Source organism: Paenibacillus massiliensis subsp. panacisoli DSM 21345 (assembly GCF_000426545.1).
GTDB classification, from domain to species: domain Bacteria; phylum Bacillota; class Bacilli; order Paenibacillales; family Paenibacillaceae; genus Paenibacillus; species Paenibacillus panacisoli.
The window spans coordinates 57,672-115,342 of the sequence record NZ_AUFO01000010.1 but is presented as its reverse complement, the minus strand read 5'-3'; the positions used below and the strand labels follow the sequence as shown (position 1 = coordinate 115,342).

Sequence of the window (57,671 nt, the reverse complement as noted above, 5' to 3'; positions counted from 1 at the left end):
TTGTCCACCTCTTTCGGACTTGCTCTGTCGATGACAGTATATGCGGGAAGAGGAGGCTTTAACCCTGATTAAGGGAGCTCGCATCTAAATTAAGCTTTAATAGAAATTGTAGCTCCCGTTCTTGCGTGCATTCTTCTCTGCGAAATGGATAATAACAACCGTTAGAATAATCATAACGATAACTGTGAAGAACAAATAAATAATGCTCGGAATAGAGGATAACAAGTCTCCTTCCATTAAAAGCTTGCGCATAATATGTAGCGAGTGAGTTAACGGCAATAAAACGGATAACACTTTTATTCCCCATGGAAATACGGAAACAGGCACCCGAACTCCAGCGAGCAGATGCATCGGTTCATTAAAAAGGGAGAAGACTATTGTAGCGTCACGTGAGAATAAGAATATCGCATTCATTAATCCTCCCCATGCAGTTGCAGCAACTAGTACTACTAAAACACAAATGGGTAGATAAACTAAATTAAAAATGGGAAATCCTCTGACAAAGCAGATCATTAATACAGAAAACAAAAAAAACATCCATATATTCTGAATTAATGCTCCTAGTACGCGACCATAGATTAACGCTAGCTTGTTCACTGGGCTCAAAAATATAATTTCCAATGTCCCATCCTGACGTTCTAAACTCATCTGCCATGCACTGCTAACCAAGGTCCAAAAGCACTCGTAGCCAAGATAACCGATGATTAAAAAAAGTATAACGGATTGAGGAGAGGACAATAACGGCCATATGCTCTCATGAAGTGAAAAAGGCTTATAAGCATAGTAACCATTAAAAAATGAAATTACAGGCCAAATCAATAGCGAAAAATATGTGTAGCGTGACTGAAAACTGTTTTGGTGCTGTTTAATAATCTCAGCTCGAATGATCCCTATTAACTGCTTCAATTTTTCTCCTCCGACACCAGTTTAATAAGAGCATCCTCAAGGCGCGGCTCGGATATTGTGAGCCTCAGGATTGGCAAATCGTAGCTGGAGAATATTTTAACTATATCCATAGAAATGTTCTCTTTCGCTTCGATTTGGATATCTACACCTGAATCCTCACATTTAAATTCGATTTTCGCATCAGTTTGCGCAGCAATCCCTTTTAATAAAAGGTGCACATCTTCTGGCAGACTGGAGACTGCGAAATGAATTTTCAAATCTGTTTGCAAACTACTCGCAATATCTCGAGGCGAGCCCTGCACTCTGACCTTACCATGATCCAGCACATACACATAATCGCATAATTCCTCTACTTCATTAATATAATGGGAAGTTAATAGTAGCCCTTTCTGATCATTCCTCGCTAGTTCTTTAATGTAAGATCTCATTTCCTTAGCAACAGCTACATCGAGCCCCAAAGTCGGTTCATCCAGGAATAAATAGCTGGGATTATTAATTAACCCTCTAGCAATTTGTAATCGCTGCTTCATCCCTTTTGAATAGCGTTCAACCGGAATATCTACTACTTCATTTAATCCTACTAATTCCATATATTTTTCGATATAACACTCAATTTCCTTCTTGGACAGATAGTACATAGCCCCGAAATACTCCAAATTTTCTCTAGCGGTTAATCTCCAGTACAGGTTCCTCTCTCCACCTGAGATCACATTGATGATTTTTTTGATTTCATTCGGATACTTTATCCCATCAATATCATTAATAGAGAAGCTCCCTTGTGAAGGCTGAATAAGGCCCGCAAGCATTTTAATTGTTGTCGTTTTACCAGCCCCATTGATGCCTAACAACCCAATAATCTGTCCAGGCTTAATACATAAATCCACGCCGTTAACAGCCTTAAATTCTCTGGTCTTTTTAGGAGCGAACAAATTTCTCTTTTCAACCGTAACAAACCTTTTATGCAAATTACGAGCGATTAGCATAACTTTGCTCCTTCAGGGGTTTTATGTTCATTATGTGAAAGGTTCTTTATGTATAATTATGTTCAAGCACATAAATTTCTGCTTTACGGATGAAAATGAAACCTAATACGCAGTAAAGGACGCTTAACAGTAACAATTCAACAATGAAACCTGAGTATGCGCCGATCGACTCGCCGGAGAATGTTAAATCTCTTAAAAGCCTAAGTGAGGTAGTCAAAGGAAATAAATGTGATACATACTGAATCCATTGGGGCAAGAACTCTATCGGAAAAGACATTCCGCTAATAAAGCTCATAATAATGAATAATGTATTTTGAGTAATGTAGGTATCGCGAAGGTATAGCATCAGTGCCGCAAGAAAGACGGCTAAAGAAAAGAAACTAAGTACTGCAAGTAAAAAGGCTAAACAGAAATCAATTAACTTAAATGTGCTGAAACTCGCCCCAAATAACCAACCAATAAACAAAATACATACAAATTCTAAGAAGGACCTAAAAAATTGTTCAGTGAAAACACCTATCAAATATCCCTTTCGAGATGCAGGAGATAGAAATAACATTTCCAATGTGCCTTCTCGTAATTCCGTCATCAATGATCTGCCTACATTCATAAGTGTTGCCACGGCGATTGTATATCCACCAATACCAATTACCATGTATGTCAAATAGTCCGCTGTGCCTGTATATACAGCAAACTCGCTACTAATTTTCCCACCAAATAAATATATGTAGATCAAGTATGAAAATAATACGGTATAAAAGCCTATCAGTGTGCGCTCTAACATAAATGTCCAGGGATATGCACGACGCACCGTACGATGATTCTTTTTACAAGTTGCCATTATGATGTTGATCATACGTAAAGCTCCTCCTCGCTTTCCAATGAATCCAGAGCCTGTAAAACTGATTAACTGCAAGGGGAGCATTAAACATAAAGTGTATCAGTATAGCTACAATAACTGACCCAGAATACAAATATAAAGCGCAACTTAATACACTTAACAAGAATTGCATCATATAGTCTGTCCAATGAAACAATTTTTCTGCATGTTGATGTAGAACATGCTCTGATACGAATAAAATACTAGAGAAAAAAATAGCCTGAATGGGCCCTTCCTTAAGAAGGATAGTTGTAAATATAAACCCTCTGTAAAACAATTCCTGAAGAATCGCCGAACCAACAAGGCTATAACTTTGTAATAGAGCTTCTGATAATGTAATGGGTGCAAAAAACAAAATATATTGCTTGTTAAATATAGTCATTAAATCCTTAAGCTTAAACAGTACAAATCCAAGTCCAAGCACGATAGCTATAAGAACAGAAGCATATAAATTTCCACTACTATCAATACTCCTGTCATTTCCAAACATAAAAAAGAAAAGGATATACGGTAGAAAATAAAGTGTCCTTCTTACCCAATCGGCCCCAAAAAACAAATCATCCCTAATACAATAGGCCATTCGATTTATCAAGATGACGATCTGCATTCCAATAAATACAAGCATCAGATCTGTAGAAAAATTAGAAATAACTAGACATATTAGAATCAACTCTATTGTGATCAGGCAAGCCCACTGATAATTCTTCACATCACACCTCAACCAGGTTTTTCTGAATAAGCTCATTAATGAAGGCCTCTATATCCTGCCTGATATCACTTGGAACCACATCATATACTCTGGAGACTTTATCAATAATGTCACTTATTGATTTTTCACCATTTATTGATTCCCAGACCAATTCACCAACCTCATCGAGCTCAAAAACCTCCCTATTGATTGCTATATATTTCACATTATTGATAACCCTGCATTGTACAAATATACTTTGACGTGGCACACTACTCATAATTTTGTCCATACTCTCACTCTCCATTTCATTTTGAAGGGCTAGAACGCTTGACTGCTAATTTCGTTCTAGCCCTATAAAGCTACTTTTGACCTAGACGTTTACCATTCCAGATACTTTAACTGGCTTTAATTTGGGCGGTTTGTACATTCGAATTCACCTCCTTTCCCTACTCAATTGATTAGATTTGTTTTTGTCTCAATAAATCCTGAGTTTTGAGATTATACTTCTGACAAAACTGCATTGCTTCACGTATATATTCTTGTACTGTGTCGTTGTGAAAAGGATGGGTTTGCAGCTTGAGATACAACTTCATTAACCCCTTGTCAGATGAACCTTCTTCATATTTCTTTAGCTTTCTGTAAATCCATTTATTGTTAGGATTAGTTTCTCCATACATCCCAAGGTAACCATTCATCACAATATTAATTAATCCCCTAACCATAAAAAAAGCTGATCCAAAATCCCCAGAAATACAAGCTCCCTGAATATCTTCAACTGCACCGCTATAAATTTCGGATTGAACTACTGCTCTATAGAAATTCAGGTTTTCAAATTGAATATTTTTGTGAATTTTGTCAAACAACACCTCATTATGGATAGGTCGTGCCCATTTTAACCGATGCAGTAGGTCATACTCCTCTGACTTTAATCTATCAATATAGTGTGAAGTCTTAAAATCCAAGTTATTTAATTTAGAGATCAACAGGTTAAAGTCGTCCCAGTTCCAATATTCAAAATCATATCTTACTCCATCTTCAGTAACATTTTTGGTAAGACAATGCTCTGACGGAAATATCGATTCACCATTATGATTGGTAAGATTCATGACCTTGTTGTCTGTGTTATCGCAGATAATATAAACATCAATATCGGAGGTAGCATTACCAAATCCCTCTAAAATGGAGCCGGCTAAAAAAACCAGCGAGGAATTTATATTGATTTCAGTAATGTATGACATGATTTTTTGGGAACGTTCCATAACAAATTGCAAATTGTTCATCTTTTGATCCCTGCTTTACACACAAAGCTATTCACGTGGTCCTTAATGACTTGCTGGTTATAATCAAAAGTGTCTAAGCTGTTCATATGAATAAAATTCTTCTTACTTCCCAACACATTATATTTCTCACAAGCTTTGTTCATTATAAATTTAGTTTCGTTCACCCCTTCAATCCCCCTTTGTTGAATTCGTTTCAGTGCTTCATCAACAGGTAAATGGAACAAAAATACCATATCAGGGACAAGACATTGCTCTAGAATATGGTTCAATTCTTTATTTTCAATACCATACGCATATGCATATGCCCAATGAGAGTAAGTCCAACGATCCAGCAAAACAGTATAGTCTTCATCAAGCCATCTTTGTATTTGATTACTAGCCTTACATACTTCATATGCATAAAGCAGGGACTTGCTTTTTAAAGAGAACATATCTTTTTCTTTTTTTTCGTATTCTTTGGCAATATGGTCCACTTCCTCGAAGATCACTTTATGGCTAATAGCTTTCACACCTTGAGTATGGAGCCAATCTAATATTGCTTTCATATGTGTACTTTTTCCAGATCCATCTATACCACAAAAAGCAATAAACATTGTGATCTCTCCTCACTTTTAAAGCCTACTATTCACCTCAGCGACTTTAGCTTTCAATTTTTCCACTTCGCACATAACTGTTTCAAACAGAATCTTTACTTTGGGATCAATGTCAGTATCCTCTTCAAATATTCCAATTAGCTTTTCAACGGTCTTAAGCCAGAGCTCCGCCTCACTCCTGTATAAGTAGGACAGATGTGCCTTATTATCGACCACATTATTACCCATCTCATTACTCGTGTATGCCCTGTTGCTCTTCTCCTTGAACATAACTCCCAAAATCAAGGAATTAACCTCCAAATATATCAGTTTAAACTGTATAAGAATGTTGTAGAACTCAGTGACTTTCTTATCCCGAAAATAAATTTGACCACAATCCATCTCATCTAAAATTTCAATAAGTCCGTCTTCAATTAGCTGCTCCCGAATTGGAGTCCCCGTATATGGACGCAATTCATTAAAAAAATGATCAGAATAGAACAATTCCTTAGTTTTTAGCCAATAAAAGTTGTTTTTTAATTCATCCCATGTCATATAAGGTTCAAAGAAGATGAAACCTACAGCCAACTCAAGCCCAAGTTTACGTATGAGTTGAATGGCCTGTTCATTTTCTTTTAAGGTCGTTCCCGTCTTATATCTTGAGAAAGTAAATTCATTCGCAAACTCTAGCCCCAGAAAAACTTGTGTCAATCCAACCTCCTTTAGTCGAATAAGTAAATCTTCTTCAACGTCAGAGGCCTTTAAACTAATCAGAAAGTCAATTTTCAGATTTCTTTTTTTGACTTGTTCTGTAAAATCCTCTATCCACTGCCGCGACTTTTTAGACCTGTCCATAAAAATATCATCAGAGAAGCTGAATTTCACAATTCCTTGTGAATGATATAAACATTCAATTTCCTGTACTACATTAAGCGGACTCCTCATTCTTCTTATCTTATGTTTATAAAAATGCTCTACTGTACAAAAACTGCATTGGTAGGCGCAGCCTCTACTAGCGATAACACTCACCCGATTTCCTGATGTAGCAATATCATTCAGGTTCACTCTTTTAGGGAACGGCAATTCGTCCAATTCTGCTTCAGACAACGTGACTGGATTCACAATAATAGAATTATTTTCATCACGATATGTTAGTGCACTAACGTCGTTATATGAAATCTCTTTCCTTATTGCTTTATATAATTGAATGCAAGCACCTTCACCCTCACCTTTTATAACAGAGTTGATACTCGTATATCTTTCTAAGATATCCACTGCGGCAAAACTGGGAAAATGTCCGCCTAAAGTAATATGAGTATCAATCTTATGTTGTCTAAATCGCTCAATAATAGTGATTGTGCTTTTGAACAACAACTGGCCTACAACAGAAAATCCAATCAATTGATAGTCTTGTTCGTGTATTCTTCGGATCATGTCATCGAAATGAATCCATTGACTTTTCATGTCTATTATGTCGCAAGCAATACCATTTCGTTCTAAAGAAGAGGCAATGTAGCCCACTCCTAGATAACCCTGATTTAATATTTGCCCTCTAACATTCTCTAACTCCTCGTAATTGTCTATGGGTACAGAAGGTACAATTAGTAATACATCCCCCATAATTTCACCGTATCTCCTGATTAGCTGCAGAAAGAAGGCAGTTATCATAGTCATAGGCGTATCCTTGTTGAGAGGCATTTTGTCTCAAAACACAGGTATTCAAACAATATTTATTAAGCTCACACGAACCACATGAAGTAGAAATTTGCTTAACCCTTCGATAATTCGTTAAATAGCTGGTGTTCTGCCAAGCATATTTAAATGAGGTCTCACCCATATTCTCACCAACGGGAGCGCAGGCACATGCTGCTAATCCTCCACTCTCTGTAACATAAGCCATGTATAATCCACCTTCACATATTTGCGGAGCTTTACCTTCCATCAGGAAGGATTGAGGAGCGGAAATAAACATTTCATTTTTATAGAGATGCTTAAGCCTTAGTATTTGGGCGATTATATCTTTAAGCTCAACCGCATTCAATTTGATTTTGTCCCAGTTCTGTTTACCACAACCAATTGGCATTACAGGGTAAAAATAGAGACTTGTAATTTGATTTGCTGAACAAAAATTAATAATGTCTTGTACCTTATCTATATTTTCGGAGTTCAAGACAGCACAAACGCCTAGTCTAATTCCAAAATTTTTAACATTCATAATTCTCTCTATATTTCGTTCGATAAAATGGTTCCTTACCCTGTCCTCAGAATAGCTATAAATTCGATTGTAAGAAATTTGGATTTCGTCAACTCCTGCTGAGCTCAAATCCTCTGCATATTTAGACACTCCGTAACCACTGGTTAAAACCACTTTCCTCTTAATCCCTAATTCTGACGCATAACGAACCAATTCAAGAGTCTCCTGAATGCATTGATCCATTAGTGGTTCTCCGCCCGTTAAAGTTAATGTATCCGCTCCAAGATCAAATGCTTCTTTAATAATAATCTTTTTATTAGTTATCGATAACGGTGTAAGAGATTGATGATGCTTTTTACTGCAATACGTACATTTAAAAGGACATTGATTGGTAACTGACATTTCAAGTTTCCCTAAAGAGATAATCTTACCTAAGTTAGCAGGATCAGAGAGCAGCTTTGCAACCCTGATGGCATTAAATGAAAAATGAGGATGATAAATAACTTCCTCTAAAGGTCTCTTGCGTATCAACTTTACTTGCATCAGATAATCAACAAAATCAGAAATTTCACATATTTGAATGGATACTCCAGTGTTATTAAATATCGATTCTTGAATTGACTTATATTCCATTTCTCCATCACAAAATAAATAAATTAAAACCTGATCCTCGGTGAAGTACTCTTCTTTTCCATATTCCGTAATTAATTGATATCGCCCTGCACTAATAGAAAATAGAGCCTGCTTTGGTTCAGTAAAACAAAACACCCACCTCGATAAAGACATCATACCAACCTCCTATACCTGTAAATCAGGCTGATGCTTAAAAGTTGTTGGATATCTATCTTTCAAGTGATTTACTTTGTTTAGCACATTTTCACGAAACCATTTGCGTCCAGACCAAATGTTAGTGCAGCCATCAATTGTCGTCTTAGCCCAATCATGTAGTGTGAAATTTTCATTAAGATTTGAGTTTTGAACAAGATCTTCATAAAGACTTGTCCCATAGAACGGAGTATAAATACGGTGAAATTGGCGGTTTGTCTTTAGATTGGCGAGTTGCTCACACAACTCAAATGTCTCGTTACTATCTTCAATGGTTTCAAAGGGAAAGTCATGTACAATTGAGACATGAGACATGATACCTGCTTGATCCAGAAGCTCGCATGCTAGCAGCGCATCGTTTTTACTAAAATTCTTATATAAGGCCTTCAGCACTCTGTTGGAGCCGGTCTCAATTCCTGTATACAACTTCTCAAGTCCTGCTTCTCGAAGTAGACGTAAATCAATAAGTTTGGCAATTTTCAATACATCGCCTATTCGCATATCACACATCATCTTGATGCGAATATTGTTATCCAACATCATCTGAGCAAGTTTGGCAACGCGTCTAGGATTCGTTGAAAAACATGGATCTACGATTTGAATTCTGTCAGGCTTGTATTTATTATCGAAATACACTAAATCATTAAAGACTCGTTCAGCACTAAATCCCTGCCAGCACTGGTGAGTATGTGTCTTTTCTGAGCAAAATGCACATACACTGGGGCACCCATAGCTGCTGACATAATAAAAGCGCCGCTGTGTCTGACTTCTAACATTAGTGTAATAATATTGCTCCACATCAATTAAGTCATAATTCATCCTGGGCAGAGAGTCCATATCGGTAATCATCTGAAATGGGTTGCTTTTAATCTGACCTTCGATTGTGTAAGTTAGATTTGGTATCTGAGTAATATCGAGCTCATGATTACTGACGAGATATTGTGATAACATAACGCTTGCCACTTCTCCAGGACCCCGTATAACATAATCAGCAAGACCTTCATCAAACAGCTTATTGAAAAAAGCGCTAGCAAAATAGCCTCCCCATACGATAGGAGTATAAGATGCTAGTTCCCGTGTAATCTTCGCAGCTTCAATGGCTTCAAATATCGAAGGACCTGTCATGCAAGATATACCTACATACAATGCATCTCTTATATTATCTTTCAGCTTCCTTCTCCAATCATCTTCAGTCTGGATATCTATTAAAACTACCTCATAACCCTCTTGATGTAGACTTGATCCAATGGACATGACAGGTAATGGCATTTGTTTAAATCCTTCCTCACCAACCGAAGAAAACAATACTATTTTTTCATTCACGTATCGGACACCTCCTGAGCAAGATAGTTATCGCCTACTATCGGGGGGTACTGTTCTACTAACTAATTAATTCAAGCCGTATTCTTTCAATTATCTTTTCCGTGTGTGGAAATCTTCCAATCCCCGTTGTGCCATTTGCCATCGAACCACTTTCAGGCTCCAGGAGCAGATACCCCCGCTTTTGAAGTCTGTGAATGTTCTCTTGTACGATTTCGGTGTCATACATAGAGGAATTCATTGAAGGAATGATCAATATCTTATTGTGAAACGCTAAAATTGACGTGCTGAGCAGATCATCTGCGATGCCATTAGCTGCCTTGCTAATTATATTGGCAGTTGCTGGCGCAATAATCAGAAGATCACTTCGTGCTGCAAGGTCCAAATGCTGAAAGCTACTCTCCTGCTTAGCTTCAAACATGTCTATTGAGACTGGATTTCGTGAGATGCTCTGGAAAGTTAAAGGTGTAACAAACCTGGTAGCATTAGCAGTCATTATCACATGGACATCTGCCCCACAATATTTCAATCTACTAACCAGTTCTACAGTCTTATATACAGCAATTCCTCCACACACCCCACATAAAATAACCTTTCCCTTAAGCATATCATTCACCTTATTTCCATAAACAATAGATAATCGGAATTTATGTAAATATAATACTCATAGTATAAGCTTGATGATCGCCTCTAACCACCGTGAATAATGGGGAAAATTGTCTTTTGAAGTCGAATAGTTCGACATTTTTGTGAACAGAATCACAAACTTGTGTAAAAGACCGCTCTCGACGAAAAATCGAGAGCGGTCACATACAGACATCATATTTAATTTGCAGTCACGAATAACAATTTAGCATCCGTTTAAGACGATGCATGTGCTTCCGGAAATTGCTGCGCGATCTCTTCGCCAAAGAACAGATCGTCCAGCGAGCTGAGCGTTCCATCCTCTTCCACCTGATACACAGACATCTTCTCACCGTTGACCGTCAGCTCGATGTAGCACCCCCAGCAGTAAAACTGATGAGATCCGATTTTGCCGATATCCCTCGAATTACAATTTGGACATCTCATGTATACTCACCCTATCCATTAACAGAATGTGTCGCTCTTAATCCAGGCGCTCTTCACTGAGGGGAGGGACCATAACGGCATGCTTACCGATGGACATCTCTTCAGTGACAGGCAACCATTTTCTTCCTTCAATTACGTCAGTTACAAAGCCGTCGCTGATTTCCAGCCTTCTTATTGTATTGCCCATTTTCTGGTCAAAATAAACATCTGTAATTTGGCCCAGCAAGGAGCCTTGCTCTGTCAGCACCGACAGGGATCTCAGCTTGCTGCTGCCATTCAGGAATGTATGCTGTATATGGTCGGCTTCCAGCTTGCGGATGGCCTGTTGATTACGGATCATTACGGCATCCTCACCGCAGGCAACAATGTCGTCCCAATGAACGACCTTTAGATGTGTGGTGAATAGGCCCTTGTCTTCAAGCTCGATCCCCTCGATCTTCCAGTCTGCTGTCAGCAGGAAGTCGTGGATCGTACCTATGCGACTGCCGCTCTCTAGATCGAATACGGCTAGTCCAATCATTTCTTGAAGCTTCATAATATACAGGCCCTCCTCATCCCTAATGCCTATTACGCAGCCGAGCCAGAATGGTTGCAATTTTTTCGGCTGTGTACTCGATTTCCTCCATAGTATTACCCAACCCAAAGCTAAAACGAATCGCTGATTTCAATACTTCTTCAGGAAGCTGCATTGCCTCCAGCACATGGGATACCTCAAGTGATCCTGAGGTACAAGCCGACCCACTTGCTGCGGCAATCCCCTCCATGTCCAGATTCATTAGTAGTGTCTCCGTGCTATACCCCGGGAAACTGATATTTACGATATGAGGCAAGTAATATTCCTGATTACCATTCACAACGAAAGCTCCCTGGCCCAAACGTTCCTCCAATTGATTCAAGAACGTCTGCCGCAAACACAGATCATGCTCCCTACGTGGAGTGAGGCCCTCGGATGCCAGTCGGGCTGCAGCTGCAAAGCCTGCGATCCCTGCCATATTCTCGGTACCCGCCCGTCTCTTCTTCTCCTGCAGCCCCCCATAGGACCGCGGTTGAAGTGAGACACCACGCCGGATGTACAGAGCTCCCATTCCCTGCGGGCCATTGATCTTGTGTGCAGATACACTGAGTAGGTCAACAGGCAGCTCGTGACAACGAATCTGTACTGCTCCGAAGGCTTGTACAGCATCTACGTGCAGTAGAATCCCTCTGGAGCGGGCCAGCTCTCCTGCCTCCACAATCGGCTGAAGTGTTCCTGTCTCGTTGTTCCCATACATCATGGTAATCAAGGAGGTATCTGGGCGAATTGCTGCTTCTAGATCTGAGATCCGTATACGTCCCGTGTGATCCACAGGCAGATAAGTCACCTCGTAGCCCTTCCGCTCCAACTCCTCGCAGCTATGTAGCACAGCGTGATGCTCGATGGATGTTGTAATGATATGGCCAGACTTTTGATTCTGGGCCTCAGCAGCCCCAAATATAGCCAGGTTATCACTCTCAGTGCCTCCGCCAGTAAATACCAATTCCTCTGGCATGCACCCCAAAGAAGCCGCAACGACATCCCGTGCATCACCTACTGTACGCTTGGCTGACCGCCCAAAAGCATGAATGCTGGAGGGATTGCCAAATTGGCCGGTCATGATTTCCATCATGGTCTGCGCTACCTCTGGATGCATCGGGGTCGATGCGGCATGGTCCAAATAAATACGCTTCATTATATATGCCACCCCGTTATAAATTCAGTTATTTGAAGGAAGCTGCAATGATATGCATGCACTCCGACTGGAATTGTAATCCATTCTGTGCCTTCACTATATAAGCAACTATGAAAAAAAGCAAGAAAATATCCTGTAATAATTACAATAACCGGACAGGAATCCATAATAAATTCTGCCGGCTATAAAGTTGCTATCACAGCCCTGTTAGATCATCTAATCTGATGAGATTGAAATCCTTGCTCGATATGGTACTTGACGCTGAAGGAGAGACCAGCAGCAATTGGAATAATACATACTTGCCGCTCCTGCTCCCACTCAAGCCCGCGCAGCTTCAGCTGAGAGGCAAATTGAGCAGCTGTATAAGGCTCTTCTTCGAGATATTCATCAAGCCAATGCTCATTCCAGATGTCCAGTAGCTCAACAGCTAATGATTGACGCGCTTGCTCATCCAACGTGTTCAGATTGTCCAGCAGCTGCTCCACACCTGGAAGCATAGACTCCGCTTCCTCCCTATCTTCTGCATGGAGCAAGATATGTATACGATCGCTATCAACCTCAAACTGGACCTCAAACTGATCTTTAAGCTGAGCTACAAGCAGAAAAAAGCTGATCCACTTTGATCAGCTTTTTTCAGAACTCTACTTTGGAGTTAGAGCATGAATAATAGGACAATATAGTAACAGCAACACAGTCATTCGAACATCTGGCACAATTACTTCTTCGCCATATATTTGCGAATATCGAAAGCAACCGCGGCTACAATAATGAGTCCTTTGATAATCAACTGCCAGTATGGACTGACGCCGATAAAGGTTAAGCCGTAGTTAATGACGCCAAAGATCAGCACCCCGGCCATTACACCAGGTACAGTACCGATACCACCCGCAGTCGATACGCCGCCCACCACACAGGCCGCGATCGCATCAAGCTCATACATGTTACCATAATTGTTGGTAGCCCCTCCTGTACGAGCAGCCTCCAGCACTCCTCCTAGTCCATACAATGCACCAGCAATGGCATAGAGAGCGATCAGATTACGGGCAACGTGAATACCTGACACGTGGGCAGCCTGAATGTTGCCGCCGATGGCATACATATTCTTGCCAAGTCTTGTCTTGTTAAAAATCACCCAACAGATCACGGCTACAGCAATCGCAATGAGCACAATGTATGGAATGGAGTAGCCCCCACCCAGATCAATATAGCCTGAGCCTATCGTTGTAAAGTCAGGTCTTAACCCACCAATCGGCTGGGACTGGTTGGGCTCCATGTCAAAATAGATGGAATTCAGACCATATACGGCTACCATAGTTCCCAGTGTGGCTATGAAAGGTGGGACATTCAATTTTGCAACAATGATTCCGTTGACCAGCCCTACGAGCAGTCCGGCGATAATCCCGATCACAATCGGTAACCCTACCCATAGCTGGGGCAGATCAGGGAAGAAACGATTGGCATAGGTATCTATCTGGAGCATAGAGGCCGAGATGACTGCCGTCAGCCCTACGACCCGCCCAGCCGACAGGTCTACCCCACCCGTGACCAGAATAAAAGCGGCACCAAGTGCAATAATGGCTCTAGTAGAAGACTGCTGTAGAATATCTCGCAATGTAGAAAAGGCCAAAAAATTGGGGTCTGCAATGGCGATCCCGATTACCAACAGGATCAACACCATAAAGATGGCGCGCTGCATCATATATTGCCGCACCTGTGTCATCACACGTGTATTCATTTCTATTCCTCCCGCTAAGCTTAAGCCATGCGCTGCTGCGCCGCCAGCCGCATGATATGCTGCTCCGTAGCCTCGGCACCTTCCACAATTCCTGTGAGCCTGCCCTCACTCATAACCATGATGCGATCCGACATCCCCAGCAGCTCAGGCATTTCGGAGCTGATCATGATGATGCTTTTGCCCTGACGGGCCAGCTCTGTAATGATGGTATAAATCTCGAACTTCGCCCCGACATCAATGCCACGAGTGGGTTCATCCAGCAGCAATATATCTGGATCGGTAAGCAGCCAACGGGCTAGCAGTACCTTTTGCTGATTGCCTCCAGACAGGTTGCGAATCAATGTGTTCACCGAAGGTGTCTTCGTCCGAAGCTTCTGTGTCTGCTCGGCTGCCTCTTCTCGTCCCCTTCTTTCATTCAGTAGGCCCAGCCGATTCCGATAGCGTCCAAGATTCGCAATGATCGTATTCTCATAGACAGACAGCACTGGAAAAATCCCTGTTACCCGACGTTCCTCCGTCAGAAGCGCCATATTATGCCGCTTGGCGGCAGCAGGTGAGGTGATCCTCGCTACACGGCCATTGATGTGGATCTTGCCAGCAGCCAGCGCCCGCAATCCGAACAAGGCTTCGATCAGTTCTGTTCGCTGTGCGCCTACCAACCCTCCGACGCCTAGAATCTCTCCCTTACGGAGCTCAAAGGACACATCCCGAAAAGAGTTCGGCTGCATAGCTGTCAGCCCTTCCGCTTTCATTATGACTTCACCAGGCACATGCGTCTTTTCTGGAAAACGCTCATTCAGATCACGGCCCACCATACGTGTAATGATCAGGTCCGTAGTTAGCTCGGCTGCCGCCCAGGTTCCGACCAGTGCGCCATCGCGCATGATCGTCACCTCATCGGAGATCGTCAGTATCTCCTCCATTTTGTGGGAGATGTAGATAATGGATACCCCGCGACTGCGGAGCTCCCTAATAATACTGAACAGCTGCTCCACCTCTTTGCCGGTTAATGAAGAGGTCGGTTCATCCATGACGATGACCTTGGAGCGGAAGGATACGGCCTTCGCGATCTCAATCGACTGGATTTTGGACACGGAGAGCGTTCTTGTAAGCGCCTTGGGGTCGATGTCCAAGCCCAAATCTGCGAACAGCCCCTTTGTGTCCTCGGCCATCTGCTTCTCATCCACCAGCTTGAACGGACCTATACCCATCATAGGAAAGCGCCCGAGCCATATATTCTCCATCACTGGACGATGGGGGACGGGATGCAGCTCCTGATGAATCATGGATATGCCCTGCGCCAGCGCTGTACTAGAATTCGGGATATCGACTACTTGCCCATTCAGCTTGATCTCACCTTCATCCGGTCGATAGATACCAAATAGGCACTTCATCAACGTGGACTTCCCCGCGCCGTTCTCACCCATAAGAGCATGTACGGTACCTGGTCGGACCTTCAGCGTAACCTGACTCAGTGCCTGCACCCCGGGAAAAGCCTTGGAGATGCCGTTCATCTCCAGCAAATATGGTGATTCCATATGATGTATCTCCCCTTCTGCTTCCCTTGCGGAGAAGGGTGCCGCGACTTCACGGCTCCCCCTCTCTTCGCGGTTATTGGGCGTCTGCGATATTGTCCTTGGTTATTTTCTTATAGGCGATCCATACATACTTTCCATCCGTAATATCGAAGCCGGTGTTGTCCTTCGTAGGCGTCTCGCCCTTAGCCAGAGCCTCAGCAATAGCTACCGTAGCTGCCCCTTGATTCTTGGCATCGTTAAGCACCGTACCGAGCATCGTGCCATCCTGCAAAGCCTGAATAGCTGGTGCAGTGGCATCCACACCTACAACAGGAATGCTCTTGTCACCCTGGAAATATCCAGCTGCCTTCAGCGCCTCAATAGCCCCCAGAGCCATGTCGTCATTGTTCGCAAGTACGGCTTCAATCTTGTCACCGTGTGAGGCCAGGAATGCCTGCATTTTCTCCTGTCCTTTGACGCGGTCCCACATCGCTGTATCTACAGCCAATGCTTCGACTTCAATCCCTGCATCCTCGATCGCCTGCACGGAATATTTGGTGCGCAGCTCCGCATCCTGATGACCTGGCTCGCCCTTCAGCATGACATATTGAAGCTTGCCGTCTCCGTTCTTGTCAGCCTCAGGATGTGCCTTCCAGTAGTCGACGATCAGTTGGCCTGAGATGGTACCGGATTCCTCCGCCTTTGCCCCAACATAATAGACCTTATCCCATTTGTTCATATCCTCAGCTACCGGCTCCCGGTTCAGGAACACGACAGGCACGTTAGCTGCCTTGGCCTTGTCAATAATAACCCCGGCTGCTGTGCGATCCACAGGATTCACGGCCATGGCATTGTACTTTTTAGAAATAAACAGATCGACCTTCTCGTTCTGGGTCGGCTGAGCATTTTGGCTATCGACAATATCCAGCTCAGCCTTGCCATCAGCAGCAGCCTTCATGGCATTTCGAACTCCAGTCATGAACGTATCATCGAATTTATAGATGGCTACCCCGACTTTGGGCAGTTCTGTGCCCGAGGATGTGCTTGGGGCTGCTGTATCTGTAGCTCCGTTGTTCCCGGTTGGCGTACTGCCAGCACCTCCGCCGCAAGCTGCTGTAACCAGCATCAATCCTGTCATAGCAAGCATGGTCCATGTTTTCTTCATGTATAATGACCTCCCCTGATTCATTCGGCAATGCCGATGTCTTTATTATGAAAGGGTTTACAATATTTTCGAATACAATATCTTCATCTGTTATATGAAAATCTTCATTTATTGGTGGGTCTGTCATTGCACAAAAGGAAATAACAGCTTCTGGTTATCCATCCAGAACATATTCTCCGTGCTGACCACTCTCGTCTCCAACGTAATCTGTGGCTGTACCTGCTCACCATTCAGATACGCTATCGCTTGTTGAGCACCAAGATAGCCGGCACTGAAGCCATTGTGAACAATCAGACGGCGGATAATCCCCTCCTGTAGCTGCTCCAATTGCTCGTGTTCACTCCCGAACCCTACGATCGGAATATCGTTACCAGAGCTACCATACTCGGCTACACTCCGTGCAGCAATAATACTCACCGACGCATCCAAAGCGATGACTCCAATATGCCCAGATGGCTGTGCTTGTGAGTTGCCACTCGTCTGTTGATCCAGCTTGGCGTATTGAACTTGAAGCCATTGCTCCATATGCAGCTGGCACGCCCCCTCATCCTGACAAGCCGGGAGAGTCTCAACTTGCAGCTGTGGATACTGCTGCTGGAGAATCTCACGTACTCCTCGCTCACGCTCAGCGAGAGCATAGCTGTCCATACTCAAGCCCGGATAAGTGCTTTGTCCTGCATTTTGTCCTGCATTTTGTCCTGCATTTTGTCCTGCATCATGATCTGTATTCCGGCCTGTATTCTGATTCGTTTGTTGAGTCATTTGCTTAGGATTGGTTCGATCTGCGACCCGAGCCGCATCCTGAGTGGTGCCAAGTAACAGCACCCTCCCCCTACCCTCTAGCAGCTCACCCATGGCTTGCCCAGCCTGTCGACCAGCTGCGTGATGATCCATGGAAATACTGCTGGTAACTCCTTGCACGTGTTGAGCATCCAATGATATAACCGGAATCGTCTTGCCCTTCTGTCCTGTAAGGGCAGCTACCTCGCGAATGGCTTGCTCCAATCCACGATCGCTTTCCGGATTCAAAATGATTGCCGTTGCACCCAACTCCAGAGCATGGGCCACTGCTGCAGCTTGAGCCGATTGTTCATCAACTTTGGCTTGTGGGTGGGCGGCATCGAATGCAATGTGGGGCTTCGTATAGAGTGCTGTCGTGGCACTATCAGAATTAGCAGTTTCCTTCGTATTGCTGGCCTCTGCCATAACATCATGTTCTTGTGAAGAGTCCCTTGCGGCCGTGGTCATTTCCACTGTAATCAGCTCTGCCCCCAGTTCCCTGACAGCAGATTCGGCTCCGAACTGTACCGCATCAGATACACTTTTACTCCCGGCGGGGGTAATGAGTGCAATACGATAGACAGGTGGCTCAGCATCGCTGGATGAATAGCTACAGCTAGTCAGCAGCAGACCCAACATGATGAATAATGGTACCCGTACCCAATTGAACCTGAGCCCACTATCTACATTCCCTCCTGCTGTACAATCGATTTCGCGACGGATGATCCCTTTCATTGAGAATGCTCCTTTCCTACGTCGTGGACAGGTCTGATGGGGAGTCGGATGGTCACGACTGTCCCTTCCTCCAATTCGCTGTCAAATGTCAAGCCGTATCCTTCGCCATACACCAGACGAATCCGATCATGAACATTCCGAACCGCTACACCTGAACCGGCTCCGCTTTTAACCACAGGCTTACCTGTGAATAACCGCTTCATCTGCTCCTCAGACATGCCCATGCCATTATCGCTAACCTCGATATATAGCAACTGCTCATTGGTGTACGTCCGTATTTGAATGAAGCCCTCGTCGCCCAATCCCTCAATACCGTGCACAATCGCGTTCTCCACCAATGGTTGTAGAATCAGCTTCAGTGTAGTGCAGCCCAATGTCTGCTCCTCGGCATCTATGTGGAATTGGAACTTCTGCTTAAAACGCATCTGCTGGATCGTCAAATAATGATAGACATGCTCCAGCTCCTCGCGAATGGTAATGATCGTGCGTCCTTGGCTTAAGCTTAGGCGGAAGAGCTTGGAGAGCGAGGTGATCATCGTGATTACTTCCTCGTTACGACTCATGCCAACCATCCGTACGACCGAATTCAGCGTATTGTACAAAAAATGGGGGTTAATCTGTGCCTGTAATGCTGCCAGCTCCAATTGGCGCTTCTGCTCCTGCTCCCGAATAATCTCATCCATGAGCGTCCGAATCTGACTGACCATAAGATTGAAACGTCTGGACAGCTGCTGCACCTCCAGCGGTCCCGTCATCGGCAGCTCTACATTGAAGTCTCCCTGCTCTACGGTCTTCATCCGGCGTTCCATTCGACGGATCGGCCTCGTTAACGTCGTGGATAGCAATATCGAAATGATAATGACCAGCACCAGAACCACGACCAACATGCGCAACAAATAAGCTGTTACCTCGTGACGGGTCGTCATGATCTCCTCCTTGTAGGCGACCCCAACAATTTTCCAGCCGATATTGGCGACGGATTTGACAGCATTCAAGCGCTGCTGCCCTTCCGCTGTATCCTCATAAGTGCCCGTAGCAACCAGCGCTTGCTCGATATTTTCCCGCTTCAGCCCCATGTACATGAGCTGCTGCTGCGGATGATAGACGATATTGCCTGCACTCTCATCAATAATGTACACGTAGCCACGCTGACCTAGGCTTACACGACGACTGAGCTCGTCGATCTGCTTGAAGTTGATATCTACCAGTAAAATCACCTGCTCATCCTGACCATTTCGCCGGACGGTTATGCCTTTGCTCATCGAGACTACCCACGGATATGAGCCTGCATACATATTCTGAATATGCGGCAGCGAGAAGCTCAGGTGATCAGGTACACGCAGCGCGGACTGGAACCAGCCCTGTTGGGTAATATGCGCACTGTTTCTCAATTCGGCAGCTGGTCGATTTTTGAGCAATTTCCCCTCCTGATCCAGCAGGGTGATTGATACAATATCCTCACGACTACTTAAGAGGGTATCCAGTTGCTTATCTACCTGTTGCCCCTGCCAGTCACCGTCCGCCAGCATATGCTCCTCAATCGCACGATACACATGGGACATGCCCCGGACGTAGTCCTCCAGATTGTAGCTGACCTGATCTACTATCTGCCGGGTTGCAAGCTCTGCGCTGCGCTCGGCAGCCCGCATGAACTGGTTATACAGCAGCATCGACGTTACAGTTAGCACGATGACCATGAATGCGGAGAATGATCTCGTAATAATCGTTCCGATGCTTTTCGCACCTATGAATTGTACCGGTTCAGATAATCGGCGGTTAATAGACCGCAGTAGCAATGCCCCTCTGTCCCCTAACCAGCGCTTCATGTATGACGCTCCTCGCCTTCCGCCCGTTCTGCCTGCTTGCGGTATTCCTTGGGGGAGACGCCCACTTGCTTTTTGAAGCAAAAGCTAAAATAATTCGGCTCCGCAAAGCCCACCTCCGCTGCAATCTCGAAGGACTTCAGCTCCGTCGAGCGGAGCAGGCGCTTCGCCTCCTCCATCCGTAGCTGCATCAAATATTGCAGGAAGGTCAGCTGAACCTCTTTCTTGAAAATGCTGCAAAAGTACCCCTGACTGATATGAAGATGGCTGCATACCTTTTGAATGGACAATTCCGGGTCTCTGTAATACGCCTTGGTGTACTGCAATGCCTGGTCGATCATATCCCGGTAAGCATGCTGGCGACCGGAGGCAATCCGTCTCTGCACCAGCTGACAGATATCGCGCAGTCTGCGCTTGGCCTCCTCCAATCCAGCCAGCTTGAGCAGCTCTGCGTAGACCTGGAAGCCTGCCCCGAACAATTCCTCCAGTTCCTCACCCGAGGACAGGGTGGCTTTCCATACCGTCGTAACAACTTCAATGAGATAAAGCTGTATATCATGGCTACCATGCTGACGGGTTACCTCGGCAAAGATCGTATCCAGTGCCTCTTCCAGCTCGTCTTCGGTGCCTGCCTTCAGACAGCGTGTCAGCATTTGCTGCTTCAATTCATCGAACCGCAGCTGCCCGCCTGCTCGTCGCTCGACCTCATCAATGTAGATCAGTCGATCGGTACCAGGTACTAGACGATAATCCAGAGCCAGCATCGCATCAGTATAAGAATGCGTCAGCAGTCCCAGCGAATCGACGAGCGAGCCTGCACCAATCGTCACTGCCAGCCGTAAATAATGATTCATGCTGCGCAGCACACGATCAAGTGCCTCCTGACGCTCCAGCACACGCTCATTAAGGCCGTCCCGATCAATGAACAACAATACGATCATATCCTGATGCCAGAATACATAGCCTGCACCGAATTCATTCCACACCTCACTCGCAATATTCAGGGCAGCGAATTGCTTAAGCTCTGCATCCTGCCATAGCACGGTAGCTGTATCGTCGGCTTCCTCTCCCGTTTGTCCCGACCTCCTGTCCGTCTCGTTCTTATGTAGCGTCAATACAGAAATGCTGTATCTGAAGCCTGTGAGGTCAAGGTCCAGTTGCCTTGCTTTATCGTGTACGTAGTCCTCTGATCGCTGTCTATATAACAAAGAGGCCAGAAAATTTGATTGTAGCAGTGGAAGACTGTTGTGATAGTACTCTCTCAGCTTCCGTAAATTCTCCCTTTCCGCTACATCCGCAGCCATCTGTGAACATAGACGAGTCAATAGTTCCGTCAGATGTCCTGCCGAGAAAGGCTTCAGCAGATATTCGTCTACGCTAAGGGATACTGCTTGTCGGGCATAATCAAATTCATCGTATCCTGTCAATATGACCAGTTTGATGAGTGGATTGCGCCTACGCAGCTCGTGGGCCAGCTCCAGACCGTTCATGAAGGGCATGCTGATATCTGTAATTACAATATCGGGTTCCACTCGCTCTGCTAGCTCCAAGGCTTCCCTTCCATTCTCGGCAAGTCCCACAATTCGAAGGCCCAACGCCTCCCAATCAATCTCCAGCACAAGTCCTTCTCTTACATCCTCTTCGTCATCCACCAGCAATACCCGATACATGGGGATTATGCCTCCCTTACCTCTAAAATGAATGAGCAGCGCCTGCTCCAAAATCATATGTGTCAAGTGCCCGGACATTACTATACAATAGATTCGGATTATTGTAACCGCTTACTTATTTTCTTGTATAAAAGAATATGAATACAGACTTAACAACAAAAAGACTCCTACAGAGGAGTCTTCAGGCGGGATCATCTGGAAGGAGTCTTTGGAGGAGTCTTAGTTAGGAGCGCATCTATCATCATTTCATTCACTTCATGATTTTGTCAATCTTCCCGAACAGCAGCTTGATCCATTGGGTCGGACCAGGCAGGTTCGGCTGGTATAAGAGAACAATGGCAAGGATCGCCGTTCCAAGCGTAACACTGATCATAATCACACGCACTCTTCTGGTTGAACAGCCATGCCATTCACCAAAGAGGATCACAGCTGCGAGAAACAAGATGCCAAGCACGGATACCAGCCTCATGTACTCCCTCCTACTATGCAGTCGATCTAATGTACGAATCTGCTATTTAGCTACTTCCTGCTTTGATCAGCCCTCCCCTGAGGCTCTGTGGACTTGCCTGTACGAGTGATCAGCGCCTTGCTACGAATATCCACCTTCAATTCATGGAAGACAGTCGGCCATTGGGTCTGCTGCTCTCGCCACTGTCTGGGGTACCGCTGACGGAATGCTGTGGCAAATCTGAACAGGTCTGTCTTAAGCTCCTTCTGCGACAGCGCAACAGCCCTCTCCGCCAGAGACTTCAGTCTGTTCTGCCAAGCCTCCTGCACCTCCACCATAACGGCCGGGTTAGAAAGCTCCGCGTCTGTCGTGTTCAGAACCACCTCGCCCCGAGCTTCAATATCAATGCCAACACTCCATTCTCCATGAATGATTCGAGGTCGGATTTTTGCCTTGGCATCGATCAGTCGAATGGACATAGAGCCCTTATACGAATGAATTTCCACAGGCATGATGATATTGTTCAGCTCATTTACAAGCAGCAGTACACCAATACTTAGAGGTTCTGTAACCGTTCGGACATATTTATCCTTTTTATACAGGCTTAGTCCCCGGACAAAAGGCGTCGTCACCAATTTCTCCTGTCCCGGATTCGCTGGAGTAACTAGCAGCCGTGTTAAGATGGCGGACTGACTGGGACCTTCAATCGACTGAGCCAGCTCCAATAAGGTGACGCGCGCACCAAGGCCCAAATTCGCCATTTCCCGCAAGGATTCAGCGGAGCTTCTTTCGAGAGGATCAAGTAGCGCAAGCATTCCCTTGGCCTCTTTTTCACTAGAGAAAACGTAGGCATGCTCCCGGATCTGGGGATAGCGGAGGAAAAAATCAATATACTCCCGTAGGCCCTGCTTACCTGCTTGCTCACTGATGACAATCACTTCACAATGCCCCCAGAACATATCACGTGAGACCTTGCGCTGCAGACGATTGAGGGCCTCGGCTACAGTAGCCCCTTCAGCGGTGCGAGTCATCGTCACTCCGCTTGGACTCCCTCCTGTGCCCCCAACCCCGCCTGCCTTGCGAGGGATGAATATCTGTGCTGTCAGCTCCACCTTCTCTTGCGCATAATCAATACCGGTTGCCAGTACAATTGCCAGGTCATTCACCTCATGCCTGTCCCAGCAACCTGTTAGAAGCAAGCAACCCACGAGTAGCAGCAAGCATCGCTGCCAGTACTGATAGGGATTATGTTGTCTCATGTTGTTCGAGCCCCTTTTTTACGGCTACGGCCCCATATCTGCTTCAAGAGAGCTATCCCATAGATTCCGGCGGGAAGCACCAACAGACACACCAACGTGTACACATTAGCGGAGGTGCCTACGAGGTTGCCTGCCCCCGACTGACCAGATACGACCCAATAGGAGAAGACCAAGCACAGAAATGCGAGTGGAAATACCATGGGCCTGTAGTCCTTCATACCGAACCATTCAGCCGTCGCTGTGGCAAAAATATAGAGGAACACGGAAATTTTGACGAATATCCCAAAAATCCAGATTGCAATGATGATAGACTCGATATGCTGCAGGAAATCAGCAATTGTAATGTAGCGTGCAGCAATCATGACAGGGAAAGAGAAGCTATCTGTCATATCGCCCATCAAGAACAAGCAGAAGAGATTCGTGATCACCATCGCCGCCGTTGTCACGCATAAAGAGCCGATCATGGCTCTGGACATGTGTTTCTTATCATTTACGTAAGGAATAAGGAAGGCCAGAACAATATATTCGCTGAACGCCGGGGCTACTGCTCCTTTGAGGGTAGGTATTACTCCATATTCCATGAAGGGAAGCAGTTGTACAGGCTCCAACTCACCAATCAGCAGTACGAAGATCAATCCCAGCAGAACAACGAGCAAGGTCACAAACACTTGAGAGGTACGGCCCACCACCTCAATGCCTAACCTGACATTCAAAGCACACACCAGCGTCATGGTGCCCATGATCACGAATAGAGGCGTGTTGGGAAGCGCATTGCTTGCAATGAATTCACCATACACCCGAATGACCAGACCATTGAGATGTGGCAAAAAAATAAGAAAAGCCAAGCCGACGAATTTACCAGGCAACCAGCCCACAATCTTCAAGCTGGACTGCATAATCGTCTGGTTCGGATAGAGATGATTCAGTCCAATCGATATGCCAACGGTCGCCAGTCCAACAATGGAGCCCCACAGGGGAGGAAGCCACATATCGTGACCTGCATAGTGCATCGTAATGGCAGGCACAGACAGAATCGCTGTCGCTAGGACCGCTGGAAAGATCATGAAGGCTAGTTCTGTAGCCGATATTTTCCCTTTGTCCGTCAACATACAGGCAAGCTCCTCATTAACTGAATTTCGAGCGTTCTAGCGTGACTTGCTCCAGGACAGAGACCTCCACCATACATCCTTCATCTTTGAGCTAGAGGTCGGAGTGATTGGGAACAGATAGGGTGTTCCAAAGGAACGTAGACTGCTGAGATGGATCACGATTAAAATAATGCCTAGCATGACGCCAATAAGACCCAGCGTACCCGCCAGTAGCATGATCGGGAAACGAAGCAGACGTGTAGCAATACTGGCTGTATAACGTGGAATCATAAAGGAAGCGATCCCTGTAATGGCAACGATAATGATCATCGGAGCTGATACGATCCCGGCAGATGTGGCCGCTTGACCGATGATCAGCGCCCCCACGATACTGACCGCTGAGCCGATCTGCTTGGGCAGGCGAACACCTGCCTCGCGCAGGGCTTCGAAGGAAATCTCCATAATAAGTGCCTCAATGAGTGCTGGAAAAGGAATCTCCTCCCTTGCCCGAGCGATGCTGAGTAGAAGCACTGTGGGAACCATCTCCTGGTGAAAGGTCGTAATAGCCACGTAAGCGGAAGGAAGCAGCAGTGATAATACATAAAAAATATACCTGAGCCAGCGGATAAAAATACTAATATACAGGTTCTGATAATAATCCTCCGGAGACTGCAGCATCGAGGACAGTGTGACAGGAGCAATGAGCGTGAAGGGGGTTCCGTCCACCAGAATAGCAAAGCGGCCCTCCAGCAGATTCGAAGCCACGACATCAGGCCGTTCGGTAGCAATCATCTGCGGAAAGGGCGAATAGCGCTGATCAATAATTCCGTCTTCGATGTACTGACTCTCCAGTACATCCTTCACGCTTAATTTGCGTAGACGAGCCTCTACCTCCTTTACCAAAGCATCCTCGATGAGTCCTTCTACATAGGCCAGCGTAACTTTGGTTCGCGTATATGTTCCCATCGTAGACGTCTGGAGCTTCAGCGCAGGAGTCTTGACTCGCAGGCGCAGTAGATTCAGATTCGTACTGAGCGATTCTGTGAACCCGTCACGCGCTCCGCGAACAGTGGATTCTGCAGCCGGCTCTTCTGGTGCTCTACTCTGGTTGTTTACCAGAGGATACAAGATGCCTGCAGGCTGCCCTTCCAGCAATAGTAGTGCCTGTCCCTCCAAAATGGCCTGTACAGCCTGTTCGATTACATCAACGCGTTGAACGGAGGAGACTGGCAGCTGTTCCTTGGAAAAGTCCACACCGATAGAATAAGAGGTGCTCGCGTCCCCTAACCCACCTTTCTGCAATGGAGCAAGCACCTGCCGCTCAAGCCTCTCCACATCGCATAGTCCCGAGCAATATACGATGAGCGCTGACGTATAACGTGCTGTGTGAAATGCGTGGAACACAACATCCGAGCACCCGAAAAAAACAGAGCGTAACACCTGCTCGTCAGCCATCAGATGGCCTGTTAACGATTGCTGATTTCGCTTTTCCGTGGATTTGCTCGTGGATCTGCTCATCGTACAATTCCTCCCTCCAATTGGGCATTCTTCCATTGATAACAGATAGCCTATACAGTCACAGGAAAATTATTCACAAGGCAAATAGCCGATTCCCTTCTGTTGCCCAGGCGCCATCAGAAAAACCGACACTAAAACCTCATTAATAGACTCTTCTTCATAAGTGGCAACCTTTAAACTAAGACAATTTTCATTTTTATATTACAAACCCCTTATATTAATTTTTATTTTTTTGATTTTTTAATTTCTTATTTCTCTCTTTATTCTGTGACAATTGAAATTATTCTCAATTTTTGGATTAGAATGCCAATCATCCTTCATTATATAGGTCATTTGTCGTGTAAACTAAATGACTTCGTGTCATACCAAGGAAAGTGGTGCTCAGTCGATCGAGTTACATAAAAAAAGCCCGCAGACTACTCCTATCGGAGTCAGCCTACAGGCTTAACGAAGTCAAAATTTGTTGATTTAATACAATTTATTTAACAGTAATATAGTAGGCAATCTTATCCCCTCCAGGAAGATCAGCCATTACTGTAACTACACCAGGCTTAAGTCCAATCACTAGCCCCTGACTATTTAAGTAGATTTGATCATAGGGTGGAGCACTAGCGATCCAAAAACCAGAGCCTGATAGATTTCTGGATTCACCTACACTAAGAGTAAGATAGCTGTGATAAGTAGAACTTGGAGTAATTACACGCGAGTCCACTGATGAAGTAATTTGAGGACCTGCACTTGCAGCTGCAGCAGTATCGGCAAATGGGGTTGATCCCAAAGAGAAGCATGCAGCCGCAGACAAAAGTCCAACCAATATTTTTTTCTTCAACTTCTATCACCCTTTCATATTTGGAATACTTTTCTATTATATACCTTATAATTACTAAATTAAATAATATATTCATTTTTTATTTATTTTTATGTATTTTTGGTGAACTTTGTATTAAATTAAACGTGGTTTTTAGTGATTCTTCTTTTGATTTATTTATACATAGCAATAAAAAAGCAGGGATAAGCCCTTGAAATAAAGGATTTATCCCTGCTTCTATTTTACGAAAAACTAAATATAGAACATGTAATTATCAGCCTTCTCCTGCTCCTGGAAGGATATCAGATCCTTCAGCGTCGTGGAGTCCAGTACTTCTGCAATGCTATCGCGGATACGCAGCCACAGATCGCGTTTTGCGGGATCATCCTCTTCCGTGAAGTCCACAGGAGAGATCGGTCCCTCCAGTACGCGGATGATATCTCCTGCCGTAATATCGCCAGGGTCTCCAGACAAAATGTAGCCACCATAAGCGCCACGAATACTCTTAACCAGCCCTGCATTACGCAATGGAGCGATCAGTTGCTCCAGATAGTGCTCGGACAGCTGGTTTTTCTCAGCTATACTTTTCAATGATGTAGGACCTTCGCCGAATTTGACGGCAAGCTCCATCATAATGGTTAGACCATACCTACCTTTAGTTGATATCTTCAAGGTGCCACCTCATTTGTCAATGTATTCTTATAGAGATGCATGGTATATAGGACACAACAGGTCCTGATTGCCATGATCCGAACATAACACTCCATCCATCGTAACATATTTGATGCTAATATGGTAACCATTCTTCACAACTACGCTACTCCTCAATCATGAGTTGTCGCAATTTTGTCTCTGTCGTAGTCTCGGCAGCCGGTGTATAAATACTGCAACGCAGATCATCCGGTCCATACACCTTCAACGACGTAAGCTCATACACCATTTTCCCAGCCTTGGCGTGGCGAAATTCCAGATGCACCTCCGGGGCATAGCTTACCTGACTCTGCTCCCACATACGATTGAATTCCGGATGGGTCTGTCTCATCTCCTCCAGGAACTGATCATACCACGCATCCTCCACGTATTGACCATAGTAGGTCCGGAACATTGCCAGAAAGCCACTGGAGAATTGCTCCCAGTTCACTGCCAAGCGGCGAAACTCCCGGCGTGTGAAAAGCAGACGGATCATGTTGCGTTCCTCAACAGGAATGCGGTTGAAGTCCAAGAACACATATTCGGCGGCCCGGTTCCAGCCTACAATGTTACATTTGCGATCCGAGACAATTACCGGGCAATATTGGAGTTCAGTAATGATTTTCTGCAAGGATGGGCTGAGCTGAGCCATTTCCTGCGCGGCAGAATAGCCCTCCCCACCTCCTTCAAATGCTAACGAATATAAGTATCTGCGTTCATCCCCATTAAGCTGCAGTGCGTTAGCCACACATTCCAGCACGGAGTGAGAGACCTGAATGTCCCGTCCCTGCTCCAACCAGGTATACCAGGTGGTGCTAACCCCTGCCAACTGAGCTACCTCCTCCCGCCGCAATCCTGGGGTTCGTCTACGTATACCCGAAGGAAATCCGGCCGATTCTGGAGAAATGCTGGCTCTTTTTCCCTTTAGAAATATTGATAGTGCTTGTAGTCTTACCTGAGAATTCATGCTCTGCACTCCTTGATGTGTTCATAATAGCAGTATTTATACTAGGATAATCACTCTCTGGTAATAGGATATCTTAACTGTCATTATAGTCCTTAAGCTCACTGTTTAAAAGATCGAAGGAGGCATTTAGATATGGAAAGAGTCGTAATTACAGGGATGGGTGTAATTTCCCCTCTCGGAAATGATATAGAGACCTTTTGGTCGCATTTAACTCAAGGACAGTCGGGAATCCGGCATATTGATACTTTCGACACCGCTAGGCATAAGGTCCAGTTTGCGGGACTTGTTCCGAATTTTGATCCAGAGACCCTGCTGGGAGCCAAGGAGGCTCGTCGTATGGATCGTTTCTGCCATTTTGCATTGGCTGCCGCAGACCAGGCCATACAACAGGCCGAACTTGATCTGGACAAGCTGGATCGGGAGCGGATGGGCGTGTATGTTGGCTCCGGTATTGGGGGAATCCAGACCTTGATGGGGCAGAGCGAGAAGCTGGCCTCCCGTGGACCGGAACGGGTAAGCCCGATGCTCGTCCCCATGATGATCCCCAATATGGCAGCAGCTCTGATCAGCATGAAATATGGCGCACTCGGTCCGACGCTTGCCCCTGTTACAGCTTGCTCCATCGGGAATACGGCGATTGGTGAGGCATTCTTCAGCATTCAGGCTGGTCGTTCCGACCTCATAATAGCTGGTGGCTCTGAAGCGGCTATTACCGAAATTTCATTGTCCAGCTTCGCGAATGCCACGGCTTTGTCTACTCGTAACCATGCTCCTGAGCAGGCAAGCCGGCCTTTTGATAATGAACGTGATGGATTCGTCATGGCTGAGGGTGCAGGAATTGTCATCATGGAGTCCCTGACGCATGCGTTAGCCCGTGGGGCGCGGATTCTGGGTGAAATTATCGGATACGGAGCGAGCTCAGATGCCTATCACATGGTAGCTACCCCGGAGGATGGTCATGGCGCGGCCCGTGCCATGCAGCTGGCACTCAACGTGGCAGGACTATCCCCTAACGAGATCGATGTCATCAGCGCACATGCAACCAGTACAGTCATTGGGGATCGCTCCGAGACAGCGGCCATTAAGCATGTATTCGGAGATCACGCTTACCACGTGCCTGTGACAGCCAACAAATCCATGACAGGGCACATGCTGGGTGCTTCGGGTGGCGTGGAAGCCATTGCCCTACTCAAGTCGCTGCAAGAGGGAATCATTCCGCCGACCATCAATTTACATTCGCCTGACCCCGGCTGTGATCTGGACTACGTTCCCCATAAAGCAAGACAGGCTAAGCTTCGGATCGGTATGTCCAATTCCTTCGGCTTCGGCGGACATAACGCTGTCATTGTGATCCAGAGATATGAGGAAGATGAGATCCTATAAATCCAGAAATTCAGAAATTCAGAAATTCAGTAAATCCAGAAAACCAGATGAACCCAAAAGAATTTCTTGAATCTCTTTCATCTCACTATTCACATCCTGTTCACGTCGCTGTTCAACTCACTGTCCATGAAATTTATTCCAATTAATACCAGTCACGCGTAGAGCATTAGACTCTGGTGACATTGGAGAGCTGCAAGAATTACTAGAACTACGAGGATGTTGGGGATGCCGGGACATTTGGAGACGCTAGAGACGCCACTGATAACCAAGACAAATTAGACACTTCTGTACACTGAACATAATGAGTAACAATTACGATAGCTGCTTGCCCTAGGCCACACCTCGGGCAACAATAAAAGGCAAGCGCATCATGCGCTTGCCTTCCTCTATCGTTTTCACTTTCAAACTATTCTTCATAATATTTACTTACCGTGTTCTTATTGAATTATTACCTTATTCTTTCCGCTTATCCTGCCTTTCAGATCCAAATCCCCCGTTCTACTGAACAAGTGGCATCTGTAAGCATCGGCATGGCAGTAGGATTAATCTTCTACCGGGAACCAGCCTGGCGTATGGATAATAGCATTCCACAACCCATCAGGAACAACCAGACGCTCTTGGCTTGATTTCGTAATAACCGTCTCAATATCCTCTTCGCGCCCGCTTTCGATTTTCTCGACCCAATCCGGCTCGATAATCAGCTCACGTCCGATCGCCAGCAATGGAACACCTGTGTTGAGCGCTACTGCTGCATCATCCGCTGTATAGATGGAGCCCACACCAATAACCGGAAGCTTGCCATCCACACGGTCCAGGATGTACTCGATGCGAGCACGTGTGTCTGCCTCACCACGTCGTGGCTTCGACCAGAATTCGTTCAGCGATACATGCAGGTAATCCAGATTCTTGTCCTTGAGCGCATCAATCAGTGCATATGTCTCGGTCATAGTTATTCCTGGAGTTTCGGGCTCCTCCGGGGAGAAGCGATATCCGATGGTAAATGGCTGCTTCGCATACTTCGCAACAACTTTCTGTACCTCATCAATAACCGCGAGCGGGAAGCTCAGGCGCTTCTCAAGACTTCCTCCCCAACGATCCTCACGACGATTGGAGTGCGGTGAGAAGAACTGCTGCAGTAAATATCCATTCGCACCATGAATCTCGACACCATCAAATCCAGCTTCAATGGCACGACGAGTCGTCTCACCAAAATCATGAATAATGCTTAGAATCTCCTCATCTGTCAGCTCTCTTGGCACAGCGGAGTCAGGACGTTCGCTTGCCACGGCGCTTGGAGCAACAATTTCTCCAGTAGGACTTAGCTGCTCTGGTGTCTGTCTACCTGCATGGAATATTTGCAGAATACCATGCGAGCCTTGCTTCTTGATAGTCTCAGCCAGTCGTGTCAGGCCAGGAACGAAGCTGTCATCATAGGCAGCGAACTGACCAGGGAAGCCAATTCCGTTCGGTGTGACATAAGTGGTTGCTGTAATAGCCATCCCCACACCGCCTGTCCGACGCTCATAGTATGCAAGCTCTGCATCAGATACAGTTCCATCGGGATTGGCCGACATCGTCGTCATCGGAGCGAGCACAAGGCGGTTGTTCAGTTTAGAACCATTAGGGAGTGAGACAGATTCGAAGAATGAAGCGTATTTTGAATTCATAGATATTCCTCCTGGATCAATGATTGATAAATTTTATTATTATATTTTGGACAATATAATTTTAGGCGTTATAATGAGTATATATCTAAATTCCAAATCGTGCAAATCGACTGTTCATGGTCACTCAAGGAGCCCGCTGATACCAGCCAGCAGGCAAAAAGAGCGTTACGCAAAGCATCGTAATATGATGCTCTGTATGTTACAATATATCCTGCAACTGCAGGACAGCGTGTCTTAAGGCTGTCTCAGACTCCCTTTTTTCTACTGAAAATGCGGTGAGTTGCTTGCATCAAGTTATATTAAATATAGAAAGTCTGGGTGATAACGATGGCAAAAGCCAATCAGGATACCCGTGTCGTCGTCGGCATGTCTGGAGGCGTTGACTCTTCGGTCACCGCGCTACTGCTGAAGCAGCAGGGATATGACGTAATCGGCATCTTCATGAAGAACTGGGATGACACGGATGAATTCGGTCACTGCACGGCCGAAGAGGACGCGGAGGATGTGCGCCGAGTCTGCGAGCAGATTGATATCCCTTACTATACGGTCAATTTCGAGAAGGAGTACTACGATAAAGTATTCTCTTATTTTCTCGATGAATACAAGGCAGGCCGCACGCCGAACCCGGATGTCATGTGCAACCGTGAGATCAAGTTCGGAGAGTTTCTCAACAAGGCACTGGATCTTGGCGCAGATTATGTAGCTACAGGTCATTACGCACGTGTTATTGAAGAGAACGGCACCTATACGCTGATGCGCGGGGTGGACAATAACAAGGATCAGACCTACTTCCTCAATGCACTGAGTCAGCAGCAGCTGTCGAAGGCCATGTTCCCCATCGGGCACCTGCCTAAGCCGGAGGTTCGCAGAATCGCAGAGGAAGCAGGACTGTATACAGCCCAGAAGAAAGACAGCACAGGTGTCTGCTTCATTGGAGAACGTGATTTCAAACAATTCCTGAGCCATTATCTACCGGCACAAAGCGGAGATATGGTGGATATTGCTACAGGCGAGGTTAAAGGCCGTCATGATGGCTTAATGTACTATACGCTCGGGCAACGGCAGGGGCTTGGCATTGGCGGATCTGGCAACGGCGAACCGTGGTTCGTGGCTGACAAGGATCTGACGAAGAACATTCTCTATGTTGTGCAAGGTGACAAGCACCCGAGTCTCTACTCTACAGGACTGACTGCTACTGGCGTGAACTGGATTGCTGGTGAAGCCGCTATTCCAGAACAGCCGCTCCGCTGTACCGCCAAATTCAGATATCGTCAGCCGGATCAAGGTGTAACCCTGACCTGGCGTGAGGATGGCACAGTGCATGTCGCGTTTGATGTACAGCAAAAAGCCATTACACCTGGACAAGCCGTCGTGTTCTATGATGGCGAAGTATGTCTTGGCGGCGGCACGATCGATAAGGTCGAGAAGCTGCAAGAGCAGACTGTCTAACAACTACAAGCTCCTGCACAGCTTGGGATTATTTCTCCACAAGATAGTCTGTAGCCAATACTGTGCAGAAATACCGCAGCAACCACTTGCAAAGCAAAAAGTAGACCTATCCCTTCACAGGGATGGTCTTTTTTTGCTTCCTGCTCTTCCCTCACTTTATTATCCAAGCTCCTATTTTCGTGCAATCAGACAGGTTGGCGAGAAATCTCAATATTTCTACGAGAATTCCTCCCTTGAATTAACACTGCTTAATATTTCGATGATATTCAGCAAATAATTCAAATTTATAGTAGTCGTATAGACGTCTAGACAAATGAGGGGAAGGAGAACCGATTGAAAAGATTAAGCGTAATCCTAAAATATGGAATTTTCACAATTCTACTTCTATGGACGCTGTTTCCAATCTATTGGATGCTCGTCATTGCTACTCAACAATCTTCAGATTTATTCACAGAGGTATCTCTATTTCCGAGATCAGTAACCTTAGAACACATTTTTAGCATTTTTAAGGAAGACCACTATATACAACCATTGCTTAATAGCTTTGTGATCACTGTTAGCTCTTTGCTAATTGTGCTCGCTTTTGGATTGTCCTGTGCGTATGTGCTTGGACGGCGAACCTTCAGAAGCAGTTATAAAATTTTCAAAAGTTCCCTCATGGTATGGATCTTACTGGTTCGAGTCCTACCACCGATTACTTTTGCACTTCCTTTATACATCATGATGAACGATGCAGGATTACTGAATACGAAAATTCCGATTATTATCGCACATGTGCTGGTGAACTTGCCACTCGTCATTTGGTTTATGATGGCATTCTTCTACGGTGTGCCGGGAGAAATTGAGGAAAGTGCGCGGATTGATGGTGCATCTGAATTTGAGATTTTTTACAAAGTAATGCTACCACTTGTGCTACCAGGCATTGCTGCCGTGACGATTTTGTCCTTCATGGCTTCCTGGAATGAATACCTATACAGCGTCATCTTCATCCAGAGCCCTGACAGCTTCACGATTCCGCTCAAGCTCGCCACGCTGAACAGTGAACAGGAACTAACAGAGTGGGGTAAGGTTGCGGGTGGCGGCCTAGTATCTGTGCTGCCTGTCCTGCTGACTGCGATCTTCTTACAAAAACATTTAATTAGCGGCTTAACTGCTGGTGCAGTTAAAGAATAGGAGATGAGATAAAAATGAGAAAAAAGATGTCGTATATGCTGAGTACGTTGTTAACAACGGCGGTGATATTCACTGGATGTCAATCTCAAGAGCCGGCTATGGGGCAAAGTCCGAGCCAGGGAGCAGAAAAACTAGTCGTCGCTGCCAGAGGTGGCTCCCATGTCGATGCGATGAATGCAGTAAAAGAATCATTCGAAGCCACGCACAATGTAAAGGTTGATATTATCGGACTGGAATCGGCAGATTTGAAGCAGAAAATATCACTCGATGCCAAAAATAGCAATGGCGCATATGACCTGATTATGGCTGACGACCCATGGATGCCTCAATTCAGTGAAGCAGGTATCTTCGCCAAGCTGTCTGACCTCGGAATCCAGGAAGATGCTGACTTTGAGGAGTCCTCTCTTGCGCTCGGCAAGTCTCCCTATGCTACTGGTGATCTGTATGCTTTACCTTTCTCGGGTAACGTACAGCTATTCTTCTACAACCAAGAGCTGCTCACTAGCCATAATTACGATGTTCCGACGAACTGGGCGGATGTGCTTGAGATGGCCAAAGCCATCCATGCTAAGGATGGGACTGCAGGCTACGTGATCCGTGGTCAGCAAGGAAATCCGATTGTGTCTGATTTCTTGCCTCTGTTCTGGGCGTATGGCGGCCAGATCTTCGATGATAACTGGAAGGCACAAATCGACTCCGAGGCTGGTAGACAAGCATTAGAAACGTACATTGGGCTGCTTGCTGTTGGTGAGAACTTTGAAAATACTGACATCGTTGGCTCCGTCTCGGAAGGTCGTGCTGCAATGGCTCTAGGCTGGCCATCATGGTTCATCAAAGGCGAGACAGCAAGTGCAAACTATGCTGCGATCCCGGCCAAAGCATCATCTGACGCTCAATCCGTATCTACAGGTATGATTGGTAACTGGATGATGGGTGTAACTGCCAACTCACATAACCCGGAGCTTGCTGCTGAATTCTTGACCTTTATCACGAGTAGCGACACGCAAAAACAAATGGTTGAGCATGGTGGCGTACCTACTCGGAAGAGTGTCTATCAGGATGCCGAGCTTGTCGCAAAGTATAAGCACTTCCCTGTCATGCTAGAGGCGTTGCAAAACTCCGTAGCCAGACCAAGAACAGCAAAATGGTCGCAAGTCGAAGAGGCACTCGGCGCTGAATTGTCCGCAGCTATTGCCGGCACAAAAACAGTGGATAAAGCACTGGCGGATGCCAACAAGGCGATGAATGACATCATGCAATAAGAGGTTCATTCAAAATTAAAGGAGTGGAATGAACTTGGCTAGTAAACGAGGCTTTCAATGGGCGATGCTGGCACCCGTAACATTGTTATTGCTTGGCGTGACCGTGTTTCCGTTTATCTTTACCGTTACCAACAGCTTCACCGATTATTATTACCTGGCAACCGATGACAAGCAGTTCATTGGATTCAGTAATTATATCAAGATCCTTCAGGATGAGCAGTTCCTCCAAGCCGTCTGGAATACAATTAAATTCATGATCCTGGCCGTTTCTATTGAAACGGCTCTGGGCCTTGGAATCGCTGTGCTTATTGAGAGCCTGAGACGCGGACAAAAGGTGCTGCGGATTACAATGCTAATCCCATCTTTGCTACCACCGGTTACAGTGGCATTAATCTGGCAAATGATGCTCAGCAATCATAACGGTATTGTTAACCATCTGCTCCACTGGTTCGGTGGCGGGCCGTTTAACTTCCTGATGGACATTAACATTGCCTTCAATGCCATTTTATTCATTGATATTTGGCAATGGACACCGTTTGCCTTCCTATTGTTATATGCAGGTCTACAGTCGGTTCCACGTTCACAATTTGAGGCTGCAAAAGTAGACGGTGCAGGCAAGCTGCGTATGTTCATTCATATTACACTACCGAATATTATGCCGACCTTGTTCATGGTCATACTGCTACGGACGATAGATACGTTCCGGCTATTTGATAAAGTCAATATCTTAACCGGTGGCGGGCCAGCAAATTCTACGACAACAATTACACAGTACATTTACAAGCAAGGCGTGTACAATCTGCAGATTGGCTACGGAGCAGCAGCATCGGTAATCATGGTCATGCTGGTCCTAGTGTTCTCCGTGTTCTACATCAAGCGTTCGATGGGAGGAACTTCATAAAGTAGGCCTGGCGGTGTACTCCCCATTCTGCATCATGTGCCTGTTGGAGAGGTCATCCTCCATATACAACTGCCGTAATACGTTCAGAAGAGCGGATTAAACGATCCTTCCGCTCCAATTCTAAGTGAAAACTACAGGAGATGAGGTTGAATAATTGGGAGGCTATCAACATATCAAGCATGAATTGGAAACGATGATTGAAAGCAAGATATGGAATGTGGGACAAAAACTGCCTTCCGAATATGAACTGGCCAAGCATTTCGGTGTCAGCAGAGAGACGCTTCGCGCAGCAATCAAGCTATTGGAGCAAGATGGCAAGCTGCTCGTAAGGCATGGGGTGGGCACCTTTGTAATTAAACCGCTGCCAAGCATCCCCAGTCGTCTGGAGTTTCTTCAGAGCATTGGAACGATGATCAAGCTGGAGGGCTTAACTGAAACGGATCGTAAGGAAATGATCGGAGAAGTGGAATGCACCAAGGAATGGGCTGATACGCTGAACATCGAAGAGGGTTCCCGAGTTGTGAAGGTGGAGAGAATTCGATATGCAGACGGGGAAGCCGTCACCTATTCGGTTAACATCATGCCTAAGGTTCTGGTAGGAGATGCTTTTGAACGAATAGACTTCTCAGGTTCCTTATTTAACTTTTTGGAGGAAAAGTGCAAAATTTATATTGCGAGAGCTGACACAGAGCTAGTGGTTCCTTCCAAAAAGGACAAACATGCGATGCGATTGAAGAATCATCAGGAAGACACTCCGGTTCTTCTAATGAAACAATTGCATTATGATCAGCAGAATCGGGAAGTGCTATATTCCTTTGATTATTTAAGAAGTGACGTCTTCCAGTTCTGGGTTCGCAGGGAACGTAAGTAAATAGGAATGTCTGTACCCGGGTATCAATATCCTGGGCAATATGTTCAATCGAATACATGCTTAACACCCTTATCCTGCATATGAATGGGATAAGGGTGTTAGTTCTGGTATTATTTATTGAACCTTAACAAGCTGAGAATGCTGATTCGTACCTTCATTCAAATGCGGCGGAAGGTGTACAATGTGTATTAATGATCATGATAGAAGCAAAAAAACGCCTAATATGAAGCGTCCTATGCCCTCCGCTACGTTTCTTGGCGGCTCAACTCAGGAACCACATGAATAACATGCCCAAGCCAGCAGCAGCTACAGCCAGTACTGTCGAACCTAATACATACAGGACTGCTCGTCCGTACTGTCCTTTCTCTAACAGCTGTACAGTCTCGTAGCCGAACGTTGAGAATGTCGTATATGCTCCGCAAAAGCCAATGCCGAGCAGCCCCCACAGCGCTGACGACAACGCAGCAGTCTCATGCAGCATGAAAAGCATTCCCAGCAGGGCAGAGCCACTGATATTAATGAGGAAGGTTCCCCAGGGAAAGGCCGTTCCCCAGTGGCTTCCCGCCCACAATCCAAGACGGTAACGGCAGATTGCCCCTGCAACGCCTCCCAGACCGATCCACAGCAGCATTATACGCCCTCTCCTTTCCTGGAGGAACCATCCCGCATCATCAGCCGTTCATTCATGTACATACCCAGACGAATACCAGCCCAGGCCAGCACTATCCCTCCGACCAGACTGGTTAGCATATATACTAGTGGCTCTATAATTTGTCCAAGCATGAAGAGATGAAGGATATCCACCGCGAAGGTAGAAAAGGTCGTAAAGGCTCCGGTGAACCCAGTTCCAATCATCAATCTTACTCGGGGAGTGATTCTGGAGGAACGCAGAGCTACCGTGAAGAACCAGCCGAGGAACAGGCAGCCCACAAGATTAATCGTCAGTACCGCTGCCGGGAACCCGTTCTCTGGCTGTGGAATAGCCAACTGTAGTCCATAACGCGCCCAGGCTCCTAACCAGCCACCAATCCCCAGATACACTATATCCTTCATTCGTTCGACACTCCTCTAGGATTGGTCCTGGCCGCGGCGCCATTGCTGATTTTGCTTAATCTTGTTCTCATTCCCCTGCTCTGTAGCGGCGTAGAAGCTCCTACCAGCAAGCGAGTCGGGCAGATATTGCTGCTTCACATAATGATTTGGATAATTATGCGGGTATTGATACCCCTGATGCCCCAGCTTCTCAGCACCTTTATAGTGCGTATCACGTAGGTGAAGCGGTACCTCGGCTGATCTGACCTCGTCCATGGCACTCATGGCATTGGAAATAGCCGTATAGACGGCATTCGACTTTGGACTTTCGACGGCGAACAGGATGGCTTGTGCAATGTTCAGCTTGGCCTCCGGCCACCCGTTGTTTCGATAGGCATCCAGTGCACTGACCGCCTGTACCATCGCCTGCGGGTTCGCGAGCCCGATATCCTCACTGCTGGCCGCAATCAAACGCCGTATGAACGTCATTGGGTCCATGCCCAGCTTTTCGACGGCGTACAAGAACCAGAATAGAGCTGCGTCACTGGAGCCGCGAATACTTTTGTGAAAAGCAGACAGTACATCGTACTGCGTCGACTCATCTGCCCTCACAATCGGGCGACGAATGGATTCCTCCGCCACTGCAAGTGTAATATGAACCGTACCATCCTGCTCTGGTGGAGTGGTCATCGCTGCCAGCTCTAGCGCATTCAGTGCTCGCCTGATATCCCCATTCGCCATGGTAGCAATGTGCACAAGGGCCTCCTCGTCCGTGCTAAGCTGCATGAAGCCCAGCCCCTTGTCCTGATCCAGCAAGGCTCGTCTCATCGCCAGCAAGGAATGCTCCTTGTTCAGCGACTCCAGCTGGAACAGTGTAGAACGGCTCATCAAGGCCCCGTTTACATAATGAAACGGGTTCTCGGTAGTTGCGCCTATGAAGGTGATCGTTCCTTTCTCCACAGCTGGTAGCAGTGCATCCTGACGGGAGCTGTTGAAGCGATGAACCTCGTCCAGGAACAGGATTGTCTTGGTTCCGTACAACGCTTTGTTGCTGTGCGCCTGCTCAATGACCTCACGTACATCCTTCACAGAGGCATCGACAGCATTGAGCCGCACGAATTGTCCTTGTGTATGCCGCGATATGATGTGAGCCAGCGTTGTCTTCCCGCAGCCTGGAGGACCGTACAGCAGAATCGACGACACCTGATCGGCCTCAATCGCTCTGCGCAGCAGCTTGCCTGGTCCGATAATATGCTCTTGTCCGATATATTCATCAAGCCGCTCTGGCCGCATCCGATCAGCGAGCAAGCGACCCTGTGGCTGAGCATCCTGTTGATAAGAGAATAAATCCATCATTCATCACTTCCTTACCTGATTCCCTTCATCATACCACACCCCGCTCTCGTTGAAACGTCCTGCCTCATCCATAGGCTGAAGCTTCCTTGCTTTACCGACTTCCTGTATCATCTGTTATTAGCTAGTAAGAACCCCATGCGAAAAACGTCTTTCAACGTATTTGCATAAAAGACAGACCGCGTTTGGCTGGCAGAAGTATCTCCTCACCACCCTATGGCTGCGCCGTCACAACGAGGATCTGTTCCTCCAAGCCGGAAGCCATGCTCATCAATGACAATCGCATGCGCATGCCCAGCTGCCCCAGCGTAATCCTCCATCATTCGGACGATATGCCCAGCCTGTTGCAGACGATGTGCCACATCCGCAGATATGCGACCTTCCAGCCTCAGCTCCTGCGTTGCTTCCCCCCATGTTCTGCCCCATACCCAGCGTGGTGCATCTATCGCTGCCTGCGGGTCCAGACCATAATCCACGATACGGGTTAGGAGCGCTGTCTGCGTCTGCGGCTGGCCTTCTCCGCCTTGTGTACCGTACAGAATATAAGGTCGTCCATGGCGACAGGCCAAAGCAGGCATGAGTGTATGAAACGTTCGTTTATTCGGCTCCAATCTGTTCACATGCGTGTCATCCAGCGAGAAGAAGGAGCCGCGGTTTTGGAGCAGAATTCCGGTATTTCCGCCAACTACCGCCGATCCAAATTCGAAATACAGACTTTGAATGAAGGAGACAGCATTTCCTTCTGCATCGACGACTGCCGCATAGGCTGTATCACTGCCCACGGGTTGACTATCCATAGACAAGGCGCGTTCCATATCAATCGAGGACGCCAGCTCCTTTGCATATGGCTTGGAAAGTAGTCGCTCCAGTGGAATTGCAGCAAAGTCGGGATCGGTCAGATATCGGTTGCGATCCTGAAAGCTCAGCTTGAGCGCTTCTACCAGCAGATGATAGTACTCATAGGAGCCATGTGGAATGTGCCCGAGCTCAACATTCTCCAGAATTTGAAGTGCCATAATGCCCACAAAGCCCTGTGAGTTAGGAGGAGCCTGATAAATATCCAGCCCACGATAGCTTCCGCGCAAGGGCTCCACCCATTCTCCTGCATGTGCTGTAAAATCCTCCAATGTCAACATTCCACCCTGCTCTGCCAGCGAGCGCACAATGTCCTGCCCGATGGAACCTGTATAGAAGGCATCCCGTCCCTGCTCTGCAATCTGCTGTAGACTGCTTCCCAACGCTGACTGCACAAAGCGACTACCGATCGAAGGTACCTTGCCCCCCGGAAGATAGATCGCAGCCGTCTGTGGCTGTGACTGCAGCACCTCCATTCGCTCTCTCGTATGGTTATGCTGGTCTGGCGATAACGGAAACCCCTCCATGGCATACTGGATCGCAGGCTGCAGCACCTCGAATAATGTCATGGAGCCATACTCGCGCAACACAGCATCCCAGCCATCAACCATCCCGGGAACCGTTAGGGCACTGCGTGGGCCGCGCTGAGGAATAGTCGCTTCACCACTGAAGCAGGCAGCCGAGACCTGCCCGCCTGAGCGACCACTGGCATTGTACGCCCGAACACGGCCCTCGTGGGTGCTATAAGTGAGCCAAAAGGCGTCCCCACCGACACTCGTCATGTGCGGATACACTACCGCAAGACAAGCACTTACCACCACTGCGGCATCAAAAGCGTTGCCGCCCTGCTCCAATATGCGCGCACCAGCTGCGCTTGCCAGGTAATGTGGACTGACCACCATTGTCTTCGTACCCGTTATAGGTGCTGTTTTCATAAGTCCCACATCCTCCCTCACTACTCCGTCTACATTCTTCTTACTGTTGTAAGCACAATTGCATCTGATGTAAATATATTCTAAGAACTTTGGGATCCGTGACTAACCATTCGCCGAACATTTGTGAGCGACAACTACTACTCATCCGCTTCTCTGCGAAATAGAGAGTGTATGTCTGCGACAGATACCCAGAGATACATTGGTGCATAGGAAAAAAATAAGTAAACTAATAAATATAAATAAGCTTATAGGTAAATAGGCAAAAAGATACCCGCTCAGCCACAAGGCTAGCGGGTATTTCTGAGGTTATGATCATAACTAATATGAGTAAGAGCCATATTCTTAAGCTCCATAACTTAGTCTTTGGTGACTAGTTAGAGCGCTGATCCGATCCAGCCTCCAGCGATGGAGAGAGCTTGATTTCAACTGTCTTCTCGAATGGTGTCATAAGGTTGACCAGCACCACCTTGCATTCCTCAGGCAGCTTGGCCTCACGCACCGTCGTAGCCAGATGACCAAGCTCACCGCCCCTCAGTTCCATCCAGTCCTCTCCACACGAGTAACGAAGTGCGCCGTCCTTCCACAAGTAATGCCCTTCCGCCGTCTGCTGAATTTCTCCCCCGGACAGGTGACCCTCATCGCCAAATACGAACGACAGCTGCACCATGACCTCCTGAGGCTCACTTGCCGCTAGATGCAATATCCAGCCTGTCTCCGTACGTAGCGTCTTGGCCTCAACCTGGAAGGTCTGTTCATGCGTAAGCTGGCGGTTCTGATGCGGCAGTAAATACCATGGACTGATAGATGAATGTGATGTATCTGGCAATAGCTCGGCAGAGACTGGACCATAATAACCCTTCTTCTGCTGCCCAACCAGACGATAGCCTTCAGCTATACGGTCCAACTGCTGCATAGGGACATATCCAGGATTGAAATAGGATGCTAGCTGTACAGCCAGCAAACGCACTGCTCCATGCCGAAGCGCAAAGAATGAGGGAACCTCCGTCATTACGGTTACGCTCGTTCCACCATCCCGGAACCGCGCTACAGGTGCGCCGAAATCCGTATGAAGACGACTATGATAGATATGTCCGTGATGCCCAACTGCATCCATCTGTTCCAGATAGTCAGCTCGCTTGAACAATTCATTCAGCACAATATCATATTGAGTAGGCAGTAGCGCCATTGCATTTTGAACAGCTGCTATCGTGCCTTCTGCCCCTGCCTTATCCTCCGTACCTTCAATCTCTGCCTTATCCTCCATGCGTTGGCCGTCACTCTTTGCGTAAGCTACATCTAGCTCCTCCCTTGTACCTCCAGCTTCCTGTAGCTCCGGTTCCAGCAGTAGACGCACGAGCGCATTGACGGAGCTTACGCCAGGATCTGTCAGTGATTGCCCTGCCCATTCAGCCATCCCCGCGAATAGTGGATCACTGTCGAGCCTCGCCAAGATCGCATACGGCAAATAGTAAGGCGCCAGATTATGCATATGCCCCAGATCCTGACGGCCTGAGTAATCCGTAACGATCTCACCACTCGGATGAACCAAGTACACCATCATCCGCAGATTAAGCCTTACGGGCTCCAGCAGGTCAGGACGATCCAGCAAACGTGCAGCATGAATAAGCATGATATCACTGACGGCACTGTAAATGCCATTGCTTCGTTCCGTCCATTCTCCATCCGGTGTGATATCCATTCCTTCAGCTATCCACTGTTCTGCACGCTGCGCTGCCGACTTCAGCCCGAACAGCTGATATAGGAAGCCAAGCGCTGCACAGAGCACCCAGCGGTGATTCGGAGTATGACAGCCTCCAGTCAGGAGGACAGGTATGGTCCGCTCCAGGAAGAGTCTCATATTATCCGTTACAGGCTGCAGCTCCTCCCAATCCTCTTGCAGCAGAAGCTGATAGAGCTGGGCATATCCCACGACGACAAAGGCTGTATCCGGCGGGGAATGATAATTGGTCCAGCCAGGCGAGATGGAGCCGTCTTCATGCTGGGCACGCAGTACATACTCGCTCGCCAGGCGCAGGCGCTTCAGCAGCTCCCAATCCCTATAATAAGCCGAATCCGGGTTAACCAGCGCTGCTCCCCAGTAGCACATCTCGGTTGGTGTCCCAGTGGTGTGATTAACCCAGGCCACTCCTGTAGCCGGATCAATCGTTCCGCCATAGTAACGACTCTCAGGGTCCAATACCTGCCGGGTTATTCCTCTCTCTACCGCTTTGTCATTGCTGATCACCAGTTGCTTGTACATACACGATTCCCTCCCAAGCTACATTTGCTGCGCAAGTATGCTTATAGCCTCTCCAGCTTGGCGACCAGCAAGCGATGACTTTCATGAATATCTTCCGGTGTACAAGCAGCCTTCAGCTCATACACCTTCACCTGGGCCCGCTGTATCATCGGTAAATAAGCGTCATAGAAGCTCATATCCTGACTGTGAATGTACGGACACCAATGGTCGGAGAGACCGAGCGTCTCGTGGACGTGGACACCCACAATGTCGTCCATCAATCCCTTCATCTCACTTACGCTATCGTACAGACCAAGGCGGTCCATCATAATGGCATGCCCAGTATCGTACCAGATGCCTACCTGAGCCCCCTTCAGAGCTTGAATGATCGTTTTGGCCTCAGCCAACGTTGGAATCTGCTGTGGTCTGGAGCGGGTCTCAATACCAAAGCGCACGTTCCATCCTTTGGCCGCAACTCGGTTACATACCTCATCGAGACTATGAATGATCGTCTGTACATAACCAAAGCTAAGAGCTTCCCGCTGCTCCAGGAACTCCTCCCATTTGATTCGATAGGCCGTGGAATCCTTGCCCTTCTCGTTATACAGCTGTGCCAGCTCCTGGCTGACATTCACCGGAATGGGTACCTCACCTGGATGCACGACGACGGCTTCGCCACCATAACGGTGAGCATACTCAGCTGAGCCTATGAGCAGATCGATGGCCCGCTTACGTCTCTCCTCATCCTGAAAGCCAAGCAATTCAGAATCGGTCCCATAGTCCGGGTCAGCTACATGTGGAAAGGTATTATGCACACTGGAAATGCCGATCTCCCCACGCTCAATCATTGGTTCAATGGTCGTCAGCATGTCTCTGGTGACATTGTAATTAAGCTCGATTCGGCGAAAGCCAAGTTCGGCTATCTCACGAATCATGTCTGACCCAACAGGATGACGTTTGATATTCCAGCAGGTGGAAAATGAGAATTCCCCTTTGTCTAGCCAGCCTTGTTCCTTAGCAGCACTCATACCTGCATCAGTACCTTGCTCAGTGACTGCATTTGTCGTACTTAGCTTATCCTGCATGCGCTTCGCTTCCTTTTTCGTTCTATTCCATTGCTCTCCAGAGGCGCTCAGCTACTTTCTTCTGACTATGCTTGAACGCCTTGTCATTAGCTTAGACTCAGTTCCAGCCATTGGTTTAGTTCTCATTGTAGGAGTCCTTGACTCAGCATACAAGGCTTTGCCTAAGGAGATATGCCCAGTACTATGTCTTGGAGTCTGTTTTTGACTAAGGTATGTGCCTGTAACTCAGCCTTTGACCGCACCCAGCATGGCCCCGCTGACAAAATATCTTTGCAGCCATGGATAGACGAGCAGAATGGGCACGGTTGCGAATACCACGGTAGCCGCCTTAAGGCTTTCTGCTGGTAACCTCGTTCTGTTCGCACCCTCCATTTGGGTCAGCTCGCTGACCATGTTATTCTGAACCATCTGGAACAACTTAAGCTGGAGCGGATACAATTGAGGCTCGTTAATGTACATAAGAGAATCCTGGAAGCCGTTCCAGCGGCCGACAGCATAGAACAGCGCAAGTGTAGCCATTACCGGCATGGACAGCGGCAGGATAATTTTCAACAGTGTGTAGAAATGCGAGCTGCCGTCAATCTCCGCAGACTCCTCCAGACTTTCGGGAATGCTATTGAAGAAGGAGATCAGAATGATTAGATTAAAGGGACTGACGAGCCCCGGCAAAATCAGAGACCACACCGTATTGAGCATATGCAGGTCACGAATCAGCAGATATTCAGGAATGATACCGCCGCTGAAGAACATTGTTATAATGATGACGTACATGAAGAGCTTGCGGCCCTTCAGCTTTTTCTTAGTTAACGGATACCCGGCAGCAATCGTGAACACCATACAGAGCACCGTGGTAACGATTGTCAGAACTACCGTGTATCCCAGCGAATAGATCATGGATTGATCAGAGAACACCTTTACGTAGGCATCCCAATTAAATTCTCTCGGAAGCAGCCTCACCTCACCTGAGGTAATCGCCCTATTGGAGCTGAACGAGATGGCAATGGTGTGCAGGAAGGGAGCCAGACAGAACAACACGAACAAGGCGACAAAGGTAATGTTGACGATATCAAAAATCCGGTTAGAAGTACGTTCACTCATACGCGCACAACTCCTTTACTCATGCTTTGCATAATTGTCGATAGACCTGTTGACCTCACTTGCCTACTGTGTTTTACAAGATCCCTTCTCCGGTCGCCTTCTTCGAAATATAGTTTGAGCCAAGTACAAATATTAGCCCTACCACGGCCTGGAACAAGCCGACAACCGTAGCCAGCGTGTATTGCCCTGATTCCAGACCGACTCGGTACACGAAGGTACTAAGTACATCTGAGTATTCTCGTACAGCCGTATTACCGATAATATAAGGACGATCAAAGCCGATGCTGACCATTTTACCCAGATTCAATATCAAGAGAGTTACAATGGTAGGCTTGATGCTTGGCAACGTAATATGCCAGATTTTCTTCATCCGTGTTGCTCCATCGACCTCAGCCGCTTCGAACAGCTCCTTGTTGACACCGGTCAGTGCCGCCAGATACAGAATGGTTCCCCATCCTGCACTTTGCCAGACACCTGTGAACAGATAGGTCACAAGCCATGGATTCTTCTCCGTCAAGAAAGGAATCGAATGGAGTCCTATGCTCTCCAGCACACCGTTCACCATACCGGACTGATTACCGAACAATTGATACACAATCCCGCCGATGATCACCCAGGAAATGAAGTGGGGAATGTACAGAATCGTCTGCGACACGCTCTTGAACCATTTAAAACGGATTTCATATAGCATGATCGCCAAGATAATAGGAGCCGGGAACGACACCAGCAGATCAAGAAAATTCAGCATAAAGGTATTACGCAAAGTCGTATAGAAGTCCCGCATGGCGAAGACCTCACGGAAGGCATCCAAGCCGATCCACTCACTGCCATTAATCCCCTGAAACAGATTAAAATCCTTGAAGGCAATCTGAACACCATACATCGGTCCATAACGGAAAATCAGAAAGTAAATCAGGGGCAGCGACAGCAGCGCGTACAATTGCCAATACCGTCTAAAGTATGTCACACCGTTCTCCTCCTATCTGCGAAGACACGTGGTGCCGCCCCAAGACTGCTGACGGCACACGCTCCTCTGTATGGATACAGCATTCTCTTTTATTTTGTGGATAGCGCCTGAACGGCCTCATCAAGCTCCTTCTTCAGATCTGCACCGCCCAGAGCCATATAATCACTCATTTCACGCTCGTATACCTCTTCAAATTGCTCAGGCTTAGCCATCGTTGCTTTGACAATAATGACGTTGACCTTATCCTTGAGCGCTGTGCTGTACTTCATCTCCGCCTGAATCGGCTTGTCGAAGACGAGAGGACCTACTGTATCCGTGTTCGCAATATCAATGGATTGTCTCAGCAGCTCCTGATTTCGTTCAGGGAAGCCCATAATCCATGCTTTCTCATTGGTTGCCTGATCTCCGATATTTTTGCCGTTGGAGATGATCGCGAGATCGCCTGCATTGAACAGACGGTCAATAGCCTCCTGGGATGCATCCGCTTTCACAACTGGAATGCCGTCCACCATGTCATAATTCTCGCCCTCAACACCACTGTAAATATCGATCAGATTGTTGTCTGAAGCCATCCAGTCCAGATACTTGATAGCTTCCACAGCACGTTTGCTGCTCTTAGGAATCATGATGTACAAGCCATTGGAGGCATAGCGGGACTTGATGTGCTTGTTGTCTACATTCGGATTTGTATACGCATCGATTGGAAGTACCTTGCTATCCGCTACATTCTTGGTCAAGTTATCAATCGTTCCTTCCGCGTAGAACATGGCATCCACATCCTCTGACCAGAAGCCTGTATTGCCATTCTGAATGTCCTTAGCCAGTTGTGTCTTGTCTTCATCCAGACTGAAGTCCTTGCTCATCAGCCCTTCATTGTAGAGCTTGTTCATGAACTTCAAGGAATCCTTGAAGCCGTCATGCAACGGCAGCTCATAGCGCTGAGGGTAAGCATAATCACCGTTTATTGGCTTGATGAATGAGAATATCAGAGGCTCGAACTGAGCTGGTGCCAACGTCATGCCCATAGGGATATTTCGGCTGCCAAGCTGACCTGGGTCTTTGTCTTTAAACGCTTTCAAAGTTGTGTATAGCTCATCTGTCGTCGTTGGAGCCGGCAATCCCACCTTATCCAGCCAGTCCTGACGAATATAAGAGCTATAACGGCCTGTAATGGCACGTTTGCCCGGAATAGCGAATTGCTGACCCTCAACCTGTCCGAACTTCAGCGTATCTTCGCCAAGGAATTTCTTGAGATTAGGTCCATGTTGATCCAGCAGCTCTCCGACATCTGTCAGCCCACCCTGCTGGGCATAACGGTAGAAGACACTGGAATCGTATACAAAAACAATGTCGGGAACATCGGTATTACTGGCCATCAGAACGTTCAGCTTCGTAACTTCCTCGGAGCGCTGAATCGGTACAAACTGTACATCAATGTTGTTCGGATCACCGAATCGTTCCTGCACCAGCTTCGATAAATAGTTGTTGGTAATCGTGTGAGGCGAAGGACTGTTACCACGATCAAATATTTCTACTTTCAAGGTGACGCGTTCTCCATTCGAAGCGTTGCCATCGCCCGCACCTTCCTTGGAAGCGGATGAGCAGCCTGCCAGCAAGGACACTCCCATGACCATGGTAAGTGCCAATCCTACCCATTTCTTCAGACTCCCTTTGGTTGCTTTCAGTGTCATTCGTGTCATCTCCTTTGCCTTTGCGTGAATGATCGAAGCTTGCTCTGAGTATTCCACATGGACACTTTCATTGACAATAAACCTGTTTCGGAACATGGACTAAGGCATTCATCCGGTCTATGGTTTATGACAAGGTGATTAAGGCTCAGCTTACTCTGCCATAGGAATAGACACGGTTTACAGTGGCTTCGCTACACCAACCATTCTCGGCGATAACAAACTGAAATCGGATGTCAATAAACCGCTTTCATATACAGTTGTTTTGGATAATGATTCAAAAAGACGCATGCCTGCTGGATCTCCTCCTAATGGAGTGTGCCTGCATAACATGCGCCTCAATATTCACTCAATGTGCATCAAAAATAAATGACTTTATACCGACATTTCACGAATCGGCCATCGAAGCATCCCGTTTCGAACGCCGATAATCCCCTGGCGTCATACCTATAATTCGTTTGAACACGCGCCCAAAGCTGATCGCATTCGCATACCCTACCTGTATGGCAATATCCTGCAGGGCTTGGTCTGTATTCAGGAGAAGCTTCTCGGCCTCCTTCATCCGCAGTGTGGTCACGAAGTCCACAAATTTCATATTGAATTCGGTCTTGAACAAATAGCTCGCATGCTTGCCAGAGACTTGGAATCGGTCGCTCAGATGCTTCAGAGACAGGTCTGGATTAGCGAACTGCTCCTCAATGTAGCTCTTCATCTCGTTAACCATCGCTTTGTAGCTCTTCGTCTCACTAACGGATACATAGATGCGGAACAGGTCTGTCAGTTCATCGAACAGCAGACTTTTGACATCGGCCAAAGTCTCTGCTGCCTCCACACGCTTCAGCCGTTCACTGTTGTTCTCTTCAGACAGCTCCTCCTGGAGTTGCTCGGACATCACGGCTACTTCCCGGCTCAGCATTTGCAGCAATGCTTGCATGAAGGAGCGAATATCCTCATCTGACAGCAGATTACGCTCGAACGCCGCGAAAATCTCCTCCAGCTGCTCTCGCCACTGACCGCTAGACATACGGAAGCGCTTGACGAACTCCGCAATCATTTGTAAATACGTATACGTCTCTAGCAACTGCTGATGTGTATCGCTGCTTTCAGCCAGAATGACATCACCGTTCATCAACAGCTTGCGGTGAAGCACGGCTTCCGCTGCCACATAGGATTCCCTAATGAAACCAATGCCTTCGGCAAGCGGACCCACCCCGAAGCTGAGCGAGATGCGAAGATTCTGCTCCACCCAGGTACGGCATTCCTCCGCAACCGTGCGAAGCTGCTTTGTCATGTCAATACTGCTGTCGGAGGACATGAAGATAATCGCAATCTGGTCCGCGCTGACCCACTCCGCCCAGCATTGCAGCCTCGCATTGCGAGAGAGCTCCTGCAGAACGTTCATCAGTGCGAACTTCAGCGTATTCTGATCCCCTCGGGTGTACTTATCCTGGAATACCTGCTCATAACGATTGATTTCACTGACCACGACAGCAAAACTGGGTTGCTCATCCATATCCGTGAGTGGCGATATCTCTCGCAGCCGCTCAGCGGCCTGCTCCAACCGTTCGCCACGTAGCAGATCATGGAATAGCTTGCTCCGCTGTAACAGCAGATTCTCCCTGCTCTTTTTGTCATAGTCCATCATATGGTTGATCAGATTCTCCAGTACACCATCAATCAGCTTCATCTCATCCATACGGGAGCCGGATTGCTCCATGGTTCGAATCTGATGCGCCTCGATCCGGTTCATAATAATCTGGATCGGCTTGTAATTGCGACGTGTGATGTAGACGATGTAGATAATGGCGATCACTACTGTCGCAATCGCAATAACCACCCATAGGTAGGAGATCACTGACACCCAGCCAAATAGATTCCCCGCCTTTATACCGCTTACAAGGGTCCAGCCCAGTCGATCCAGCTTCAAGGTATTCAGCTTTTGTCCACTTGCTGCACCCGCCTGATCTGCATGTGCGTGATATACGAGCTGGCCTTCACGATCGAGAATGGTCATGAACGACAGTTGACCGTTGACCATGCTGTCGATGCTCTGCTCAATACTGCTCATCTTCACATTAATCACCAGCACACCATCGGTACCGAAGGGCAGCGGCATCTCTTTGTTCACCGTCAATACCCGCACAGGCGTGCGCTGCACAAAGCCCGGATTAAATTCGCGAACAGGCTGCCAGCCTGGGGCGAGTGATCCGGATAGAATACGGTCAATCCATACCTTATCGGAGAAGGTCTCAACATCTCTCAAACCGCTCGACGTTAAAACGCTTTCATTTTTCTTGTCATATAAATAAATGGACTGGATGTAGGAGGAGGAGTTCGTCATCTCACGCAAGCTCTGCGCAATGGCATATTCAGCCTCTCGGCCTGAGCGCACATTACGGTTGAAATACCGCTTGTAGGCTTGGTTTCCCTCTACTGCCTCCAGCACCGACAATTCAATATCCCGAATCGTGCGATCCACGCTATCCACTAAATAACTGGAGGAAATTCGATCTGCCTTCTTGGTCTCGGATCTAGAAATATCATTAACGAACACAAAAGCGATAAAAATGAGTATAGTCACCGTAAGCAAAAAAATAGGGAAATATGATACCAATAATCGGTTGTACCAGGTACGAGACAATAGATACCACTCCTCACTCCTCGCCGTCATTGCAAGTCGGTTGCGGGTCTGCTGTTCCTCTGTTCGACATGCCTTTGGGGCTGTACTCGTGTGTAACGCTGTTCCGTCTTATAGGTTCAATTATTATGGCTATAGTATACCATAAGCCCACAGGACACAGGCAGTCGCGTAACAACTCGGATCACTGCTTTTACTCGTGCAAGACCAGCAAAAGACGCCCCTACAGGATGACCAGGGCGTCTTCAGATCATTGCTTCAAGTGCTTCTGCGTAATGCAACCCAATGCAGCCTAATTTAGCCTAATGTGGCCTCTTGTTGCTTGATTTGGAGTTGCGATACGGTGATATTGGTAACGAACATCAATCCGCTAGATATCTCCGATAAGCTAGCTTTGGTCCTTCTTCACTGGAGCCGGGAATAACCATTCATGAGCCGGATCATTATGGAACACCCATGTCCGTGTCGGACCAGCCATGACATTGAGATAATAGGAATCATAGCCTGGCGGAGCAGACACCGGGTGATATCCCTCTGGCACCAGAACAACACTACCGTCCGTCACAGCCATCGTCTCATCCAGTGTCCTGTCATCGTTATATACCCGCTGCACGATGAAGCCCTGGGGTGGATTTATCCGGTGATAATAGGTCTCCTCCAGATAGGACTCCTGTGGCAGGTTGTCACGATCATGCTTGTGCGGCGGGTAGCTGGACCAGTTCCCGCCTCGTGTATACACCTCAACGACCAGCAGGCTCTCGGCCTCTTTCTGCTCTGGAAGAATATTGACGACCTGCCGCGACATGCTTCCGCTACCGCGTTCCTCCACCTCCATGTCGGCGGGAGTAATCAGTCTAGCTTCGTATTTGCCTTTGGCAGGAGCAAGACATACGGCTAGCTCTACAGGGGTATGCGCTGTGATCTCATAGCTGGCTCCTGCTGGTACATAGACGGAGTATGGAGGGATACCTTCGAATACGGACATACGCTTGCCGATAGCCTCAAATGTTCTACCTGCCGCCTGTATATTAGCTATGCCAGATAACAATACAAGACAGGCTTCATGTCCCTCCGTCATCCGCGACAAGCTCGCACCAATCTGCAACTGGTATACTTCAAAGCCGACATATTGCCAACCAGCGCTCTCTGGACTTACAGCCAGAATACGTCCATCCTGATTCGGCTCCGCAGCCTTAACCATCAATCGTGACATGTGCATGATCCTCCTCGGTTGGTTGGTATAGATATCTTCTCCGTCAGGTCATCGGAGGGGCCACTGTAAGATCATGTACGGGCAGCTTCACGGGAAGACCCAGACGATGTGATTCCTTGGCCGCCGCTGCGATCCGCTCCGCCTGAATGCCATCCAGACCTGAGCATATGATGGACTGGTCATGCAGGATGGCATCGGCAAAAGCCATAACCTCATCAATATAGGCCTGCTGATAGCGCTCCAGGAAGAAATGCAGCGGCTGATCACGTATGACGGAGGCAGCTGTTGACAGCTCCACCGTAGTCGGGCGACAATTGTCTGCTGCTGCGGCTCCCTGAGAGCCGAACACCTCCACACGCTGATCATAGCCATATACAGCCTGACGACTGTTATCAATCACACCGATGCTTCCATTGGCAAAAGTAAGTGTAATGATCGCAGTGTCCACATCACCGTGGCGCGCGAACATAGGATCAATGAGGTTCGCACCGCGCACATACACCTCAGTCACTTCCTCACCCATGATATAACGTGCCATATCAAAATCATGGATCGTCATATCCATGAACATCCCCCCTGATGAGCTGACATAGGCCTCGCTTGGCGGCTGGGGATCACGTGACGTAATCTTGAGTACATGCGGCTGGCCCAGCTCTCCGGCATCCACCAGCTGCTTCAATCGACGAAAGCTCGGGTCCATGCGGCGATTGAAACCTACCTGTAGCTTCACTCCAGCCTCCGCTGCAATCCGTAATGCCTCCGCACTCTCTGTATGGGAGAGACTGATCGGCTTTTCACAAAAGATATGCTTGCCTGCTCTGGCTGCCTTCTTGATCCATTCTGCATGTGTATCGGTGGGCGTACAAATAAAGATGGCCGCAATGTCGGGATCATTCAACAATACATCACCATCGCGATGCAACTCCTGAATCCCTCTGGCCTCTGCCCATGTCTGCAATTCCTCTGTGATCCACGCCTCCGCAATCGCTTTCAAAGAAAATGCTGGCAAACGTAACAAATGATCTGCATGCAGCCTGCCAATTCGCCCAGCACCAATGATGCCTACTCCGATTCTACTCGTCATCGCTCCATTAACCTCCCCGATGTATCGCCAACCACTATAGGCACAATATCATGACATCAGCAGTTCGCACCGTGCTTCAACAGCAATATAACGCTTCACCCAGCAGCACAATCGTCAAAGCCTGACCATATGCCATCGGCCCAAGGATAATATCCTTGTAATCCTCCTTCTTCTTCCCGATCCCGGTACCTCCAGATACTCCTTCCACGGTACCATCCTCGCGAATCCGTGCCAATACGGCTCTAACGGCCTTCACAGCTTGATCTGCATAGGAGGCAGGCAATAGTCCCTTGCGCACACTGTACAGCAGTCCCGCAGCAATTGCAGCCGAGCCCGAGGTCTCGGTATAGCTGTCTGGATCATCGAGTAGCGTATGCCATAACCCATCCTCATGCTGTAGAGCAAGCAAAGCATCCATCTGGGAACGCAGCGTCTGTTGCAGGTATTTCAGCACCCCTTCATCCAAATATGGCTGCATGAGTTCTATATACTCTGGCAATCCGAGTGCGAACCAGCTGTTACCACGGCACCAGAAGGCTTCACTAAAATTATGTCGCCCGGTGAAGTGCCATCCATGATAGAACAAGCCTGTGTTCTTGTCGTACAAATATTTAATGTGAAGAAGCAATTGATGAAGTGACTCTTGTCTCCAGACTGCATTGTCATACTTCACCCCCATCTTCGCCGTGAACAGAACAGCCATGAAGAGTGTGTCGATCCAGAGTTCGTTCTCATGGAGTGTCACATCGTGAGCTGTTGCACCAGAGGTCACATGCTGATAGCCATCCTCCTCGGTTCGCGGGAGCTCTTGTATTAGCCAGGCAATCCATTCCTTGCTTAGCTGCTCCGCCTGATCCAGATCCATCAGAGAGAGCAGGGGGGCAGTCGTATTAATATTGCGACCTGGCAAGCCTTGGGCGAAATGCTTCTCCATCCAAGGCAGTGCATAGGCAGCAAATCGATCATCCTCAAAATACTGCCCAATCTTGTTCAGACCATATAGACCTACGCCTTGTGGCCAGTCCCACTCCTCCATCCCGAAGTCGCGGGCAAAATAGCCGCGCCTTGCTGCATCCGTTCCCAGCTGCTGTAGCTCATCCTCATTGTCAGGCCGCTCTAGATTCATTAACTTTTGCATGACCCGATTCAGCTTGTCGATCAGTTCACTTCGTTCCAACGTGTTCTTCTCCTTCGCCATCATCCGTCTCACCATCACTTTGCTAGTATTCTTCCTGCACAATATTGTTACCGCTTACAAACCACTGTGCTCTCGGATGAATGCCCGTGCCTTCTGTGCATATTCAAGCGGATCGGCGAGTGCCGGGTCCTGCTCTGCTTCTACGACGAACCAGCCTGCATACTCCGAAGCGGCGAGTGCCGCGAAGATCGGTGGAAAGGTAATGCAACCATCGCCAGGTACCGTGAATACCCCCGCCTTGACTGCCTGCAGGAAGCTTAGTCCGTCCTGCTTCACACGCTCCACCACATTCGGTCGTATATCCTTCAAATGCACATGCCGGATGCGCCCCAGATGGCGCTGCAAAATGTCCAGCGGATCTTCTCCCGAGAAAGCCAGATGGCCTGTATCGAACAACAGCGATACCTCCTGGGGATCAGTCATCTCCATCAGCCGTGAGATTTCCGTCCCTGTCTGAACGCCGGTGCCCATATGATGATGATACACAATTGTCATGTCCTTTTCACGTGCCAGTCTACCAAGACGTCCCAGTCCTTCTGTCAGCAACACCCATTCCGCATCTGTAAACACAGGCTTATTCGCGAACAAGGGTGTCTCCATCTGCCCCTGTATACTGCCACCTTGTTCAGATACGACGATGACCTTGGCCCCCATAGCATGTAAGAAATCACGATGTGCCTTGAACGCCTCGGCTGTCTCCTCAAAGGGGTGAGTTGTCAGATAACTGCTGAACCAGGCACTGGCAATCTCCAGCTTGCGGAGCTCCAGAGCACGGCGCAGGATGGCCGGATCACGTGGATACTTGTTGCCGACCTCACTGCCCTGATACCCAGCAAGCGCCATCTCGCTGATACATTGCTCAAAGGTATGTTCTCCACCAAGCTCCGGCATATCATCATTCGTCCAGGCGATAGGAGCAATCGCCAGCTTGACTGCATGTGCTTTGAACATCGTCTTCTGTCCCTTCCTTATGGGGTGAGGTTGTTGACCAGATCATTCCACCTGAAATCCGATTCGTCAATGCACTAACGTGATCAGATCAAATGTGTGTATACAGCCGCTGCAAGCGGGGAGCCCTGTCGATCGTTGTTAAGCTTGCTGTTCTTTGATCTAAGGCGAAAAGTAGTAGAACTGCAAGCTTAAAGACGGGCACTTCGTTTCTCTAGGGCTTCCTCGTTTTCCACTAACGATGACGCTCACGAGATCATTCTACTGACATTAAATTCGAACGAGGCTTTAGTAACGGCGTGCCTGCTTCAGGCCTTCCTCTCGTCGAGAATGGGCATCCTGAATCGTTTTGCTATCGGATTCAGCAGCTGTACCGACATGCCACCATGCTCCATAGCCGTGTGTCATGGTCTTCGGCAGCACCTTGATATCAAGGAGCGTGGATACGGTCTGCTTACGCGCATCTGCAAGAGCTGCCTCCAGTTCACTTATGCTGGTAACCCGATAGGTTACTGCACCGTAGCCCGCAGCACTAGCCGCATAATCAATTGCCATTACGTCACCATTCAGCTTGCCACTGTCACTGCGGTAACGGAACTCGGTGCCTATGCTCCCCATCCCGTTCTCCATTTGCAAATTGTTGATGCAGCCAAAGCCTGCATTGTCCAAGAGCACAATGTTAATTTTGCGGCGTTCCTGCAGACTCGTCACCAGCTCCGAATGCAGCATCTGATAGCTGCCGTCGCCCACCAGCGCATAGACCTCTCGATCCGGCTGTGCCAGCTTGATTCCCAATGCCCCGGCAATCTCATAGCCCATACAGGAGAAGCCATATTCCATGTGATACGTATCCGGTATGGTCGCCTCCCACATGCGCTGCATATCCCCAGGCAGACTTCCTGCCGCACCAATAACGATCGCATCCTGCGGGATTTGTTCATTCACTACAGCCAGCACGCAGGTCTGTGTCAATGTCGTACCTAGTGCCTCTGCATATTCCACAAGCTCGTGATCCAAATGACCAGCCACTTCGGGTACGTAGCTGCCCGACGAATAATCTGTGCTGGCAAGTCGCTGCCGTTCTTGCTGCCATTCAGCCTTCGCCTTGGCGATTTCTTCTCCGTAACCCGAGCGATAGCTCTGCACCTCCAGCACCGTCCTCAGGGCTCGAAGCCCTTCTGCTGCATCACTAACAACAGGCAGCGCATCCAGCTTCGAGGCATGGAATGCCGAGGCATTGATCGTAAGAAATTCTACTTCTGGATGACAGAACAGACTCTTCGAGCCCGTAGTGAAATCCGTGAAGCGTGTGCCCACTCCGATAATCAGATCCGCTTCGGCTGCCAACGTATTAGCAGCAGCATTCCCTGTCACGCCTATACCACCAAGGTTATACGCATGACTGCTCTCTACCGCACTTTTTCCGGCTTGCGTCTCACCGAACGGAATGTCGAAGGCCTCAGCAAAGTCTTTCAGCTCCTGACCTGCATTGGAGTACCGTACCCCTCCACCGCAGATAATCAGGGGCTTGTGCTTCGTCGATATCAATTCGGCAGCTGCGAGGATGTCACGCGGATGCGGCTGTCGTCGCTCAATTCGGTGTATTCGTTTACGGAAGAACTCCACCGGGAAATCCCAGGCTTCACCCTGTACATCCTGCGGTAGTGCAATGGTCACTGCACCGGTATCAGCCGGGTCTGTCAGCACTCGCATCGCATTCAGCATGGCCGACATAAGCTGCTCCGGACGCGAGACACGGTCCCAATATTTACTGACCGCCTTGAACGCATCATTAACGGATATAGCCAGACTATGGGTATGCTCCATCTGCTGAAGCACCGGATCGGGCTGTCTAGTCGCGAAGGTGTCCCCGGGCAGCAGCAGCACGGGAATCTGATTCGCGGTAGCTGTAGCCGCCGCCGTCACCATGTTCGCGGAGCCCGGACCGACCGAGGCCGTACAGGCCATAATCTGACGGCGGCGACTCTGCTTGGCAAA

49 protein-coding genes and 1 pseudogene (1 of these 50 only partly in view) are annotated in these 57,671 nt (G+C 47.5%); 6 read left to right on the top strand and 44 right to left on the bottom strand.

Annotated features, from left to right (window positions below; genetic code table 11):
* Positions 1-96: 96 nt before the first annotated feature.
* From K331_RS0108765 to K331_RS0108630, 28 genes and pseudogenes are all read right to left on the bottom strand, one after another.
* The gene (locus K331_RS0108765; protein WP_028590001.1) at positions 97-906 is read right to left on the bottom strand and encodes an ABC transporter permease; all 810 of its coding nucleotides are present in this window, start codon (positions 904-906) and stop codon (positions 97-99) included.
* Entirely contained in the window at positions 903-1,889 is a 987-nt protein-coding gene (locus K331_RS0108760) for an ABC transporter ATP-binding protein (RefSeq protein ID WP_028590000.1), read from the bottom strand. The genes K331_RS0108765 and K331_RS0108760 overlap by 4 nt, the downstream gene beginning before the upstream one ends.
* 46 nt (positions 1,890-1,935) lie before the next feature.
* Positions 1,936-2,745, bottom strand: a complete 810-nt coding sequence (locus tag K331_RS0108755) for an ABC transporter permease (RefSeq protein WP_028589999.1) — start codon at positions 2,743-2,745, stop codon at positions 1,936-1,938.
* Complete coding sequence (locus K331_RS0108750) at positions 2,717-3,478, bottom strand: CPBP family intramembrane glutamic endopeptidase (protein WP_028589998.1); 762 nt, start codon at positions 3,476-3,478, stop codon at positions 2,717-2,719. Before K331_RS0108750 ends, K331_RS0108755 begins: the two co-directional genes overlap by 29 nt.
* 1 nt (position 3,479) lies before the next feature.
* Positions 3,480-3,749 carry a PqqD family protein gene (locus tag K331_RS0108745; protein ID WP_028589997.1) on the bottom strand — a complete coding sequence of 90 codons (270 nt, stop codon included), beginning with the start codon at positions 3,747-3,749 and terminating at the stop codon, positions 3,480-3,482.
* A 169-nt stretch (positions 3,750-3,918) separates the two neighbouring features.
* On the bottom strand, positions 3,919-4,740 hold the full coding sequence (locus K331_RS0108740) for a hypothetical protein (RefSeq protein WP_028589996.1): 822 nt from the start codon (positions 4,738-4,740) through the stop codon (positions 3,919-3,921).
* Positions 4,737-5,333 carry a dTMP kinase gene (locus K331_RS0108735; protein ID WP_028589995.1) on the bottom strand — a complete coding sequence of 199 codons (597 nt, stop codon included), beginning with the start codon at positions 5,331-5,333 and terminating at the stop codon, positions 4,737-4,739. The genes K331_RS0108740 and K331_RS0108735 overlap by 4 nt, the downstream gene beginning before the upstream one ends.
* Positions 5,334-5,351: 18 nt before the next feature.
* Positions 5,352-6,932 (bottom strand): B12-binding domain-containing radical SAM protein, encoded by a 1,581-nt coding sequence (locus tag K331_RS0108730; protein WP_028589994.1) that lies wholly within the window; start codon positions 6,930-6,932, stop codon positions 5,352-5,354.
* 4 nt (positions 6,933-6,936) lie between these two features.
* Positions 6,937-8,295, bottom strand: coding sequence for a radical SAM protein (locus K331_RS0108725; RefSeq protein WP_084165410.1), 1,359 nt, complete (start codon positions 8,293-8,295; stop codon positions 6,937-6,939).
* 9 nt (positions 8,296-8,304) lie between these two features.
* Positions 8,305-9,654 carry a B12-binding domain-containing radical SAM protein gene (locus K331_RS0108720; protein WP_028589992.1) on the bottom strand — a complete coding sequence of 450 codons (1,350 nt, stop codon included), beginning with the start codon at positions 9,652-9,654 and terminating at the stop codon, positions 8,305-8,307.
* 58 nt (positions 9,655-9,712) lie between these two features.
* A complete protein-coding gene (locus tag K331_RS29140) occupies positions 9,713-10,258 on the bottom strand; it encodes a flavoprotein (protein WP_036634473.1) in 546 nt (181 codons plus the stop codon).
* A 254-nt stretch (positions 10,259-10,512) separates the two neighbouring features.
* Positions 10,513-10,722 (bottom strand): hypothetical protein, encoded by a 210-nt coding sequence (locus K331_RS0108710; RefSeq protein ID WP_018884733.1) that lies wholly within the window; start codon positions 10,720-10,722, stop codon positions 10,513-10,515.
* Between the two features lie 11 nt (positions 10,723-10,733).
* Positions 10,734-11,257, bottom strand: a pseudogene (locus K331_RS0108705) (PRC-barrel domain-containing protein).
* Between the two features lie 22 nt (positions 11,258-11,279).
* Positions 11,280-12,431, bottom strand: a complete 1,152-nt coding sequence (locus K331_RS0108700; RefSeq protein ID WP_028589991.1) for a cysteine desulfurase family protein — start codon at positions 12,429-12,431, stop codon at positions 11,280-11,282.
* Between the two features lie 212 nt (positions 12,432-12,643).
* On the bottom strand, positions 12,644-13,033 hold the full coding sequence (locus K331_RS0108695) for a DUF2262 domain-containing protein (protein ID WP_226383566.1): 390 nt from the start codon (positions 13,031-13,033) through the stop codon (positions 12,644-12,646).
* A 113-nt stretch (positions 13,034-13,146) separates the two neighbouring features.
* Complete coding sequence (mglC, locus tag K331_RS0108685; protein ID WP_018884737.1) at positions 13,147-14,166, bottom strand: galactose/methyl galactoside ABC transporter permease MglC; 1,020 nt, start codon at positions 14,164-14,166, stop codon at positions 13,147-13,149.
* 20 nt (positions 14,167-14,186) lie between these two features.
* A complete protein-coding gene (locus K331_RS0108680; RefSeq protein WP_028589989.1) occupies positions 14,187-15,704 on the bottom strand; it encodes a sugar ABC transporter ATP-binding protein in 1,518 nt (505 codons plus the stop codon).
* A gap of 73 nt (positions 15,705-15,777) precedes the next feature.
* Positions 15,778-16,848, bottom strand: coding sequence for a galactose ABC transporter substrate-binding protein (locus tag K331_RS0108675; RefSeq protein WP_028589988.1), 1,071 nt, complete (start codon positions 16,846-16,848; stop codon positions 15,778-15,780).
* 123 nt (positions 16,849-16,971) lie between these two features.
* Positions 16,972-18,363 carry a sugar ABC transporter substrate-binding protein gene (locus K331_RS0108670; protein WP_028589987.1) on the bottom strand — a complete coding sequence of 464 codons (1,392 nt, stop codon included), beginning with the start codon at positions 18,361-18,363 and terminating at the stop codon, positions 16,972-16,974.
* Positions 18,360-20,189, bottom strand: a complete 1,830-nt coding sequence (locus K331_RS0108665; protein WP_028589986.1) for a cache domain-containing sensor histidine kinase — start codon at positions 20,187-20,189, stop codon at positions 18,360-18,362. Before K331_RS0108665 ends, K331_RS0108670 begins: the two co-directional genes overlap by 4 nt.
* Positions 20,186-21,856, bottom strand: a complete 1,671-nt coding sequence (locus tag K331_RS0108660) for a response regulator (protein ID WP_028589985.1) — start codon at positions 21,854-21,856, stop codon at positions 20,186-20,188. The genes K331_RS0108665 and K331_RS0108660 overlap by 4 nt, the downstream gene beginning before the upstream one ends.
* Before the next feature lie 250 nt (positions 21,857-22,106).
* Positions 22,107-22,325 carry a hypothetical protein gene (locus K331_RS0108655; RefSeq protein ID WP_028589984.1) on the bottom strand — a complete coding sequence of 73 codons (219 nt, stop codon included), beginning with the start codon at positions 22,323-22,325 and terminating at the stop codon, positions 22,107-22,109.
* Between the two features lie 50 nt (positions 22,326-22,375).
* Positions 22,376-23,563, bottom strand: a complete 1,188-nt coding sequence (locus K331_RS0108650) for a Ger(x)C family spore germination protein (protein ID WP_028589983.1) — start codon at positions 23,561-23,563, stop codon at positions 22,376-22,378.
* Entirely contained in the window at positions 23,560-24,672 is a 1,113-nt protein-coding gene (locus tag K331_RS29135; protein WP_051289727.1) for a GerAB/ArcD/ProY family transporter, read from the bottom strand. Before K331_RS29135 ends, K331_RS0108650 begins: the two co-directional genes overlap by 4 nt.
* 36 nt (positions 24,673-24,708) lie before the next feature.
* Entirely contained in the window at positions 24,709-26,169 is a 1,461-nt protein-coding gene (locus K331_RS29130; RefSeq protein ID WP_036634467.1) for a spore germination protein, read from the bottom strand.
* 478 nt (positions 26,170-26,647) lie between these two features.
* Complete coding sequence (locus K331_RS31845) at positions 26,648-26,998, bottom strand: hypothetical protein (protein WP_133569361.1); 351 nt, start codon at positions 26,996-26,998, stop codon at positions 26,648-26,650.
* Positions 26,999-27,229: 231 nt separating this feature from the next.
* Positions 27,230-27,649 (bottom strand): cysteine metabolism transcriptional regulator CymR, encoded by a 420-nt coding sequence (gene cymR, locus K331_RS0108635; protein ID WP_025681074.1) that lies wholly within the window; start codon positions 27,647-27,649, stop codon positions 27,230-27,232.
* Between the two features lie 145 nt (positions 27,650-27,794).
* Positions 27,795-28,634: a helix-turn-helix transcriptional regulator gene (locus tag K331_RS0108630; RefSeq protein ID WP_028589982.1), complete on the bottom strand. Its 840-nt coding sequence runs from the start codon at positions 28,632-28,634 to the stop codon at positions 27,795-27,797.
* A 132-nt stretch (positions 28,635-28,766) separates the two neighbouring features.
* Between K331_RS0108630 and fabF the strand changes: the two genes are divergently transcribed.
* Positions 28,767-30,017 carry a beta-ketoacyl-ACP synthase II gene (fabF, locus tag K331_RS0108625; protein WP_028589981.1) on the top strand — a complete coding sequence of 417 codons (1,251 nt, stop codon included), beginning with the start codon at positions 28,767-28,769 and terminating at the stop codon, positions 30,015-30,017.
* 542 nt (positions 30,018-30,559) lie between these two features.
* On the opposite strand, the gene K331_RS0108620 is transcribed toward fabF, so the two are convergent.
* Positions 30,560-31,684 (bottom strand): NADH-dependent flavin oxidoreductase, encoded by a 1,125-nt coding sequence (locus K331_RS0108620; RefSeq protein WP_028589980.1) that lies wholly within the window; start codon positions 31,682-31,684, stop codon positions 30,560-30,562.
* 327 nt (positions 31,685-32,011) lie between these two features.
* Here K331_RS0108620 and mnmA point away from each other — a divergent pair, with 327 nt between their 5' ends.
* From mnmA to K331_RS0108595, 5 genes are all read left to right on the top strand, one after another.
* Positions 32,012-33,133 (top strand): tRNA 2-thiouridine(34) synthase MnmA, encoded by a 1,122-nt coding sequence (gene mnmA / locus K331_RS0108615; protein WP_028589979.1) that lies wholly within the window; start codon positions 32,012-32,014, stop codon positions 33,131-33,133.
* Between the two features lie 411 nt (positions 33,134-33,544).
* On the top strand, positions 33,545-34,306 hold the full coding sequence (locus tag K331_RS0108610) for a carbohydrate ABC transporter permease (protein WP_226383565.1): 762 nt from the start codon (positions 33,545-33,547) through the stop codon (positions 34,304-34,306).
* Between the two features lie 14 nt (positions 34,307-34,320).
* Positions 34,321-35,568: an extracellular solute-binding protein gene (locus K331_RS0108605; protein WP_028589977.1), complete on the top strand. Its 1,248-nt coding sequence runs from the start codon at positions 34,321-34,323 to the stop codon at positions 35,566-35,568.
* Between the two features lie 34 nt (positions 35,569-35,602).
* Entirely contained in the window at positions 35,603-36,469 is an 867-nt protein-coding gene (locus tag K331_RS0108600) for a carbohydrate ABC transporter permease (protein WP_028589976.1), read from the top strand.
* Between the two features lie 154 nt (positions 36,470-36,623).
* Positions 36,624-37,340 carry a GntR family transcriptional regulator gene (locus K331_RS0108595; RefSeq protein WP_028589975.1) on the top strand — a complete coding sequence of 239 codons (717 nt, stop codon included), beginning with the start codon at positions 36,624-36,626 and terminating at the stop codon, positions 37,338-37,340.
* Between the two features lie 262 nt (positions 37,341-37,602).
* On the opposite strand, the gene crcB (K331_RS0108590) is transcribed toward K331_RS0108595, so the two are convergent.
* The 15 genes from crcB (K331_RS0108590) to iolD form a co-directional block, all read right to left on the bottom strand.
* Entirely contained in the window at positions 37,603-37,971 is a 369-nt protein-coding gene (crcB, locus tag K331_RS0108590; RefSeq protein WP_018887795.1) for a fluoride efflux transporter CrcB, read from the bottom strand.
* Entirely contained in the window at positions 37,971-38,393 is a 423-nt protein-coding gene (gene crcB / locus K331_RS0108585; protein WP_028589974.1) for a fluoride efflux transporter CrcB, read from the bottom strand. The genes crcB (K331_RS0108590) and crcB (K331_RS0108585) overlap by 1 nt, the downstream gene beginning before the upstream one ends.
* A gap of 15 nt (positions 38,394-38,408) precedes the next feature.
* Positions 38,409-39,725: a replication-associated recombination protein A gene (locus K331_RS0108580; protein WP_028589973.1), complete on the bottom strand. Its 1,317-nt coding sequence runs from the start codon at positions 39,723-39,725 to the stop codon at positions 38,409-38,411.
* 206 nt (positions 39,726-39,931) lie between these two features.
* Complete coding sequence (gene ggt, locus K331_RS0108575; protein WP_028589972.1) at positions 39,932-41,515, bottom strand: gamma-glutamyltransferase; 1,584 nt, start codon at positions 41,513-41,515, stop codon at positions 39,932-39,934.
* A 370-nt stretch (positions 41,516-41,885) separates the two neighbouring features.
* Positions 41,886-43,775, bottom strand: coding sequence for a hypothetical protein (locus tag K331_RS0108570; RefSeq protein WP_028589971.1), 1,890 nt, complete (start codon positions 43,773-43,775; stop codon positions 41,886-41,888).
* Between the two features lie 41 nt (positions 43,776-43,816).
* Complete coding sequence (locus tag K331_RS0108565) at positions 43,817-44,782, bottom strand: sugar phosphate isomerase/epimerase family protein (RefSeq protein ID WP_028589970.1); 966 nt, start codon at positions 44,780-44,782, stop codon at positions 43,817-43,819.
* Positions 44,783-45,064: 282 nt separating this feature from the next.
* On the bottom strand, positions 45,065-45,937 hold the full coding sequence (locus K331_RS0108560; protein ID WP_028589969.1) for a carbohydrate ABC transporter permease: 873 nt from the start codon (positions 45,935-45,937) through the stop codon (positions 45,065-45,067).
* Between the two features lie 73 nt (positions 45,938-46,010).
* Positions 46,011-46,904 carry an ABC transporter permease gene (locus K331_RS0108555; RefSeq protein WP_018887788.1) on the bottom strand — a complete coding sequence of 298 codons (894 nt, stop codon included), beginning with the start codon at positions 46,902-46,904 and terminating at the stop codon, positions 46,011-46,013.
* Between the two features lie 89 nt (positions 46,905-46,993).
* Positions 46,994-48,595 carry an extracellular solute-binding protein gene (locus K331_RS0108550; RefSeq protein WP_028589968.1) on the bottom strand — a complete coding sequence of 534 codons (1,602 nt, stop codon included), beginning with the start codon at positions 48,593-48,595 and terminating at the stop codon, positions 46,994-46,996.
* Between the two features lie 385 nt (positions 48,596-48,980).
* Positions 48,981-51,233, bottom strand: coding sequence for a helix-turn-helix domain-containing protein (locus tag K331_RS0108545; protein WP_028589967.1), 2,253 nt, complete (start codon positions 51,231-51,233; stop codon positions 48,981-48,983).
* A gap of 385 nt (positions 51,234-51,618) precedes the next feature.
* Positions 51,619-52,443, bottom strand: a complete 825-nt coding sequence (gene iolB, locus K331_RS0108540) for a 5-deoxy-glucuronate isomerase (RefSeq protein WP_018887785.1) — start codon at positions 52,441-52,443, stop codon at positions 51,619-51,621.
* 43 nt (positions 52,444-52,486) lie between these two features.
* Positions 52,487-53,527, bottom strand: coding sequence for an inositol 2-dehydrogenase (iolG, locus tag K331_RS0108535; protein ID WP_028589966.1), 1,041 nt, complete (start codon positions 53,525-53,527; stop codon positions 52,487-52,489).
* Between the two features lie 76 nt (positions 53,528-53,603).
* Positions 53,604-54,740, bottom strand: a complete 1,137-nt coding sequence (locus tag K331_RS0108530) for a glycoside hydrolase family 88/105 protein (protein WP_051289723.1) — start codon at positions 54,738-54,740, stop codon at positions 53,604-53,606.
* 39 nt (positions 54,741-54,779) lie between these two features.
* Positions 54,780-55,676, bottom strand: coding sequence for a myo-inosose-2 dehydratase (gene iolE, locus K331_RS0108525; protein WP_028589964.1), 897 nt, complete (start codon positions 55,674-55,676; stop codon positions 54,780-54,782).
* Positions 55,677-55,961: 285 nt separating this feature from the next.
* Positions 55,962-57,671, bottom strand: partial view of a 3D-(3,5/4)-trihydroxycyclohexane-1,2-dione acylhydrolase (decyclizing) gene (gene iolD, locus K331_RS0108520; protein WP_028589963.1) — the 3' portion only. It continues 273 nt past the right edge of the window; the window shows 1,710 of its 1,983 coding nt (coding positions 274-1,983); its start codon lies beyond the right edge, outside the window; its stop codon occupies positions 55,962-55,964.

What these genes read in the sequence shown, in the direction of transcription:
- K331_RS0108760 (WP_028590000.1), bottom strand. Translation starts at nt 1,889, where the DNA reads ATGCTAATCGCTCGTAATTTGCATAAAAGGTTTGTTACGGTTGAAAAG.
- K331_RS0108755 (WP_028589999.1), bottom strand. Translation starts at nt 2,745, where the DNA reads ATGATCAACATCATAATGGCAACTTGTAAAAAGAATCATCGTACGGTG.
- K331_RS0108745 (WP_028589997.1), bottom strand. Translation starts at nt 3,749, where the DNA reads ATGGACAAAATTATGAGTAGTGTGCCACGTCAAAGTATATTTGTACAA.
- K331_RS0108740 (WP_028589996.1), bottom strand. Translation starts at nt 4,740, where the DNA reads ATGAACAATTTGCAATTTGTTATGGAACGTTCCCAAAAAATCATGTCA.
- K331_RS0108735 (WP_028589995.1), bottom strand. Translation starts at nt 5,333, where the DNA reads ATGTTTATTGCTTTTTGTGGTATAGATGGATCTGGAAAAAGTACACAT.
- K331_RS0108730 (WP_028589994.1), bottom strand. Translation starts at nt 6,932, where the DNA reads ATGGGGGATGTATTACTAATTGTACCTTCTGTACCCATAGACAATTAC.
- K331_RS0108725 (WP_084165410.1), bottom strand. Translation starts at nt 8,295, where the DNA reads ATGATGTCTTTATCGAGGTGGGTGTTTTGTTTTACTGAACCAAAGCAG.
- K331_RS29140 (WP_036634473.1), bottom strand. Translation starts at nt 10,258, where the DNA reads ATGCTTAAGGGAAAGGTTATTTTATGTGGGGTGTGTGGAGGAATTGCT.
- K331_RS0108710 (WP_018884733.1), bottom strand. Translation starts at nt 10,722, where the DNA reads ATGAGATGTCCAAATTGTAATTCGAGGGATATCGGCAAAATCGGATCT.
- K331_RS0108700 (WP_028589991.1), bottom strand. Translation starts at nt 12,431, where the DNA reads ATGAAGCGTATTTATTTGGACCATGCCGCATCGACCCCGATGCATCCA.
- mglC (WP_018884737.1), bottom strand. Translation starts at nt 14,166, where the DNA reads ATGAATACACGTGTGATGACACAGGTGCGGCAATATATGATGCAGCGC.
- K331_RS0108680 (WP_028589989.1), bottom strand. Translation starts at nt 15,704, where the DNA reads ATGGAATCACCATATTTGCTGGAGATGAACGGCATCTCCAAGGCTTTT.
- K331_RS0108675 (WP_028589988.1), bottom strand. Translation starts at nt 16,848, where the DNA reads ATGAAGAAAACATGGACCATGCTTGCTATGACAGGATTGATGCTGGTT.
- K331_RS0108670 (WP_028589987.1), bottom strand. Translation starts at nt 18,363, where the DNA reads ATGAAAGGGATCATCCGTCGCGAAATCGATTGTACAGCAGGAGGGAAT.
- K331_RS0108665 (WP_028589986.1), bottom strand. Translation starts at nt 20,189, where the DNA reads ATGAAGCGCTGGTTAGGGGACAGAGGGGCATTGCTACTGCGGTCTATT.
- K331_RS0108660 (WP_028589985.1), bottom strand. Translation starts at nt 21,856, where the DNA reads ATGTATCGGGTATTGCTGGTGGATGACGAAGAGGATGTAAGAGAAGGA.
- K331_RS0108655 (WP_028589984.1), bottom strand. Translation starts at nt 22,325, where the DNA reads ATGAGGCTGGTATCCGTGCTTGGCATCTTGTTTCTCGCAGCTGTGATC.
- K331_RS0108650 (WP_028589983.1), bottom strand. Translation starts at nt 23,563, where the DNA reads ATGAGACAACATAATCCCTATCAGTACTGGCAGCGATGCTTGCTGCTA.
- K331_RS29135 (WP_051289727.1), bottom strand. Translation starts at nt 24,672, where the DNA reads ATGTTGACGGACAAAGGGAAAATATCGGCTACAGAACTAGCCTTCATG.
- K331_RS29130 (WP_036634467.1), bottom strand. Translation starts at nt 26,169, where the DNA reads ATGAGCAGATCCACGAGCAAATCCACGGAAAAGCGAAATCAGCAATCG.
- K331_RS0108630 (WP_028589982.1), bottom strand. Translation starts at nt 28,634, where the DNA reads ATGAATTCTCAGGTAAGACTACAAGCACTATCAATATTTCTAAAGGGA.
- fabF (WP_028589981.1), top strand. Translation starts at nt 28,767, where the DNA reads ATGGAAAGAGTCGTAATTACAGGGATGGGTGTAATTTCCCCTCTCGGA.
- K331_RS0108620 (WP_028589980.1), bottom strand. Translation starts at nt 31,684, where the DNA reads ATGAATTCAAAATACGCTTCATTCTTCGAATCTGTCTCACTCCCTAAT.
- mnmA (WP_028589979.1), top strand. Translation starts at nt 32,012, where the DNA reads ATGGCAAAAGCCAATCAGGATACCCGTGTCGTCGTCGGCATGTCTGGA.
- K331_RS0108610 (WP_226383565.1), top strand. Translation starts at nt 33,545, where the DNA reads ATGCTCGTCATTGCTACTCAACAATCTTCAGATTTATTCACAGAGGTA.
- K331_RS0108605 (WP_028589977.1), top strand. Translation starts at nt 34,321, where the DNA reads ATGAGAAAAAAGATGTCGTATATGCTGAGTACGTTGTTAACAACGGCG.
- crcB (WP_018887795.1), bottom strand. Translation starts at nt 37,971, where the DNA reads ATGCTGCTGTGGATCGGTCTGGGAGGCGTTGCAGGGGCAATCTGCCGT.
- crcB (WP_028589974.1), bottom strand. Translation starts at nt 38,393, where the DNA reads ATGAAGGATATAGTGTATCTGGGGATTGGTGGCTGGTTAGGAGCCTGG.
- K331_RS0108580 (WP_028589973.1), bottom strand. Translation starts at nt 39,725, where the DNA reads ATGGATTTATTCTCTTATCAACAGGATGCTCAGCCACAGGGTCGCTTG.
- ggt (WP_028589972.1), bottom strand. Translation starts at nt 41,515, where the DNA reads ATGAAAACAGCACCTATAACGGGTACGAAGACAATGGTGGTCAGTCCA.
- K331_RS0108570 (WP_028589971.1), bottom strand. Translation starts at nt 43,775, where the DNA reads ATGTACAAGCAACTGGTGATCAGCAATGACAAAGCGGTAGAGAGAGGA.
- K331_RS0108565 (WP_028589970.1), bottom strand. Translation starts at nt 44,782, where the DNA reads ATGAGTGCTGCTAAGGAACAAGGCTGGCTAGACAAAGGGGAATTCTCA.
- K331_RS0108560 (WP_028589969.1), bottom strand. Translation starts at nt 45,937, where the DNA reads ATGAGTGAACGTACTTCTAACCGGATTTTTGATATCGTCAACATTACC.
- K331_RS0108550 (WP_028589968.1), bottom strand. Translation starts at nt 48,595, where the DNA reads ATGACACTGAAAGCAACCAAAGGGAGTCTGAAGAAATGGGTAGGATTG.
- iolB (WP_018887785.1), bottom strand. Translation starts at nt 52,443, where the DNA reads ATGTCACGATTGATGGTTAAGGCTGCGGAGCCGAATCAGGATGGACGT.
- iolG (WP_028589966.1), bottom strand. Translation starts at nt 53,527, where the DNA reads ATGACGAGTAGAATCGGAGTAGGCATCATTGGTGCTGGGCGAATTGGC.
- K331_RS0108530 (WP_051289723.1), bottom strand. Translation starts at nt 54,740, where the DNA reads ATGGTGAGACGGATGATGGCGAAGGAGAAGAACACGTTGGAACGAAGT.
- iolE (WP_028589964.1), bottom strand. Translation starts at nt 55,676, where the DNA reads ATGTTCAAAGCACATGCAGTCAAGCTGGCGATTGCTCCTATCGCCTGG.